The following is a 57,671-nucleotide window of genomic DNA, read 5'->3' as shown; positions in this document are numbered from 1 at the left end:
GTTTGGGTTTATCAGGTGTGCCTACGCATAGTTTAAAAGGCTACTATGGTCACACTTTGGGGGCTTCTGGTTTGTTGGAGTTGGCAATATCTACCAAGTCCCTGTACGAAAACAGGTTAGTTGCGACAAAGGGTTTTACGCGGTTGGGGACTTCTAAATACCTGAATATTATTCAAGATTCTTCTTCAACGGCTTTAAATTGTTGCCTGAAGACGGCATCTGGTTTTGGGGGTAGTAACACGGCTATGATTATAAAAAAGGTGTAGTGGCAGAAACATTTTACATATCAGCGTATACAACCGTGTTTGATCGACAGGTGGCGGTCAATGGAGAGGTTGTGTATTCGAGTGAAGCTAGTTCATTTGCTACGTTTGTAAAAGATGCTGTGAAAAATATTCAGGTCGATTATCCTAAGTTTTATAAGATGGACAATCTGAGTAAGTTGGCAATCACAGCGGGTGAGTACTTGTTGCGTGGTAGGGCTAGTGTACAGGATACTGCGGTTATCTTGGCAAATCGATCCGGTAGTCTGGACACGGATATGCGACATTGGGCAACGATTCAGGAGGAATCGAATTATTATCCTAGCCCTGCGATATTTGTATATACATTGGCAAATATTTGTGTAGGAGAGCTGTGTATCCGACATCATTTGCTGGCAGAGAATGCTTTTTTTGTATCTGATTGCTATGATGTGAAGAGTTTGCATGCTTATGCAGCGTATCTATTGCTGTCCGGAAAGGCATCACGTGTGTTATGTGGTTGGGTGGAGTTATTTGAAGAAGAGTATAAGGCGGTCATGTATACAGTCGAACGCACTGGGATAATACCGCATACGATAGAACAAATTGATCAATTATTTTTAATATAAAATGGAAGAATTAAAAGAAGAGCTAAAAGGTAAGATCATTGAGGTTTTAAATTTAGAAGATATTGCCGTATCTGATATCAATGATAATGACTCCTTGTTTGGAGATGGTCTGGGATTAGATTCTATCGATGCTTTAGAGCTTATCGTTCTGTTGGATAAAGGTTACGGAATCAAGTTGAGTGATCCTAAGCAGGGTAAGGCTATATTTGAGTCGATCAATACAATGGCTGATTTTATTTCGAAAAATAGAACTAAATAGCTGATGTCCAGCGGTGTAGGTATTACCGGAATGGGGGTTGTTTCGGCCATAGGTCTTTCTGTGGAAGAGAACCTAATGGCATTGTCTCAATCACGGTGTGGAATTAGCCGCATTGATAATTTCGATACGAGGCATCGGGATAATGTCTTGGTCGGTGAAATTAAGCTTTCCAATAGCGATTTAGAAGAACGTATCGGTCTTATAAAAGGACATAGTGTGACCCGAACGGGGATGTTAGGGATTCTGGCTGCCCGTCAAGCAGTGCAACAGGCGGGGCTGGATCTGTATGACACGTCTATCCGGACTGGATTGATATCTTCTACCAGTGTTGGTGGAATGGATGTTACCGAAAAATATTTCTATGCCTATATGAAGGACGTAGAATTACAGCATTATATACGTAGTCACGATGCTGGTGTGTCTACGCAGCATATTGCTGATGATCTGGGGCTTAGAGGTACTGTTACGACCATCAGCACGGCTTGTTCTTCGGCTGCTAATGCGATTATGCTTGGCGCCAGACTTATAAAAAGTGGTCGGTTGGACCGCGTTATTGTGGGAGGTACTGATGCCTTGAGCAAATTCACGTTGAATGGCTTTAATACGCTCATGATTTTGTCAGATACCTATTGTAAACCTTTTGATCAGCATCGTAAAGGACTGAATCTGGGAGAAGCAGCAGCTTATCTGGTTTTGGAATCGGAAGAGTTGATTGCTAAAGAAGAAAAGACGGTATTAGCGCATGTTGTTGGCTATGGTAATGCGAATGATGCTTTCCATCAGACGGCTTCGTCTGAGAATGGTGAAGGTGCATTTTTAGCTATGCAGAAGGCTTTTACGATCAGCGGAATAGACCATAGTCAGATCGATTATGTCAATGTGCATGGAACGGCTACACCCAATAATGACTTGTCCGAGGGCAGGGCACTTTTGCGGGCTTTTGGTTTGGAGGTGCCTATATTCAGTTCTACCAAATCATTTACGGGACATACCTTGGCGGCGGCGGCGGCAATAGAAGCGGTGTATAGTGTTTTGGCTATTCGAGAAGGAATTGTATTCCCAAATCTTAATTTTGAGACAGCAATGGAAGAGTTTGATCTAATCCCGCAAGTGGATGTATTGCATAAGAAAATTGAGTATGTCTTGTCCAACTCTTTCGGATTTGGAGGTAATTGTTCGACATTAATTTTTGGGAGATAGTTAATTAAGTTGTCTGGATAACAAGATAACTCGACAACAAGATAACTGGTTAACTCGATCATATAAAAAGAGAAATGAAATACTCATGTTTAGCGAAGTACAAACACCCATGAGTATTCCATCCCGAAGTATCGGGACAAGTTAGTTGCCATTAAAAAATAAGTAATACACCTATGAAAGAAAAGTGCTTTATTCAAGGTATCGGTGGGGTCTCTGCTCAAGGGATCTGGCGGTCTGATTTTTTTGATGAGGCTGTGGAGATTATCGAGAGTAAAGCCTATGCTCAACAGCCTTCCTACAAAGAGCTTATTGCGCCCAACATGATCAGACGTATGTCCAAGGGGATTAAGATGGGGATATATGCTGCGCAACAGGCCTTAGATGAGGCCGGTATGAACGAGTTGGATGCCGTGATTACAGGTACGGGCTTAGGGTGTTTGGAGGATTCAGAAAAGTTTCTAAAAAATGTGTTGGATAATGATGAGGAGTTTTTAACACCTACTTCATTCATTCAATCTACGCATAATACTGTTGGTGCACAGATCGCGTTACGATTGGGCTGTAAAGCTTATAACTTTACTTACGTAAATGGAGCGGTATCCTTTGAGTCGGCATTGTTAGATAGCTTAGAGCAGTGTGAGGAAGGAAATGCACACACTATACTCGTTGGTGGCATCGATGAAATATCGGGGCATACCTTTACCCTTAAACAGCTGATCGGAGAAGTGAAAGCTGACGAGGTGCGGGAAACAATACGTACATCGAAGAGTAAGGGAGTCAACTACGGTGAAGGTGCTACTTTCTTTGCCCTTAGCAATGTCTCCTCCTTAGACAGCTATGCGGAAGTGGTAGATGTATGCATAAAAAATCGAGTGGACAAGGATGAGCTAGCGACTTTTATTGATAGTTTTCTCGAAATAAATAAAGTGGATCGATCCGCTATTTCGGCTTTGGTCCTTGGTAATAGTGGCGATGTAGCGTATGATTATTATTTTGAGCAGTTAGGCCAATTGTTCGAAGATCGGGTACAGCTGTACTATAAGCATCTTTATGGACATTCTGATATCGCTTCAGCCTTCGGTATGGCTACCGCTGCTTATGTATTAAAAGAACAGCGTATTCCAGAGAATATTGTTTGGAAGGCTGGAAAACAAATACCGCTTAATTACGTTTTATTATATAACCAGTATATGGGGGGAGATCATAGCTTAGTGTTATTGAAAAGAAGTTAGGGAGTTAACAGGACAACTAGATCATAGCATAATAAGATAATTGCTAAATATGTTCAAACATAAAAATATCGTTCCATTTTTGCTATCCTTGGGGATATTAGCCGCGATATTGGCTGTCTTTTCTGTAATATCTTGGTCTTGGTGTTTTCTTTTGGTTTTGATTTGGATCGGATTGACGACCTGGGGTTCTTTTGATATTCGTCAGAGTTATTTTACAGATGTTTTTTATAAAAAAGCAAGGCATGACGGCCATAGCTTGGCACTAACCTTTGATGATGGACCGACACCGATTACGGAGGAGTTCTTGGATCTGTTAAAGAGTTACGGTGCAAAAGCAACTTTTTTCTGTATAGGCAAACAAATAGATAAACATCCTCGAATCTTCAAACGGATCCTGGAGGAGGGGCATACGATTGGTAATCATACGATGATTCATTCAAAAGCGTTCGGGTTCCTTACTGCAGATCAAGTGGTTTTGGAGATCGATAGTTGTGATGCCGTCATCAATAACTTAGTTCCTCTTAAGACCCGGCTTTTCCGACCTCCCTTTGGCGTGACTAATCCTTCCGTGGCTAAAGCAGTCCAAGAGACGAAACATCAGGTTATCGGATGGAGTATCCGCTCTTTGGACACGATCCTCTCTAATGAAGATAAGATCTATGAACGTGTTGTTGGGAGATTGCAGCCAGGAGATATCGTATTATTTCATGATACTTCTGCAAAGACTTTACGGGTTTTGCAGCGGGTTTTGTCCTATATGAAAGAACGTGATTGGCATTCGGTAACTACAGATGAATTGCTAAATTTGCATGCATATGAAGATTAGATTTTTATTTCTCATTTTTTTATCCCTTTCCTTTTTAACTATTGTCGTTGCTCAAGAGCAAAAAATGTCAGCGAATGAGGTTTCTAAGTTTCAGGATGTAATGCGTAAAACAGTACAAATAAAAACCTTAATAGCGGATTTTGTACAATATAAAAAAGTGGGGTATGTAAAAAAGGAGCTGGTATCTTCGGGTAAGTTTTATGTCAAAAACCCAGATAAGTTAGCTTGGTTCTATACGAGTCCTACCGCGTACACAATGGTATTCAATAATAAAAAAATGACCATCGAGGAGAAGGGAAAGAAAAAAGCAATGGATTTAAGTCGTAATAGGCAGTTTGAAAAAATTAGTCAAGCGATTCAAGGCAGTATGAGTGGGGCTATCTACGAGGACGCTGAGTTTTCGGCTTCTTATTTTCGTACCACTAAACAGTATATTCTGAAATTAGACCCTTTGCCCAAGGAGCTTAAGAAGTCCATAAAACAATTGGTCTTACATTTTGATAAATCAACAAATCAGGTCTCAGAGGTTAGGTTGATGGATAATTCAAATGGTTCAACTCGTTTTGTGTTTACCAATCATAAAGTCAACAGTACATTGGCTGATTCTGTCTTTGATCTGTAATCTTCCCGTTATACCAAAGAACAGTCTTGTAAATAGGAATTAATTACAAGACCGTTGTCTGAAACAAAATGATGTTTACTATTGATCGTTTTGTTTGAATTTTTCTTTCCACTCCGGCGAGTTAAATTTTTCTTCTATTTTTCGGGCATTTTCCTCGATCTTAGCGATGTGTGCTTTCCACTCCGGCGAGTTAAATTTTTCTTCTATTTTTTTGGCATTTTCCTCGATCTTAGCGACGTGTGCCTTCCACTCCGGCGAGTTAAATTTTTCTTCTATTTTTCGGGCATTTTCCTCGATCTTAGCGACGTGTGCCTTCCACTCCTGCGAGTTAAATTTTTCTTCTATTTTTCGGGCATTTTCCTCGATCTTAGCGACGTGTGCTTTCCACTCCGGCGAGTTAAACTTTTCTTCTATTTTTTGGGCATTTTCCTCGATTTTGAGGATGTGAGCCTGCCATTGTGGGGATTCAAATTTTTCGCGAAATGACTGATTGATTTTATTTGTATCCTGTTGTGATACAATTGTTTTACCTGTAGTGGTATTTGTTGTACATGGAGCTGAGAGGTTAGTAACATGTTCGAGATTGATTTCTTGTTTAACATGTGCTATTGTATCTAGTTCATTGGTGATATTCGTTATCTCTGTTAATGATGTAGCCTTTCTTTCAGCTACATCATTTGTTTCGGGCTGTACCCATGCGACGGATACCAGCGTAAAAATCACCATTAGCGAGGCTAACAGTTGATGTTTGATGTTGGTGTATGGTGTTTCCATTTTTACTTGAGTTATTCTTTTTATTCGATGTAATAATTTATGTTTCGTTCCAGTGGCAGCAAGAGTCATTCTAACGGAATTCGCATCCTGTTTTAATAACTCGACATTAAGGAGAGCTTTCGCGTAAAGTGTACGTTCAGGAAGAAGTTTTATGACACTGTCATCGCAGGCTTGCTCACGCTCTGTACGCGTGTGTCTTGACATAAGCCATATAAAAGGATTGAAAAATAAGATGGTCTCGAGTACGATGTTTATCATATTCAATAGATAGTCGTTCCGTTTGATATGTGTTAACTCGTGCAGTAGGATTGCTTCTACCTCGGACAGAGACATCTTGTTTACATAAGCGACTGGAAAGATAATGACCGGTTTGAAAAAACCCATTGCCAAAGGTTCATATATAGATTCCGATAAGAATAATTTTACGTTTTTAGTTATACCAAGGCTCACGATACCATCATAAAAGCGCTGTTGCCATGTGAGAGGAACGGCGAAGGTTGAGAGCCGCTTTAAATTTTTAATACGGAGATAGCTGTTGACGCATAGTATAGATTGCGCAAGAATGCCGAGAAGATATAACGGAACAATGTAAATAAAGTATTGCTGTACGGTAGGACCTGCTTCCTGGAAGTAGTCCATATAGAATAGCGTTTTGTTGTCCAAGGGCATGGTACTGTAACTATTTGATAGAGACGCATAGTCCAACAGATTAAAAAATGTATAAGCAAAACTTGTAAAAACGGCAATTTGAGCCGTTAGAGCAAGGTTATGCTTTGTGGCTGCTTTTAATTCCGGAATAGTGAGGAACAGCCCAAACAGAATAAGGTATATAGCGGCTCCTTGCCATAAGGAATGTAGGAGACTCCAACCCAAAGCTGTACTTATAGATGATATCAATGCTTCCATGTTACTTGTTTTCTAGTTGATTTAAATAATCTTTGATCAAGTCTATTTCTTCTTTACTGGCCTTGTGGTTACCTAAGGCCTGCATGACCAATCTTGACATCGAACCATTGTATACGGTATCAATCATTTTATTCAAGAATTGATATTGTGTTTTTTCTTTATTGATATTGGCGGTATATATATGTGTTTTTGAAGTAGTATCTCGAGTCACCATTTCTTTCTCGTGCATAATCTGCATAAGTTTGAGGATGGTGGTATAACCAACATCTTTCTTATCTAGGGTCTCGAAGACTTCGCGTACACTACATTGTCCTTTGTTCCAAAGAACTTGTAGGATTTCCATTTCACTCTCAGTGGGTTTCATCTCTTCTTAAGTTTATCTACGAATTATTTCGTAATCAAATCTACGAAATAATTCGTAAATGCAAAATAAAATTTAAATTCTTTTATCTTTGAAGACTAAAAAGGATATATGCTTTTACAGAATTTTTATACAATAGATAGTTTACAGAACCTTGGCGGAGATAAATATGTCGCTGCAATTGCTTTAAATAAACATCATACTATTTTTAAGGGACATTTTCCAGATCAACCGGTGACACCCGGAGTGTGTATGATGCAGATTGTAAAGGAATTGAGCGAACAGATTTTACAGAAGAAGCTTTTTATGTATAAATCTTCCAATGTGAAGTTTATGGCCTTGATAAATCCCGAGGTGAATGCTGATTTAAGATTAGAAATTGACATTTCGGGTTCAGACGAGTCTGATTATAAGGTGAAAAATGTGACCTATTTTGAAGATACGGTCGCGTTAAAATTGGTATGTACATTTAAGGTGAAATAGATGGTTAATATTTTTATCTCTTTTTTGTTGACAACCTCGTTATGGTTTGAGGTCGATTTATCTTCGGTCCGTTCAAATTTTGAAAAGTCGGATACTTCTAAAGAATTTACGGCGACATTGTATAACCAGCTTAAGAACTATAGCAAGACTGATCCGGTATTGTTGGCTTATAAGGGAGCCTCTTACACTTTGCAGGCGCGCTATGTATCGGATAGAAAAATGAAGAAAGAATTGTTTATCGATGGTGCCAAGGATATCGAAAGTGCTGTCGCTGCTGCTCCTAATAATATTGAAATCCGTTTGGTACGGTTGATCATTCAAGAGAATACGCCTAAAATCCTAAAGTATAAAGGAAATATTAATACGGATAAGCAAATGATTTTGACTAATTTTGATACGCAGCCTAAAGTAGTAAAAGAAGCTGTAAGGCGTTATGCAAGTACACGTTCAAAAATCTTTACTGCTACTGATCTGCGTATATTAACTCCGTAAAATTTGTCATGGAAGAGACCTTACAGCACCGATTCGAAAGTTTGGGCATCATTGTTATTATACCGACTTATAATAATGACAAAACTCTACGTCGTGTGTTGGAGGGCGTTTTACACTATACAAAACAGGTACTCGTTGTAAATGATGGATCTACCGATAGGACCATCGATATATTAAGAGACTATCCGCAGATTGAACGGATAGATTTTGACCGGAATAAAGGAAAGGGGTGTGCTTTAAGAGCAGGATTGTCTAAAGCGAGGGCACTTGGTTATCAGTATGCCATTTCTATTGATTCGGATGGACAGCATTATCCCAGTGATCTAGCAATTTTTGTTAACGAGATTGAAAAGTCAAAGAATCCAGTCCTGTTGATTGGATCACGGAATATGACACAGGATTCGGTACCGAAAAAATCATCTTTTGGAAACAAGTTTTCTAATTTTTGGTTTTGGTTTGAGACGGGCATTAAGTTGGATGATACGCAGTCGGGATATCGAGCGTATCCACTACAGGCTATTCCGAAGAAATACTATAGCCGTAAGTTTGAGTTTGAAATTGAGATTATTGTGCGATCTGCGTGGAACGGTGTTGAGGTAAAGAATGTCCCGGTGCAGGTATTGTACGATCCGGTGGAGCGGGTTTCTCACTTTCGACCTTTTAAGGATTTTACGCGTATTAGTATCTTGAATACAGTGCTTGTCTTTCTCACATTTTTCTACATTATTCCCAAGAATTTTCTTCATTCATTTAAAAAAAAAAGTCTAAATAAGTTTCTTAAAGAGAATATTTTTGGTTCAGAAGACTCTCCTGAGAAGATGGCGGTTTCAATCGGTTTTGGCGTGTTTATGGGAATAGCTCCAGTTTGGGGATTTCAGACGGCATTAGTGATTACGTTATCTGTATTCTTTAGACTTAACAAAGTTTTGGCTTTTGCTTTTTCAAATATAAGTTTACCTCCATTTATTCCTTTGATTATATACGCCTCGCTGGTCGTTGGCGGGGTAATACTTCATTCCTCAAACTCCAAGGAATTGTTCGAGTTGGAGACCATCAACTTTGGGACAATACAGCAACACTTGATACAGTATCTTGTAGGTTCTTTGATCCTGTCCACCGTAATGGGACTGCTCGTTGGGTTTGGAAGTTATATTTTGATTCGAATGAGACAGGATAAATCGGTGTCAGCAGAATGATGCATTTGATTTTTTACCATATCTATTGTTGGGTACAGCGGAATAAAACGATAGCCGGTGTGATAGCCTTTTTGTTTTTATTGTTTTTCGGATTTCTGGCGTCTAAGTTGCGCTTTGAAGAAGATATTACACAAATCGTTCCTAAAAGTGAGAAATCAGACTTAACAACCAAAGCGATTCGACAGATTAATTTCTCGGATAAGATTACGGTGCTGTTGGAGCGGACGCCATCTACACCTGTCGAAGATCTTGCAATGGCAGCTCAACATCTAGCTGATACTTTAGCACAGGATAGTGTGTACATCAAGGAGATCAATGGACGCCTAGACGATACTGCTGTTGGTCAGGCCTATGATTTTGTTTACGAACATATCCCTTTCTTTCTGGATAATGCGGATTATGATAGTCTGGCAGTACGTATATCGATGAAGGGGATGTCTGAAAGAATGTCTTCAAATTACCAGACTCTGTCGTCGCCGTCGGGTTTTGTCTTAGGTGATTTTATTCAGAAAGATCCCTTGGGATTGGCCGTGATGGGACTTGAAAAATTACAACGTATCGGCATAGGAGATAGCTTTTTGCTGTATGATGGCTTCATAATGAGCAAAGACAGCACCCAGATACTTCTGTTTTTAAGTCCTATGTATGAAGGAGCTGAGACGGAAAGGAATAAAGCCTTTGCTGAGGAACTTTATAGCTTACAAAGAGCTTGGAATTCGAATTACGAAGGACGGGTTACCGTTTCTTATTTTGGATCGGCGTTGGTGGCTGTGGCGAATGCGGATCAGATAAAAGAGGATATCTTAAAAACAATATTGATATCGATGTCCGTATTGATGGTGCTTTTAGTTTTGTTTTACAGGATGCTATATATACCTGTATTGGTCTTCATTCCAACTATCTTTGCGGCTGTATTCGCATTGGGCTGTCTTTATTTATATAAGCCGGTTATTTCGGCGATATCACTCAGTATCGGGGCAGTTTTAATCGGTATTACAATCGATTTTACCTTGCATATCTTGACCCACTTCAAGAAAAATCCCGATGTGAAAGTATTGTTTAAGGAATTGACTAAGCCATTGCTGATGTCTGGGACGACTAATGCTGTAGCATTTCTATGTCTTCTTTTTGTGCACTCTACGGCATTGATTGATTTGGGAGTTTTTGCTTCGATTACTTTGGTTGCTTCTGCGGTATTTACGTTGCTTATTATCCCGCACCTTTACAAGCCAAAAGAAGAATTGAAGCATAATAGCCTGCTGGATAAAATAGCCGGATTCCCTTTTGAACGGAGTAAAGTCTTGCTTTTTTCTTGTGTCATACTTATTGGTGTTAGTTTGTTTACGAGTAGCAAAGTACAGTTTAATAATGATTTGGCAGGATTAAATTATATGCCGACTGATCTAGCGGAGACCGAAACTCGTCTAGACAAGTTGACGAACACTTCCGCAAAATCATTATATGTGGTGGCAACTGGGAATACCTTGGATATGGCCTTGCAGCGTAATGAAGAAATTGCGGCTTACCTTAATCTGGCGAAAGAAAAGGATCTTATACTGGACTTTTCGAATGTCAGTGAATTGTTAAATCCTATTCAGGTACAACAAGCAAAAATAGCGGCGTGGAACTCGTTCTGGCATTATCATAACAAAGAACTAGTCATAGAGAATCTTCGCACAATAGGCGAGCAATATGGATTTACTGCAGATGCTTATGAACAGTTTTTTGGACTTTTACGGGAGCCATTTTTTCCGATGCAACTTTCGGATTTTGGACAATTGCCTAGTACAGGGATACGGGATTTTGTCGTTGGTAAGAACGGCTTTTTTACTGTATCATCATTGGTTAAGCTAGATGAGAAATATAGAAATCAGCTCATCAAAAAGCTGGAAGAGATACCTGGAGTAGTGGTGGTAGACCGGAAACAACTAAACGAGACTTTTTTAGGGAAATTGAGAGATGATTTTAATGCTCTGGTTGGGTATTCTTCACTAGCAATACTTCTAATCCTTTGGTTGTTTTTTAGACGAGTGGAGTTGGTGTTGCTTGCTTCTATCCCGATCGGTCTTACTGGATTGGTGACAGCAGGGTTGATGGGTTTATTCGGGCTGGAGTTTAATATTTTTTCTGCAATTGTATGTACTTTGGTATTTGGGCATGGTGTGGACTTCAGCATCTTTATGACTGCGGCGTTGCAAAAGCAATACAGTACGGGCGAGGATGAGCTACGGGTGTTTCGTACATCTATTTTATTGGCAGTGCTTACCACTGTTTTGGCGATTGGAGCATTGATCTTTGCTAAACATCCGGCATTAATTTCGATATCTTCGGTATCATTAATCGGTGTTTTTGCAGCCGTCGTTATTACTTTTGTTTTTTACCCTATAATCTTCCGTTTCTTTATAACGGATCGAGCAAGACGTGGAAAATCTCCGTTTACTCTATTTATTTTACTATGGTCTTTACTATTCTTTCTCTATTATGGGCTGGGCTGTATCGTACTTTCGTTTTTCGCGAGGCTCATACTCCCTATAATACCTGTCCATCAGGTACGTAAAGATAAATTTTTGCGTTATACTGTCTCTAAATTTATGAAATCGGTATTGTACGGTTATCCTTTGGTGACCAACAAGACAACTAATCTTTATGGTGAAGGTTTTGAGAGACCCGCTGTGGTGATTGGTAATCACAGCTCTTTTTTAGATACGCTTACGATGGGCATGCTTGTGCCTAAAATGATCTTTTTAGTGAACGATTGGGTTTGGAAATCTCCGATTTTCGGAAAGGCTGTTCGGGTACTTGGCTTTTATCCGACAAGTAATGGAGTCGAGGAAAGCTTGGACTTTTTGAGAGAGAAAGTGGCACAGGGGTATTCTATTGTCGTGTTTCCGGAAGGAACCCGTTCATACGACAATCAGATAAAGCGATTTCATAAAGGTGCATTTTATTTGGCAGAACAATTACAACTGGATATTCTGCCTGTTTATATTCATGGTAATGGAGATGTGTTGCCTAAAGGAGATGTGTTGATCTTTCCTGGACAGCTTCGTCCGATAGTGGGTGAGCGTATCCCAATAGCTGATGAAACTTATGGAAAAACTTATTCGGAAAGGACGAAGTCGATTTCGGCCTCTTTTAAAGCGAGTTTTGAAGACCAACGGCTTGCTCTTGAAAATGCAGATTATTTTGTAGCCAAGATTAAGTTGGCGTATCTCTATAAAGAGGATGAAATTGTTGGCTCTGTAAAAGATTCCTTAAAACAGTGGAAGCAATTGTTCTGGGAGCTTAATATGCAACTACCGCAGGGAGGGGATTGGTTGCATTGGAGTTCATCTTTCGGAGAACTTGACTATTTGCTTTCTTTGCAACAGGGGAAGCGTAAGGTCCTCGGATTGATTGGTGAAGAGGAATGTAGACGGGTTGCTGAAAGCATCTATTGGTCGTCTTCCCGTTCTGTGCGATTCACAGCTGTACATCAGGACAGTGATCTGCTGTTAATTTCAAGATTGCTGTTTGCTGAAGATTATTCTTGGAATGGTTGGAGCGCTTATCCTTGTATTGTCAATATCAATAGTGGGAATAATCTAGATTTTCTCTTGCAGTTCGGATTTGTTTTGGCGTCTGTAAAAAATGGTATTCATATTTATAGGAAGATGTATGCAGGAGTGTGAATATGATGTTGTAATAGTAGGTAGCGGTCTAGGGGGATTGACAGCTGCCGTACTTTTAGCAAAAGAGGGTAAGAAGGTCTGTGTGCTAGAGAAGAATAATCAGTTTGGAGGTAATCTGCAAACATTCTCCCGACAGAAGAAGGTCTTTGATACTGGTGTGCATTATATCGGTGGATTGGCAAAAGGGCAGAACCTGTACCGATATTTTTCCTATTTGGGCATCATGGATAAACTTAATCTGGCACCAATGCCAGAGGTGTTTGATTGGGTTCGTTTTGGAGATCAATCTGTAGCCTATCCTTTGGCGCAAGGATATACTAATTTTGTCAATCACTTAATCCCGTTTTTTCCAGAGGAACGTATCGCTTTGGAGCGTTATGTTTCAGATTTACAGCTTTTTTGTGAATGTTTTCCATTGTATAATTTAGAAAAAGGAACAAAGCAGAAAAATCCCCTTTCCGAAATTAGTGTATACACTTATTTTGAACAGTTGACCTCGAATAACACGTTGAGGGCTGTGTTAGCAGGGGCAAATTTTTTATATGCTGGAGATACAGATAAGACTCCGTTTTATGTTCACGCACTGACAATCAATTCATATATCCAAAGTTCGTATCGCTGCATAAATGGCGGTAGCCAGATTAGTAAGCAGTTGGTACGGCAACTTCGAGATTTGGGAGGAGTAGCATTACGGCATCAAGAGGTCGTACATTACTATTATAAGAATGGACGTATCGATATGGTGGAGACAAAGGAAGGAAAGCAATATCAGGCCAATGTGTTTATTTCAAATGTGGAACCTCAAACCACACTGAAACAAGTCGGTCGGGAATTTTTCCGCCCGGTTTATTTTGACAGAATTCAAAACCTTCCACTTACAGTATCTTCCTTTAGTGTACATTTTGTGCTAAAGGAAGGTGTCATCCCCTACCTTCCCTCAAATATGTATTATCATACGGATAAAGAGCTATTGTGGAATCTCGCAGCCTATGATGAGGATCAATGGCCGACTATGTATATGCTGTCTATGACAGAAGGAAAAGACACGCCAGGATTTGCAGATACGTTGACTTGTTTAAGCGTTATGCGTTTTGAAGAAGTAAAAAGATGGGAGCTATCTAAGAATACAGTTGTTCAGAAATCCGATAGGGGTGGAGATTATGCTAAATTTAAGGCGAAGAAAGTCAGTAAGATATTGGATAAGCTGGCTCTGGATTGGCCAGAGCTGCCTTGTGCGGTATTGGATACCTATGCCTCTACACCATTATCTTATCGGGATTATATCGGTACAAGCGATGGCAATTTATACGGCCCGCAGAAAGACATTAATCATGAGATGCAGAGCCAAGTGTCACCTAAAACCAAAATTCCTAACCTATATTTTGTGGGACAAAGTGTAGGAATGCACGGTGTATTGGGTGTTACCATTGGTGCTGTTGCTACTTGTATGGAAATATTAGGAGGAAGTTATTTGTTGAATAAGATTAAAAAAGCAACAGATGGATAGGGTGATCCTTCAACTTGTATTTATCGCTGTAATTTGTGGCTCCTGTGTGTCAAATAAGGTGTCCAAGCGCTACGCGCATCGGTTCCATGAACAGTCGGATACGGTAAGACTTTTGAAAGAAGGCGATTCTGTTCGGATACTAAGTAATCAGGACTATTTGGTGAAGAATAAATCTGGTAATTGGGAACTTTATGTATCTGGAGGGGCGTATGATCTGGGCAATAGAATGGGATTATTGACAGAAGATCTATTTAGGTATCAACAGAGTGTCTTTATGGGTAAATTGGAAGATATGGTCCCTTCTAGATTTAAACAGCGTTTGGTCTCTAAGTTTATACATTGGTATGGACGTCGATTGGATGACTATATACCTACGGTTTATCTGGATGAAATATATGGTCTGTCTTCGCATCTAAATGATGCTTATCCTTATGCGGGGGATAATTTTAGTTTGACGTTGTTTATGCACGCAGCACATGATTTAGGGCATGCCTTGCGTGATCTGGCTATTGTTGGGTGTTCATCGGTGGCCTCGTGGGGTGATAAGACAGAAGATGGGAAACTTTTAATTGGTCGAAATTTTGACTTTTATGTGGATGATGCGTTTGCGGAGAATAAAGTGGTAAACTTTGTGCGTCCGGAGGGAGGAATCCCGTTTATGTCAGTTTCATGGCCAGGAATGATAGGTGTTGTTTCTGGAATGAATAAGGAAGGACTTACGGTGACTATGAATGCGGGGAAATCTTCTGTTCCGCTCTCGGCGAAGAAGCCTATTTCTATTGTAGCGCGAGAGATTTTGGAAAGGGCAAGTACTATTGAAGAAGCTACAGCTATTGCTAAAGAGGCAAAGTCTTTTGTGTCGGAATCTTTGATGATTGGCAGTGCAAAGGATAAAAAGGCTGTATTGCTGGAGATATCGCCTAAGAGATTTGGTATTTTTGAAGTCGAAAATGGAGATCAGCTTGTCTGTACCAATCATTTTCAATCGGATAGTTATGTTAATGATGACCGCAACCTTGCACATATTCAAAATAGTCATTCAAAATATAGGTATGATCGACTTTTGGAATTGCTGAATCGGGAAGATAGGCTAAACCCTACAAAAATGGCAATGATATTACGAAACCGCTCCGGTATCTTGGACGAGAGTATTGGTTATGGTAACGATAAGTCACTTAATCACCTGTTGGCTCATCATGCGGTGATATTTAAGCCTGAGGATAAATTAGTCTGGGTGTCCAATGCTCCTTATCAGCTGGGGGTATTCACGGCATATAATCTAGATGAAATCTTTGCGGAAAAGTCTGCTATAGGACGATCGCGCCAAATAGATTCGTTGACCATAGGCGAAGATGCTTTTTTGCGATCGTCGGCTTATAGGGATTATGAGAATTATAAGTGTGAATCCGACAGTATTATGTTGGCGATACGTTCAGGTGTAGAAATTCCAGAAGAAAGGATAAAAAAATTTAAATCGCTTAATCCGAATCTTTGGTTAGTTTATTATCTTGCTGGTAAATACTGGTACAAAAGCGGAGATTATGATAAAGCCGTAGTTGAGTTGTCGACGGCGTTAGCGCTGGAAATTCCTACGGTGCAAGCAGAAAAAGAAATACGAAAATTATGGGAGAAGTCGAACAGAAAGCAAAGGAAATAGCATATTCTTCGATAGAAACAATTGAAGTTTTCCAAGAAAGTTTGTTGCAGGAGCAGTTGAGTTATCTGGCGCGTAGATCTCCTTTTTATCAGCGCCTTTTTGTTAAACACGGAATTGATCTTTCCCAGATTAAGGGATTATCAGATTTGCAGAAATTACCTACAACCTGTAAGGATGATTTACAACTGTATAACGACGATTTTCTATGTGTACCACAAGAGGAGGTTATAGATTATTGTACCACTTCAGGTACATTGGGGACACCTGTTACTTTTGGACTTACGGATAGAGATTTAGATCGGTTGGCTGCAAATGAGATGCAATCGTTTGAGACTGTAGGTGTAAAATCCGGAGATAGGGTACAATTGATGACGACTATCGATCGCCGATTTATGGCTGGACTTGCATATTTTCTTGGGTTGAGAAAGTTGGGGGCAGGCGTAATCAGAGTAGGATCTGGAATACCTCAAATGCAATGGGACTCTATACTGAAATATAAGCCAACTTACCTAATAGCTGTTCCTTCTTTTTTGTTGAAATTGATAGAGTTTGCCGAGCAACATGATATTGATTATAATTCTTGTAGTGTGAAGGCAGTGATTTGTATTGGTGAAGCATTACGTGACAAGGACTTAAATAATACCATTCTTACGGATCGTATTATTAGTAAGTGGAATATTAAGTTGCATTCGACTTATGCATCGACGGAAATGGGGGCTGCATTTACAGAGTGTGGTCATTTTGCGGGGGGGCATGTGCAACCTGATCTGATTATTACTGAGATTGTGGACGATCAAGGAGAAGCGGTTGCGGATGGGGAAAGTGGAGAGTTGGTAGTTACTACTTTGGGAGTGGAGGGATTGCCTTTATTGCGTTTCAAAACGGGGGATATCGTAAGAAAACACGTTGAACCCTGCGCCTGTGGGCGAAAGACCTATAGAATTGGCCCAGTCGAGGGAAGAAAACAGCATATGGTTAAGTATAAGGGTACAACTTTATACCCTCCTGCGATGCATGATTTGTTGGCTGGTTTTCCGGAGGTACTGTTACATCAGATTGAATTGTTCCATAATGAAATAGGTACAGATGAAATTATTATTCGTTTAGTATCTGCGAATGATTCGGAAGAGTTTATCAATGAGATTAAGGATCATTTTCGGGCAAAACTCCGCGTAGCTCCAAAGATTGAATTGTGTGGCCTTGAGGATCTGCAGCAATCTGTTTTCAACCCGTTAAGTCGTAAACCTATTACTTTTATTGATAATAGGTCTTAAGGAATAAGCGATATCCTATAGGTTTGCCGCCTATTACCTCAATAACTCTTTTAGATCATCTTGCGATAGCGATTTTACGAAGCTTTCTTCGGTTGTAACGAGCGATGTCGCTATGGATTTTTTACGGTTCTGCATAGCCACTATTTTTTCTTCGACAGTATCCTTGCTAATAAATTTATAGATAAATACGTTGCGGGTCTGTCCGATGCGGTGGCTCCTATCGATTGCTTGTTGTTCGACTGCGGGGTTCCACCAAGGATCGAGGATAAAAACATAATCAGCTTCCGTAAGATTGAGACCTACTCCTCCTGCTTTTATGGATATAAGGAATATCTTTATACTGCTATCATTCTTAAATTCCTGGACGGCTTGAGCACGGTTTTTTGTTGTACCATCCAAATAGGCAAAAGGAATGTTTTGATTTTGGAAATGTGTCTTAAAGAGTTCCAGGTGCTTAACAAATTGAGAAAAAATCAACACTTTGTTTCCTTCTGAAGATAGGGCTTCCAACATTTCCAGAACGGCATCAAATTTGCCAGAACCATGCGTATAATCATCTTCTACCATCTTTGGGTGGTTGGCCAATTGTCTTAGCTTTGTTAAGCCTTGAAGTAGTGCAATCTGTGAACCTTTTCGCTGTTGCTGTACAGTGCTGTCCAGTATGGCGTTTCGATATTCGGATTTTGTAGTTTCGTAGCGCTCTGATTGCCCTTCCGACATCTCACAATAGATGATTTGTTCCATTTTTGGAGGTAGTTCTGTAGCCACCTGATTCTTGGTCCGTCTTAAGATAAAGGGTTTTATGATAGCCTGTAGCCTTTTCGCTGCTGCTTCATCTTTTTTCTTTTCGATAGGTGTTACAAATTCTTTTTGAAAAAAGGCATAGTTTCCTAGTAAGCCTGGATTTGTAAAGTGCATTTGAGACCAAATGTCGGATACCGAATTCTCTATGGGGGTACCGCTTAGTGCTAACTTATGTCTACTTTTCAGCAACTTGATCGCTTTGAAAGATTTGGAGGTTGGATTCTTTATATTTTGACTTTCATCTAGAATAATGTAGTTGAAAAAGCACTTGCTGAGTATTGCTTCATCGCTACGTACGATTCCGTAGGTGGTGATGACTAAATCGAAATGTGTAAAAGCGAAAGGATCTTTAAATCTGTTTGTCCCTGTATGTAGGAGTATTCTTAATCTAGGAGCAAAATTCTCAGCTTCTTTCTGCCAATTGTACACCAAGGAGGTTGGTAAGATCAACAGTGTGGTTTTTGCGTGATCCGTATCTTTGAGCTCCTCTTTTTGTTTTTGCAACAGCGCTAGTGTTTGTACCGTCTTTCCTAATCCCATGTCATCGGCTAGGACTCCACCAAATTTATACTGCTGTAAAAAGTGGAACCAGTTATAACCTGCCTGCTGGTAGGGACGTAGTTGTCCATTGAAACCTTCTGGTTGTGAAGTGTGCTGTATTTCTTCGAAGTTGCTTAAATTTTGCAACTTGCGATTCATACTTAACGCAGTATGCTCTGAGATTTCATGGAGTATGCCTATGTGGGTTTTGTTAAGTTGTAGACTGTCTTTTTTTACCGCAAATTGAAAGAGGTGCTCATATTGTGCAAACCACTCTTCTGGAATGATTGCGATCTCACCATTTGGGAGTACGAATTCCTGTATGCGATTGAGAATATGGTCTCGTAATTGTACGAATGGGACTTTGTAAGGACCAAAATTTGCAAAGGCACGTACGTCAAACCAATCATTATCCTCTACTACTTCTATATCTAACGATGTTTTTCCGATAAATATCTGCTTATTTCCAGTCTCCTGTTTTATTTGAAAGCCTGCCTTTAGAAGTTCCTCTTGGTGCGTGTTGAGCCAGTCGAAAATACTGAACATACTTTCTGTATTGGGTATATAGCTTCCAAATAACGCGTCTTGTCGCTTTAATCCTAAGCTTTCTAGATATTGGTGTTGCTTTTCTTCCCAAATAGATGATCTTCGGATACGGGTGAAGGTGTACCAATCTTTTTCATTATCGTAATGTAAACGTACGGATACTTTATGTTCGCCTCCAGAAGAGAAGTTGTAGGTGCCGTAATTGAAAGATAATTGTACATGAGACTGGCCTTCTAAAATGTAATTTAATGTTAATACGGGAACAGCGTCTTCTTTAATCGTTTTGATATCAAAGCCTTCTGCATACACATGGTTTTTTTCAATAAGAGTGGAGACAAACGTTTCAAAGTATTTCTTTTCCGTAGCTCGTGTTACTGTTATGAAACGTTTATTTAAAAAGGGACTTAGTTTCCTCCCTTCCAGTTGCTGATCAAAATGATAAAGTATATTGTCTAGAAGTAACCATGCCTGTGTATTAATAATAACTTCCGCATTTTTATACATGAACTCCATACGGTGTCCATCATACTTTAGTGTAGGAAAATAACGTGTTTCTTCTTCGTTCCGTCTAAAATGGAAGAGAATCGACGCCGCGTGCTCGGCTATCTGTATTTTTTGGTGGGCAGGATAACCGTCTTTCTTACTCATCATGAATAAGGGTTTCTGGCCGATTAGCTCTAGGGCTTTGAGGAGTTTTAGTTCTAGTTTGGGGCGTATGTAATCGTATATCTTTTGATCAAATGCATTTAGGAAGTAGTCTGCAGGACGAATAGCCTTTTTATGGTACTTTTTGATGACATGTGTCTGTTCAACCTCGTCCAACAGTTTGATTATTTTGTAGTCCTGTTCATCTAAAAAAGGAGCATACTCTTCTACCGTATTGGAAAATACTCTCTTAGAGGATAAGGATAGGCTACCATTAGTATTGAGTTGTACAATATGCGGTTCCAGTAGGTAGCCCAAATAGGGATGTTCACCTAGTGAATAAACTAATTGGTAACGAATGGATCTGTCTACTTGCTGCATTTCGATTAATACTTCCTTAAGAAGGCATCTAAGATAACCTGAATAACGATAAAGTAAAAATAAAAAGCTAAAAAGTATTGACTATTAACGTTGTGGGATGAAGCCCTCGTAAACAAAAGTCGCTGGGCCTTTAAGCATTACGTCAGTGAAATTTTCTCCCTCTTTGTGAAAAGAGATATAGAGCTGTCCCCCCAAAACACGTATTGGTATTTTAAGGTTCCCTTCTAAACCTTCTTTAAAAGCTACTGCCATAGCTGCAGCTGTCGCTCCTGTACCGCAGGCGTAGGTTTCGTCTTCTACTCCACGTTCGAATGTACGGAGAAAATAACCGTCGCCTTCTTTTTCAATGAAATTGACATTTATTCCTTCGTGCCGGTAGGTGTCGTTGTTACGTATCATATGCCCCTTTTGATAGACGTCGAGCTCGACTAGGTTGTCTACTGTCAAGACATAATGTGGTGAGCCGGTATATAAAACAAAGGCTTCACCATCTTTTTCAATCTGATGAACATCTATCATTCCTAGGTCAACCTGATTGTTATCTATAGCAGCGTGGTGTTCTCCGTCAACTGCCAAAAAGACAGTTTTGTGTTTTATAATGCCAAGATCGCGCGCGAAAGCAACGATACAACGGCCTCCATTGCCACACATGCTCCCTTCACGACCATCTGCATTAAAATAAACCATTTGGAAATCAAAATTTTTACTATCTTGAAGGAGCATTAAGCCATCCGCGCCAATCCCGAATCTTCGATCACATAGATGTTTTATCAATGTTTCATTGACGCTATCAAAAAGACCGTTTCTATTATCAATAAGTATGAAATCATTACCGGCTCCTTGATACTTATAAAATTTTATTTTTTGGTCCATAATATTTGAAAATATGCGTCAAATTTAATATTCTTGTTACAATTGTTCTTCAACATGTTAAAACATGTTAAAAACCTGAAAAATTACCGTTTATTAACAAAATTTAACTGACAAAAGTTGGGCTAGGCAATGTGATGGTACTACATTTGACTAACACAATTTGTATTTATTGAGGAACAAAGTTAGAAAATTTAAACAGCAAAGTAATATGAAAAAAATAGGAGTTAGTTTATTAGCAGCTGTCCTAGGAGGGGCAATTGCTGTCGGAGGGTACAAATTTTTTGAGAACAAGCAGTTGGATAATATGACTTTTGAAGAAAAACAAAAAGTTTATTACGCCAGCAACCCTACAGGTACAGCTATTTCATCTACTGGTAATCCAGATTTTACACAAGCAGCAGCAGCGGTTTCACCTGGAGTAGTGCATATTAAAGTTACTGTTACAACACGCGGGAGCCAACGTGGAGGAGGATCGGGGTCGCCATTTGACATGTTTGAAGAATTTTTTGGTATGCCGCAGCAACGTCGTGGGCAGGTACAACCTAGACAGGCTCAGGCATCTGGATCTGGCGTAATCATATCACCTGATGGTTATATTGTAACGAACAATCACGTTGTTGAGGATGCTGATAAAATTGAAGTACAGCTTACGGACAACCGGTCTTTTGAGGCTAAAGTTATAGGTCGCGACCCTAATTTTGATTTAGCGTTGATAAAGGTCAATGCGACGAATCTTCCTATGGTCAAGCTGGGTAATTCGGATGATGTTCAAGTAGGGGAATGGGTGTTGGCTGTTGGGTATCCTTTAGGATTGCAATCGACAGTGACAGCAGGTATTGTAAGTGCCAAGGGGCGTCGTATTGGAATCTTGGATGAACCCTCGCAGCAGCGTGGATTTGGACAGGGAGGACAACCCGAGCAAATGGTGAGCACTGCTATTGAATCTTTTATCCAAACGGATGCAGTAATCAATAAAGGAAATAGTGGCGGTGCGTTGGTCAATGCGCGTGGAGAGTTAATTGGTATTAATTCAGCTATCGCATCACCAACCGGTACCTATGCAGGATATGGTTTTGCTATCCCAATTAGTCTTGCTAAGAAGGTTTTAGATGATTTTAAAGAGTTTGGTAGTGTGAAACGTGGATTCGTTGGTGTAAGCTTTACTGAACTTAATGATAACGTAAGAAAGGAGTTTGGAATCACAGATATTAACGGTCTGTACGTGTCCGATGTGGTGAGAGGTGGTGGAGCCGAAGGAGCAGGCATTAAAAAAGGAGATATTATTACCAAAGTTGACGGAAAAATTATCTATAGTTCTCCTGATTTACAGGAACGTGTGGCAAGATTACGCCCTGGAGATAAGGTGAAGCTTACGTACAAGCGAAATGGAAAAGAGCAGGATGTTATGGTGACGCTTAAAGGGGAAGAAGCGAATAAGGCGGCGGCAAATGACGAAGGTTCAGACGCTAGCGCTACGCAAATCTTCAATAAATTGGGAGCGAGTTTTATTCCAGCCACAGATGCACGTAAGAAGGAATTAGGTATTAGTTCAGGTGTTGTCGTGACTCAGGTGCACCGTGGTGGCGTATTTGAATATTTTGGAGTTGAACGAGGATTAGTGATCACTGAAGTAAACGGAAAAACAGTAAACAATGTTGATGATGTTGAATCAGCACTTGCATCGACGAAACGTAATATTGTGCGTATAAAAGGAGTTCCTCAGCGCGGAAGTACAGTTGAATTGAATGTGCCCATTGAGTATTAAACTGTAGACTAGTTAATATATAACGTAGGAATATGGCTTTCGCAAGAGAGCCATATTTTTTTGCTTTTATATGCAATAATCTGGATTTTTGGAATATGAAAATTTTAATGGTTTGTTTAGGAAATATTTGTCGATCGCCATTGGCACATGGTGTGTTACAGGATCTGGCTGTGAGAAATGGATTGGACTGGAAGATTGATTCTGCCGGTACAGGGGATTGGCATGTCGGACAGGCTCCGGATAGACGGTCTGTAGCTGTCGCGAAAAAGTATGGTGTGGATATTTCGATGCAGCGAGCGCAGCATTTTACAGCAGATATGTTGGACGAGTATCATTTGATTTTCGTGATGGACAGGCAGAATTATGAAGATGTAATTCGTTTGGCACAAAATAGTATACAGAAGGATAGGGTTCGGTTATTTTTGGAGGATAACATTGTGCCAGATCCTTATTATGACGATACACTGTTTGATGCGGTGTATAAATTGGTAGCAAAGAGATGCGAGGAACTTGTGTTAGCATTATCTTAAAGAATCTCATGACAATTCTTACCTGTGAATTCGTTACTTTTGACTTTTAAATTAACATGAAAGCAGCAGAAGTAAATAAAAAGTGGAATACCTTGAGAGAGGCTCTTGCTCAAAGTTTTGATATGGAATTACCCGATATAAAGGTGGTTCTTTTTTTGATCGGCGTCCAGGAATTGGGACAGGGACCCAAGAGATTTTCAAAAAGGGAAAAAGAAGAGTTGATGCATATCGCTACGTGTAGACTCTTCAGTGCTATGGGTTTCTATGAGTTGGAAGGCTTGGATGAGCAAGGCTGGCCACATTGGAAGTTAGTGAAAGCCATCCCTAACTACACCTTGTTGGAGCAAGAGTTGATTATGAAGTCATTGATTATAGATTACTTTCAGGAACTGGAAGTGATATAACTTATTTATTATGAAGAGATTTTTACTTTCTATTTTTATAGGGATATGCTTTGTCGCCGTGAACGCGCAAAAACCCCAATACTATTATGTAGATTTTAAGACGGATAAGGGAAATATCTTAATCCAGCTCTACAATGAAACTCCTAGACACCGGGACAATTTTAAAAAGCTTGTGAATGATGGGTATTATGACTCCTTACTTTTTCATCGGGTCATTAAAAATTTTATGATTCAAGGTGGGGACCCAGACTCAAAGAAGGCAGCAGACAAAGTCTTACTGGGTAATGGGGGGCCTGAATATAAAATCCCGGCTGAGATACAGTCGAATCTTATTCATAAAAAAGGTGCTTTAGGAGCTGCGAGAGATAGTAATCCAGCAAAGCAATCCTCTGCTTCGCAATTTTATATCGTGCAGGGGCGACGTTTTACAAATGAGGGGTTAGATTCATTAGAGCGATTTAAATTGAATGGCGGTAAGCTTTCTGCTACGCAAAGAGAAGCATATACGAGTATAGGAGGGACGCCGCATTTGGATGGAAATTATACTGTATTTGGGCAGGTTATAAAAGGGCTTGAGTCGGTAGACAATATCGCGGCGGTTAAAACAGATGATCACGACCGTCCTATAGTAAATGAACGTATGTTTGTGCGTCTATTAACTAGAAGGGAAGCTATTAATCAAGATCGTGAATTGCAGGGTCTTAAGCCAAAAACAGGTTTTTTTACCACACTTTTTGATGCGTTTAAGTCAAAAAAATACAATCTGTAGAAGGATAGCATTGTTCGTCTACCTAATAATTTGTTAAGAATGAAAATTATAACATATAATGTAAATGGGCTAAGGGCGGCCTTGAAAAAAGATTGGATCGGGTGGCTTAAGACGGTTAATCCAGATGTGGTCTGTCTACAGGAAATTAAAGCTACACCGGATCAGGTACCTGAAATAGAGTATCTCGAACAGATGGGATATGAGCATTATTGGTATCCTGCTCAAAAGAAGGGATATAGTGGTACGGCTATATTAACTAAGGTATCTCCTAATCATGTAGAGTATGGTTGCGGTCATGAAGATTATGATTTTGAAGGCCGGATAATCCGGGCTGACTTTGATAATGTGTCCGTGATGAGTACTTATTTCCCTTCAGGTACAACGGGGGATATAAGACAGACTTTTAAGTACCGTTTTTTAGACGATTTTCAGGATTATGCAAACAAGTTGACCCAAGAAAAGGGCAATCTTGTGGTTTGTGGCGATTTTAATATTTGCCACCGCGCCATTGATATCCATAATCCAAAATCGAATGCCAATACCTCTGGTTTTTTACCGGAGGAGAGAGAGTGGATGGAGAACTTCATCAATTCTGGTTTTATCGATACTTTTCGACACTTGAATGCAGATCCGAACAATTATACGTGGTGGAGTTATAGAGCTGGCTCCAGAGGTAAGAACCTCGGTTGGCGGATTGATTACAATATGGCTTCTGTCGCTCTGAAAGATAGAATTAGGGGCGCAAGTATTTTAAGTGATGCCATTCATTCAGATCACTGCCCAGTGTTGTTGGACTTGATCGATTAAGGCTAAACCAATGTATAGGAGGCGGCACATTTTTGTGTTTCCTCCACTTTGCATTGAATAAGGCGGCAGTTGTATTCAGCGAGTTGTTGAGGGCCTATTTCTTCTACTAAATATTTGGCTATGTTTTCCGCTGTTGGATTGAAGGGGACCAGAATGAGACTTTCTTCCGAAATATCCAGTAGTGCTGTTACTAGTGGATCTTCATTCCAGATAAGAAATTTATGATCAAAATTATCCTCGAGCCACATACATAGCTTCTCTTTTATTACAGAAAAATCTACGACTCGACCTACCGTATCTAATTCCTCGGCTTGAACGATGAAATGGATACGATAGTTGTGGCCATGCAAGTACCTGCATTTGCCTTCATGGCCTACAACCCGGTGTCCGCATGAAATGTCGTGGTATCTTTCTGCTGTAATCATAGTTACAAACTTAGATAAAAAGCGGGGTATTCTCGAACATTCAAAAGTAAAATCTAAATAAAGAAAAGATAGGATGTCCTAATCGACTATCAGTTTTGATTGTACTTGCTTACCGTCCTGATTTGTCCCGAAAAAAAGAATGCAATCGACTTTTGTATTCAAGCCTGAGGTTCCTTCTTTTTGAAAAATAAATAGCCTGTGGACTTTCATCTTTATGCCATTTAACGTGGTCTCCAAAATGTATTTTTGATCATCTGTACTACGTAATTAAAGGCGCTGATAGGGTAAGATACCAAAGTGAGATCCTAAGAATTGTCGCTTTTGGCATCCCAGTCCACACCATAAGCAAATTTTCGTTGTATAGTGGTTAGGGATTTTATTTCGCTTTTATTGTCAAATAGGTGTCTGCTGATTTGCACAGGTTCATTTCGATCTAATTTGCCGTTTTGATTGATTTTTGTCTGATAGATATAGGTGTTCTTTCCTATGTTATGCTGTATATAAAATAATAGGTTTTAGCTTGTGGTTTTGGATATTCTTCTTGTGCAAATGAAGGAAAGACGCCATAACCTATGAGTATAAGCAATAGCATACATTGATACATATATTGCCTTAATTTTGTTTCCTGCCAAATATTTTTGCAAGTATCCATAATACTAACGCAACTACAACTACAACAATAATAATACCTGACCATACCCCTGCTTTAAAAATGCCCCCAATGACTTCGCAGCTTGTCAACAACATTGTTGTTAAAAGCATGAATGGTAATATAGTAAATCTCTTCATATCTAATTACTTTATGACGCATAAGTTTACGGATCGATTTTATTTTATCGTCGTATACCGAACCAATTTCTATATGAATGAACAAGTGATGTGAAAAAAAGTTTGGTAACGTCTGAAAAAAAGGAGAAAGCCTAAAGTAAGGTACTTTAGGCTTTCAAGATATTTAAATATTACTAAATTTCAGAATTATTCTGCTCTTAAGATTTTTGCAGCTTCAACCATAGCTTCTAAGGCAGCCTTAGTCTCTGGCCAAGCGCGAGTTTTAAGCCCACAGTCTGGATTTACCCAAAGTTGAGAAGCTGGGACTACATCCTTAGCTTTGCGCAATAGGTCCACCATTTCGTCTGTACTAGGTACACGAGGAGAGTGGATGTCATATACTCCAGGGCCTATATCGTTAGGGTACTTGAAGTCACCTGCGAAAGCATTTAATAGTTTCATCTGTGAACGGGAAGTTTCAATTGTAATAACATCAGCATCCATTGCGGCTATGTCTTTAATTACATTGTTAAATTCTGAATAACACATGTGCGTATGAATCTGTGTATCATCTTCAACATTAGAAGAGGAGACGCGGAACGATCGAACAGCCCAGTTTAGGTAGTTTTGTTGATCAGCTTTACGTAAAGGAAGTCCTTCACGGATTGCTGGTTCATCGATCTGAATAATTTTTATTCCTGCTTTTTCCAATGCCTGTACTTCATCTAAGATCGCGAGAGCAATCTGATAGGTCGTCGTTTCACGAGGTTGGTCATTACGAACGAAAGACCATTGAAGGATCGTTACAGGTCCTGTCAACATACCCTTTACTGGACGGTCTGTCAATGATTGTGCATAAGAGGACCAACGTACTGTCATATCAGCTGGACGATATACGTCTCCGTAAATTACAGGTGGCTTAACACAACGAGAACCATAAGATTGAACCCATCCGTATTGTGTAAATGCATATCCCGCTAACTGTTCTCCGAAATATTCAACCATATCATTACGCTCGAATTCTCCGTGTACTAATACATCAATGTCTAATTGCTCTTGAAGACGGATGGTGCTTTCTGTTTCTTCGGCAATAGCTTTGTCATATTCTGCTTGTGTTATAAGACCTTTTTTCAAATCAGCTCGCCATTTACGAACATCTTTGGTCTGAGGGAATGATCCAATAGTGGTAGTAGCAAACGCTGGTAGGTTGAATTTCGCTTGTTGAGCTATCTTACGTGCTGCAAAAGAAGATGTGCGACGAGCGTCATCATCCGTAATGTTATTAACACGTTCTTTTACTTCAGGTTTATGAATTAATGGAGATGTACGACGGCTTTCGGCCGCAGCTTTATTTGCTTCATAACGCTGTGCTGTAGTGGCGTCAATTTCGCCGTTCGCTAATATTGCTAGGTCTTTAACTTCTGCCAATTTTTGTTTAGCAAATGCAAGCCAGTTTTTAACTGCTGCCGGAAGTGTTTCTTCGTTTTTCTCGCTGTCCAAGTCAAATGGTACATGTAGTAATGACGAAGAAGTGCCTATCCATACTCTGTCTGAACCAAGCGTATTTACTGCTTGATGGATTTTGGTCAAAGATTTTTCGTAGTCGTTTTTCCAGATGTTACGTCCCTCGACAATTCCTAATGACAACGTCAAAGAGGAAGGAACTTTAGGTAGCACTGTGTCTAATTGGTTTTCTCCACGTACTAAGTCTAAATGTAATGCATGTACCGGAAGACTTAAGGCTAAATCTTCATTGTCTTTTAACGCTTCAAAGTAGGTTGTTGCGATTAATTTAGCACTTCCTGCTGCAGCATTTAATCTTGCGAATACTGAGGTGTATAATGCTTTTGTTTTTGCGTCGATGTCCAAAGCCAGGTAAGGCTCGTCAATTTGGATATACTTAGCTCCAGCTTCGGCTAATTTTGATAAAATTTGCTCGTAAACAGGAAGTAGGTTCTCAATTAAATCAATACGTTCGAATCCAGCCTCTTTCTCTTTACCGATCAATAGATAGGTGATAGGGCCAATAATAACAGGCTTAGTCTCTATTCCAGCAGCTTTCGCTTCGTTGTATTCGTTTAAGAATTTTTCTGAATTCAGCTTAAATGTTTGGTTTTTGGTGAACTCAGGTACCATATAGTGGTAGTTTGTATCAAACCATTTTGTCATTTCAGAAGCGGTTACATCGATTCCATCCTGTTGGAATCCACGAGCCATAGCAAAGTAAAGATCTAAACTATAGTTATTATCGATTTTGCTTAGCAAAGAAGTGTAACGGGCCGGTATTGCACCCACTGTTAAAGAAAGGTCTAGTACTTGATCGTAAAAAGAAAAATCATTGGATGGAATGAGGTCGATGCCGGCATCTTTTTGTGTTTTCCAGTTCGCTTCACGGATTTCCTTAGCTGTTTGTAATAGTTCTTCCGCGGAAATTTTCTTAGCCCAATATGCTTCGTTAGCTTTTTTTAATTCGCGGAAAGGTCCCACTCTTGGGTAACCTAAGTTGTTGGTAATTAACATACTATTTTCCTTTTAAATTGTTTTAATAAAAAAATAATGCTGTAAAGAGAGAGTTCTTGGATCAGAAACTTCGGCTTATCTTTTCCGCCAGCTGGCGGATAGAATTTAGCACCTTGTCAAGAGACAGGTTGCTAAGGCTTCATCGGGTCTAGTCCCTCTGCCTTTCTCTATAAGCGATGCTAAGGTATGGAGAAGAATTGAAATTACAAAGAAAAAAAAGGAGAACTTACAAATCTCCTTTTTTCTTTCTGTATTTGGTATTAGCTTACGAGTAGTTTATAACCTTTACCATGTACGTTGACTATCTCGACATTTGGGTCTTCTTTTAGGTATTTTCTCAATTTACTTAAGAAAACATCCATACTACGTCCTGTAAAGTAGTTATCATCATGCCATATTTTAATAAGAGCTTCTTCTCTTGTCAAAACGTCATTTTTCTTTAGACACAAGAGACGTAGTAATTCAGCCTCTTTGGTAGAAAGTTTTTGTTGTTGTCCCTTATAGGATATAACTTGGCTGGTATAGTCAAAGAAATACCCACCAATTTCGAATTTATCAGCTAAATCCTCATCTTTGTCTTTGGAGACGCGTTTTAGTAGCGCATTTATACGTAATAGTAACTCTTCGACGCGAAAAGGTTTAGTGATGTAATCATCTCCGCCTAGTTCGAAGGCTTGCGTTTTGTCCTCCATCATTCCTTTTGCAGTAGCAAAAATGATAGGAACTGTCTGATTTATTTTTCGGATTTCTTTTCCTAGTGTGAAGCCATCTTTTTTGGGCATCATCACATCAAATATACATAAATCAAAATTATCTTTTTTAAACTGTTCTAATGCCTGCTCTCCGTCTTGAGAAAGGACTACTTCATATTTGCCTTTAAGTTCAAGATAGTCTTTTAAGAGTTCGCCTAAATTAGGATCGTCCTCTGCTAATAATATTTTTTGCATAGTAGTCTGTATTTATCAATTGTTGGATTCCCCTGTCTTAAGAGGTAATGTTATCTCAAAGGTCGTGCCTTTATCCTTTTCGCTCTTTACTTGTATCTTACCATCAAGTCTTTTGACTATGTCATGTACGTAGCTCAACCCTAGACCAAACCCTTTTACGTTGTGTAGATTGCCTGTGGGTATACGATAGAACTGGTCAAATATTTTCTCCTGTTGTTCTTTGTTCATACCCATTCCTTTGTCAGAGATTGATATCACAATGTTTCCTTTAGAATTAGATGTTTTTACGTGTATATCTGGAGCGTTTAGGCTATATTTTATAGCATTGTCAACTAAGTTAAAGAATACATTGGAAAGGTGCAATTCGTCACCAATGATTAGGTCTTGAGTCGCCAATAGTTCGGTTTGAAGCACTCCATTAGCTTTATTGAGTTGTAGATGCATACTGTCTAGCACTCCTTCGATCAGTGCGTTAACGCGGACATCTGTTCGCTCCATTCGTAAATTTTCTTTTTCGAGTTTAGCAATGTTTAGCACTCGTTCTATGTGGCTACCTAACCTTACATTTTCATCATATATTATATTTGCTAGTTTGTTGACGCGCTGTTCGTTTGATGCAATCTCTGGATCTCTTAGGGACTCGCTAGCAATCATGATTGTGGCTACCGGAGTTTTAAATTCATGTGTCATATTGTTGATGAAATCGGTCTTCATTTCTGAGATTTTCTTTTGCTTGAAGATAATAGACAGCGTGTAAGCAAAGCAACCGATCAGAACAGCAAAAAGAGCAAGCGTAGGAAGAATTAAATAGCTCATGTTATCTACAATTACCCTTTTTTTGTTAGGGAAGTATATACTCAAACGGCCAGTGGATTCTCCAAAATCTCCCTTAAATAATGCTGTAGTATAACGAGGTGATTTATTGGATGCTGCAAGCGTTTCGGCATCAGGACTGTGGTATATAATCCTTGATCGATCTCGAATTTCGATATTGAAAGGGGAATATATACCACGTGACACTAATTCTTCTTGCAGTAGTTTTTGAACTTGACTTTGATTTACCCGTTGTTCTAACGGCCTATTTGCAAGTTGGATTCCTAGCGCAAAGTCTTCAACGACACCTGCTTTTTTGCCTCCTAAAACAGCTAAGGTATCAAATGCATTTGTTGCACCAGCCAAAGCGTTTTTTTGAGCTATTTCGGATTCGCGATTTAGTATTTCAAGTTGCGTTCTTAACTCCATAAGCTCAAAAGCAACTTTTGCATTCGCTTTTGGAGGTAATGAAGCAATTCTAAAGCTACGCACAATTCCGTAAAGGTCGATGTCTACAACAACAACATATCGCACCGAGTCATCCTTTGCATTAATGCGAGGTAGTTCTTTACTGGCCGTTACAAGGACAAAATTCTCTACGCGAGAGGTGCCGGGAATATGTTCTTGGCTTATGGCTACGTTGATGTATTTTTGGTTTTTTTGTTCCCGAAAATAGGTCTCGTAAAACCAATTATCAATGCCTATTACATTAGGATAGATCGATTTTAGTTTTTCATCTTCTTCCCGAAAAATATTTTCTGTCTCGATTTGTTGTACGCGGAGACGCTCTATTTTTCGTTGTATGTCCAACTGCTTGGCAAGTATTCTTTGTTTTTTATGCTCGGCTTCATGTTTTTGTTGGTTGGCCCGTGCTATGATCTCTATATTGTTGGTCATCTCACTTTTCTCGATTTCTGATGCGACCTTGGCCAAAGACGTGTTTATAGCTTCATCAAAGAGATTAGATTTCTGTTTATAGGTCTCACGAATAAAATAGTACTGCATAGCGACTACGCCTAGTAATGCTATGGACATTAAACCTATTATTAATGAGATGCTTTTTTTCTTCATTTGTTACAAAAATAATAATGTATTATGCCTTAAAATCCTCTTTAACACTATTTAACAGCGATTTACAGAAAAGGATAGGGCAATACTTCTAAAATGTCTGTAGTTTTAATGTGAAAGTTACGTTTGTAAATTGTATAAGTTAAATTCTTCAATCATGATGAATATAGGTTCTAATATAGTGAAAAGAATGATTTTTAGTGTCATTTTTCTTACCACGCTTTTCAGCACTGTACGTGCTCAGGGTGGGGGTGAACAAAATAAGATGGAGAAACGTTCATGGGGTAATGTATTGCTAGGGTTTAAAATCCCCAAATCGGATTCATTGCCGCAAATATTTGCAGATTCTTTGCGTAGAGGGTTCTATGGAGTAAAGCCTATTGAAATACCGAATGTTTATCGTAAAAAAGTAGTATATTCTTCGGCCTATCGGATGCCTATTGCTGGTCTCTCCGGGAGGAGCTGTGCGCCAATGCCAGGCACTGAAAAGCTGGATGAAAACGAAGATAATGAAAAATCAGTTCCATTCTTGAAAGTACCACCATTACTTATTAAATAGAATATGCCATTACTAATAAAAAGGCGAGGGCAAGAAATATATTTCTTACCCTCGCCTTAATTTTTTACTTAAATTAATTTACTACTGAAACCCGAATGGTGTTGGTTTTGCCCTTCTCATGCAACGGTGTCGAAGCTGTGTTTATCACAATTTGCCCAGATTCTACTAATTCATGTGATTTTAATAGGTCATTTACATCTTGGATCGTTCCGTCTGTACTCTCATATTTCTCATAAATGAATGAACGTACTCCCCATAATAAACTAAGTTGTCTTAATAAATTTTTGTTTCCAGTAAAAACGTAGATGTCCGCATTTGGTCTGTAACTTGATATTTCGAAAGCAGTATAGCCCGATGCTGTCATGACAGCAATGGCAGAAGCTTTGGTTTTTTCGGCTAAGAAAATAGAAGATCCACAGATAGCGTCGGGAATTTTGTTTACCTCAATGAATGCATCCACTTTTTCACTGTAATATGGGTAAGATGTAGATTCTACATGTGTTATTATTTTTGCCATAGTCTCGATAACGATTTCTGGGAATTCGCCCACAGAAGTCTCTCCACTTAACATCACAGCATCGGCACCATCTAAAACAGAGTTGGCTACATCGTTTACCTCGGCACGAGTGGGGCGAGGTGTTGTAATCATGCTTTCTAACATTTGAGTCGCAATGATTACTGGTTTTGAAAGGTTACGACACTTCTGAACAATGATCTTCTGAAGGCCTGGTACTTCTTCCATAGGCATCTCGACACCTAAGTCTCCACGAGCTACCATGACAGCATCTGTAGCAGCAATGATAGCATCAATATTCTCGATGGCCTCTGGTTTTTCGATTTTGGCGATAATCTTTGCGTGGCTACCTTTGGCAGCAATTATTTTTTTACATTGATGAATGTCTTCTGCCGAACGAACGAAGGACATGGCGATCCAATCTGCACCATGGTCTAATGCGAAATTCAGATTGTCTAAATCTTCTTCAGTTAATGAAGGGATTGATACTTTAGTGTTCGGTAAGTTAACTCCTTTTCGAGATGTTAAGATGCCTCCATGTACTACTTCGCAAATGACGGTATCTTTATGATCAGTTGATAAAACACGTAACTGTAATTTGCCGTCATCAAGTAATATGATCTCGTTTTCCTTGACATCATTAGGGAAGTTTTCGTAAGTGATATAGATCTGCTTTTCATCTCCGATAAGTTCCTTTGTTGTCATTTCAACCGTAGAACCGTTGGTGAGGATAGCTCCTCCCTCTTTCATTTTACCGATACGTATTTTTGGCCCTTGAAGATCGGCTAAGATACTCACATTAAAAGAATGTTTCGCATTGATCTCATTGATCGTGTTAATTACTTGAAGGTGATCGTCTTGACTTCCATGAGAAAAGTTCAGTCGGCAAACATCGACACCTTTGGCAATCATCGCTGTTAATACGTCAATGTTAGATGATGCAGGTCCTAATGTAGCTACTATTTTAGTTCTCTTTTGTATCTTTTTCATATTGTTTTTGTTCTATTTTTTTAACCCTATTGGGTTGAGAATATTTCAGAATAAGCGGGTGACTATGACTTGTTTATCTTGTTTTTATACAGAGTGTAATATTTACACATTGAAAATAATTCGCTAAAATATTAGATTTTCTTTAGATTTCAATATGGTTGGGTCAATTTCTTTCACCAACATGATTTCCTTAATTGATTTTAAATTATCAATTAAGGTATCTAAGTCTTCAGCGTCAATATAATGTTTTATAATCATAAAGTAATCAAAATTTGGCGCTTCAGGGAGTAGAATGCCATTTTCTAAACTTCGATTATTAATGAGGTAATACTCGAAATCGAAAGATTCACAGCAATATCTATACATTTGGTAGTGGTGCAGCGTCTCTTTTTTTCCTTTCGCTTTTTCTTGAATAATATGGAAGTCCAGTTCTTCTTGAGGTTTAGTTTTTAAGTTTCCGTTATGATCAATCGGGGATTCCTTTCCATAAACGAAATTAAGACCGGTGTGCTTATTTATAAAGTGGCACAATCTATAGTCCCTAAAGGAAGAACTAATACCTACTAAAATGAAATCCAGTTCAAGGTCAAAGTCAATATCTAATTTGAAGGTGATTTTATTCAACTTTACAGTGTATTGATATATTTACGAAAGTACGATTTATGCTTGTGTTTTTTAGATGTCCGATGTAAAATTTGTATTAAATGAAAGTTTTTTTGTGATTATATATTACTTTTAGTATCATTGGGTAGTGTTTCTTTTATGGGCTATAATGCACTAAATGAGCTTTATGGTTCTTTATTTGTCACCTAAAAATTAAAAAGGTTTGATTTTTGGTGAAATTTATTTTTCTTTGCACAGATTTATTAAACAATTAAACTATAAAATCATGTCAGATATCGCATCAAGAGTAAAAGCAATTATCGTTGAAAAGTTAGGTGTAGATGAAAACGAAGTGACACCAGAAGCTTCTTTCACGAATGATTTAGGTGCAGACTCACTTGATACAGTTGAGTTGATCATGGAATTCGAAAAAGAATTTAACGTTGCAATTCCAGATGACCAAGCTGAGAACATCAGTACTGTAGGTCAAGCAATCGCTTATTTAGAAAAAAACGTTAACTAACTAATTGTATTAGGCTAAAAATATAAATGGAGCTTAAGAGAGTAGTTGTAACAGGATTAGGCGCACTTACACCACTAGGTAATACCGTTCAAGCATATTGGGAGGGCTTAATTAACGGTGTAAGTGGCGCTGCTCCTATTACGCATTTTGATGCGTCGAAATTTAAAACCCAATTTGCCTGCGAAGTGAAAGGGTTCGATCCACATGATTTTATGGATCGCAAGGAGGCTCGTAAGGTGGATCCATTCGTTCAGTATGCTATTGCATCAACAGATGAGGCGGTTAAGGATTCTGGATTGGAATTTGATAAATTAGACAGAAACCGTATTGGTGTAATATGGGGGTCAGGAATAGGGGGGTTAACTACCTTTACGGAGGAAGTTGCTAACTTTTCTAAAGGAGATGGAACACCTCGTTTCAATCCTTTCTTCATTCCAAAGATGTTGGTAGATATTGCTCCTGGCCATATTTCTATGCGACACGGTTTGCGTGGTCCCAATTTTTCAGCCGTTTCAGCTTGTGCATCTGCAACCAATGCGATGATCGATGCCTTTACCTACATTCGTATGGGAAGGGCTGATATAATCATCACGGGAGGTTCAGAGGCAACTATTAATGAGGCTGGTATTGGTGGTTTCAACGCAATGCACGCTTTGTCAACTCGTAATGACGATCCAAAGACCGCTTCTAGGCCTTTTGATAAAGATAGAGATGGATTTGTTTCTGGAGAAGGATCTGGCGCAATAATTTTAGAAAGTTTAGAACATGCGCTAGCGCGTGGAGCTAAGATTTATGCAGAGATTGTCGGTGGCGGTATGAGTGCAGATGCACATCATATTACAGCCTCGCATCCTGAAGGTCTTGGCGCGAAGCTTGCTATGACTATGGCGATAAATGATGCTGAATTGCATTTTTCGGATATAGATTATATTAATGTACATGGCACATCAACTCCAGTTGGTGATATCAGTGAGACAAAAGCAATAGTAGATCTTTTCGGAGAAAGTGCATATAAATTAAATATCAGTTCGACAAAGTCTATGACTGGTCACTTATTGGGTGCGGCTGGGGCTGTTGAGGGAATTGCCTCTATACTGGCTGTAAAAAATGATATTGTACCGCCTACAATAAATCATTTTACCGATGATCCTCAGATAGATAATCGTTTGAATTTTACATTTAATACAGCTCAGAAACGTGTAGTGAAAGCTGCTTTGAGTAATACATTTGGCTTTGGTGGCCATAATGCTTCGGTTATTTTTAAAAAATACCAAGCGTAATGTTGAGGTATTAAGCATAAAAGATAAATAGGTAGTTTCTTCAAGCTACCTATTTTTCTATACGTCTTTGTTATCCTGACTGGAATAATCTTTTTTTGAATCGACTATTTTTAATAGCCTGAGAATAATTTTTTGGTTTTTCGTCCGAGAGTTTTTCTTTGTAGTAGGTGAATATGTCTTTAAGAATTTATAAACTATACTTATCTCCCAATCGAGCTTATTTTAAAAAACTCAAAAATATTCTTGGGTTTGTGCCAGGTAATGTCAAGTTGTATCAGATGGCTTTTAGACATAAATCTGTTGCAAAGCAAATCAAAGAGGGGGTGAAAAATAGCAACGAGCGTTTAGAATTCCTCGGCGACGCTGTTCTTGGGTCGGTAGTGGCAGAGCTTTTGTTTAAACTGTACCCTTACAAAGATGAAGGATTTCTAACAGAGATGCGTTCAAAAATAGTGTCTAGGGCAAATCTCAACCAACTTTCTAGAAAGTTAGGTTTCGATCGCCTGATTCAATATGATTCCCGCATGATATCCTATCCCAATAAACAAGGATCACTATTAGGAGATGCATTCGAAGCGCTGATTGGAGCCGTTTATCTTGATAAGGGGTATCAATTTACCCGAGAGTTCTTATTAACACGTATTATTAAGCCGCATGTTGATATTCACACGTTGGAAAATACGGAGACGAATTTCAAGAGTAGACTTATCGAATGGTGTCAGCACGAAGGAAAAGAAGTTGTATTCTTGCCTATTGATAACCCGGAGGGTGAGTCGTCTAAAATGTTTAGTATCGAGGTGCTTGTTAATGGAGAGGTTTGTGGCTTAGGTCGCGATTTTAATAAAAAGAGTGCGGAGAAACTTGCTGCAGAGCGAGCTTGTGAGTATCTGAAAATCATCGAAATCGCTTAGAAACATATAGGCGTACTTTCCATATTCATTCTGTTATATTACCTTTGCCTTATGGCAATAGTTAAACCCTCTCTAGCAAAAGGGACTAGAGATTTTTCTCCTCTAGAAATGGAAAGGAGAAATTTTATATTTAATACGCTGAAGGGTATTTTTAAAAAATACGGTTATAGCGAAATTCAAACACCCTCATTTGAAAATCTATCCACGTTAACGGGTAAATACGGTGACGAAGGAGATCAGCTAATCTTTAAAATACTTAACTCTGGTGATTATTTATCTAAAGTATCGGATGATGTCTTAGTACAGAAAAATTCGATTAAACTAATTCCTCAAATATCTGAAAAGGCACTTCGTTATGATCTCACGGTGCCGTTTGCCAGATATGTAGTGATGCATCAAAACGATATTACGCTTCCTTTCAAACGTTTCCAAATTCAACCGGTATGGCGTGCCGATAGACCGCAGCGTGGGCGTTACCGGGAGTTTTATCAATGCGATGTCGACGTAGTCGGATCGGAAAGCTTGTTGAATGAAGCGGAGTTTATATTGATTTATTGGGAAGCTTTGAGGCAACTGGGGCTAAAGGATTTTACGATTAAAATTAATAATCGTAAAATATTGACTGGTATTGCTGAGATTCTAGGAAAGCCTGAACTTATCGTGGATATGACTGTTGCCATAGATAAGCTGGATAAAATCGGCCTTGACGGTGTAAACAAGGAACTTTTAGATCGAGGTTTTTCAGATACTGATCTTGAAGTATTGAAGCCTATTATCTTATTGGAAGGTAGTAACCAAGAAAAGTTGGAAAGTCTTAAAAAGGTATTAGCTTCGTCGCAGAAAGGGTTGGAAGGAATAGAAGAAATCGAATCTGTATTTGCATATGTTGCTGCTTTTAACGTTGACGAAAGTATTTTGAGTAATGATGTTGCTGTCGATGTCACGTTGGCAAGGGGTTTGAATTATTATACAGGATGTATTTTTGAAGTTAAGACGAATGAGGTTGCTATGGGAAGTATCGGTGGTGGAGGGAGATATGATGACCTTACAGGGATGTTTGGACTGAAGAATCTTACTGGCGTAGGGGTGTCTTTCGGAGCAGACCGTATTTATGATGTTCTTGAAGAGCTCGATCTTTTTCCAGGTACAGTTATTTCTAGTTCCAAGGTTCTTATTGTCAATTTCGATAAAAGTCTAGAATGTTATACCATCCCATTGTTGGCTCGTCTCCGTCAAGAAGGTATAGCCGTAGAATTATACCCAATTGTGGCCAAGCTGAAAAAGCAAATGAGCTACGCGGATGCGAAGAAGATTCCATTTGTTCTCCTTGTGGGAGAGGAGGAAGTCGAATCAAATGTTTTAACATTGAAAAACATGGAATCAGGCGAGCAAATAAAAATACAATTGCCAGCACTTATCGAAATCATGAGGGGGTGAGCGGCAAAAAATATACTTTTTGTCGATATAAATTATTAGATTTGTAATCGGTTAAGTAAGAAAAAGACTTTATAAAATGAGTTCAACACCTATAACAAAAGAAACATATCTCGAGTGGTACAGATCTATGCTACTCATGCGTAAATTTGAAGAGAAAGCAGGACAATTGTACGGGCAGCAAAAAATCCGTGGTTTTTGTCATTTGTACATTGGTCAAGAGGCAGTGGTAGCGGGTACGATATCAGCAACTAGACAAGAGGATACTGTGATCACGTCTTATCGTGATCATGCTCATGCTTTGGCAAAGGGAGTTTCTGCAGACGCTTGTATGGCTGAAATGTACGGAAAGAGTACAGGTTGCTCGAAAGGGAAGGGGGGCTCTATGCACTTTTTCTCGAAAGAACATGGTATGTTGGGAGGACATGGTATCGTCGGTGGACAAATACCACTAGGTGCTGGAATAGCTTTCGCTGAAAAATACTTAGGTACGGATAACGTAAATGTTTGTTTTATGGGGGATGGGGCAGTTCGCCAAGGAGCCTTAAATGAAACTTTCAACATGGCTATGTTATGGCAATTACCTGTGATCTTTGTGTGTGAAAATAACGGTTACGCGATGGGTACTTCGGTAAAGCGCACGACTAACATGGAAGATATATATAAGATTGGTTTAGGTTTTGATATGCCTAGTATGCCTGTAGATGGTATGGATCCTGTAGCTGTTCATAATGCTATGGACGAGGCTGTACAACGTGCGCGTGCTGGTGAAGGACCAACGTTTTTAGAGATTCGTACTTATCGTTATAAGGGGCATTCTATGTCAGATCCTGCTAAGTACCGTACCAAAGAGGAATTAGAAGAATATAAAGGAAAGGATCCCCTATTTAGTACCAAACATGCTATCCTAGAGAATGGTTACGCGGACGAAGCTTGGTTTGCGACAGTAGATGCGGAAATCAAAAAAATTGTAGAAGATTCTGTTAAGTTTGCAGAAGAATCTCCGTACCCTACTGTAGATGAGTTGTACAAGGATGTTTATGTGCAAGAGGACTATCCATTTGTGATGGATTAATAAATCACAGTTTTGTTTGAATTGTTATAAGATATAATTTACTATAATACATGGCTGAAGTAGTAAAAATGCCGAAAATGAGTGACACCATGACAGAAGGGGTGATCGCCAAATGGCACAAAAAAGTTGGTGACAAAGTAAATGCTGGAGATCTTGTTGCAGAGATTGAGACAGATAAAGCGACAATGGACTTTGAGTCCTATCAAGAAGGAACTTTACTATACATAGGTCCTAAAGAAGGTGATGCTGTAGCTATCGATGCTGTGATTGCAATCTTGGGCGAAGAAGGTGAGGACTATAAAGCACTATTAGACGGTGCTGCTTCGGCTCCTGAAACGAAAAAAGAAGAAACAGAGGTGAAAGTTGAAGCGACTTCTAATCAAGTGTCTCCTGAAGAGACAGTTACTGCTGAAGATTTAGGTTGTACTGTAATAACAATGCCTCTTTTGAGTGATACAATGACTGAAGGTGTAATCGCTCAATGGAACTTTAAAGTTGGAGATACGATCAAATCGGATGATGCTATAGCCGATGTAGAGACAGATAAAGCGACAATGGAAGTTACCGCTTATGCTGAAGGTACATTATTGTATGTAGGATTGGAGGCAGGCCAAGCGGCTAAAGTAAATGATATTATTGCTATTGTTGGTCCTGCTGGTACGGATGTGACTCCTCTTCTGAATCAAAAACCAACGGTATCAAAATCTGAAACCAAAGCAGAGACAGCTTCTACAACAGTAGAGGCCGTAACTCCAGCTTCAACGCGTGCTGCAACTTCAGCCAACGATGACTCTAGAGTGAAAGCTTCTCCTTTGGCCCGTAAGATTGCTAAAGAAAAAGGAATTAACTTGAATGATATTAAAGGTTCTGCTGACGGTGGTCGTATTGTAAAGAAAGACGTTGAGAGCTTTGTTCCAGCTGCTAGATCTACAACTGCTATACCTGCAACAGAGACTAAAAACGTTTCATTGCCTCAATTTATTGGCGAAGAAAGGTATACAGAGGTGAATGTATCCCAAATGCGTAAGACGATTGCTCGTCGTTTAGGAGAATCATTGTTTACCGCCCCTCATTTTTATTTGACTGTAAGTATAGATATGGATAATGCTATGACTGCACGTGCACAGATAAATGAAGTGGCTCCTGTGAAGGTTTCTTTTAATGATATGGTTATCAAAGCTGTGGCGGCTGCCTTAAAGCAACATCCCGCTGTGAATTCATCATGGCAAGGTGATAAAATCAGATTTAACGAGCATACGAATATAGGTGTTGCAATGGCTGTCGAAGATGGTTTATTGGTGCCGGTTGTTCGCTTTGCCGATGGAAAGACACTATCGCATATATCTGCTGAGGTTAAAGATTTTGCAGGAAAAGCAAAATCAAAAAAACTTCAACCTGCAGATTGGGAGGGATCAACATTCACGGTATCTAATTTAGGTATGTTTGGCATAGATGAGTTTACATCTATCATCAACTCCCCTGATGGAGCAATTTTGTCTGTAGGAGCTATCCAACAGGTTCCTGTAGTCAAAAATGGAGCTGTCGTGCCAGGTAATATCATGAAATTAACGTTAGGTTGCGATCACCGCGTTGTTGATGGAGCAACTGGTGCTCAGTTTTTACAAACTTTAAAAGGTTTGCTAGAAGCTCCAATTCGTTTATTGGCATAATTAAAATACATTAATAAACTATTCGGTTTATATGAAGAAGGTATCTTTTTAGATACCTTCTTTTTTTTATCCCGTTTTTACGCCTTTTTTTTGCTAGTATATTGGCTTTTACTGCTTATTTACCTATATTTATTTTCGTGTTAATAAATGAATTACCCGTGAGATTTGTCTTGTTCCAGTTACTAAATATCGTATTCTTAATTACCCTTTTTTCTTGTTCCAGTGCAGAGCAAAAGCAGCAAGAAGTCCAACGAAAACAATATGAGCTTGATAGCATAGCTCTTTTATATGATCCTAGTAAAGCTGATTTAAATATCGATGCTTTTATGAAGAAACTTCATCGTAATTCAGGTTTCAATGGTAATGTGCTTGTTGCGAAGAAAGGTAAGATTTTATATCAAAATTCATTTGGTTGGGCTGATTATTTACATAAAGATAGTTTAAAAATTACCTCAAAATTTGAATTGGCCTCTGTCTCAAAACCAATGACAGGGTTAGCAATATTGCAATTGGTTGAAGCTGGTAAATTGAAACTGGATCAACTAGTTGGTGACTTTTTCCCAGGATTCCCTTATGAGGGAGTTACTGTGAGACAATTGTTGACCCATCGTTCGGGACTGCCTAATTATGTATACTTTGTAGATAAGATTTGGCCTGATCGAAAAAAAGGAATGTCAAATATGGACGCGATAAACCTTATGATAGAACATAAGCCAACACGTTACGGAATGCCTGATGGTCGCTTTCATTATAATAATTCTAATTATATGGTTTTGGGGGCTATCGTTGAAAAGGTGTCTGGACAGGATTTTGCGATTTATATGGATGAACATGTGTTTAAGCCTGCGGGAATGAAGAATACAGCGGCTTTATCACGCGTTAAGTATGACAAAATTCCAACAGATGTGATAGGACATGATAGAGTATGGAGGAGATCTGTTGTGCAGGACTATCTTGATGGACCTTTAGGCGACAAGGGTATTTACAGCACAGTACAGGATATGTATTTGTTAGACCTTGCGCTTAAGGAAGGACGCTTGTTGGGTAAGGCATTGCTAGATTCGGCTTATGTATCCCGCTCAGATGCCAAAAGAGGGGTGTTCAGTTATGGGTATGGTTGGCGAACCTTTTCGTCGAATGGTGCTAAAATAGCGTATCATACGGGTTGGTGGCATGGATTTAAAAACCTCTATGTCCGTGATCTTACCAATGATATAACTATCGTATTATTGTCAAATTTGGTTAATGGGAGTTTAAATAATTTGGATGGGTTGTATAAAATCTTGGAAATGCCTATTTTGAGACAAAATGCTTATGATGCAAACGGAGGTTTCGTAGAACATTAAAAACACCTACATGAAATAATCATGTTTAGTTATACAGAAAGAAGCATGAGTGTTCCATCCCGAAGAGTGAGGACAATTTAATTATCCGTAAAAGATAAATCGATCCGTCAACTGGCGAATCACTAAGTAAATTATAGACATATGAAAAAGACCCTGATTTTAGGTGCTAGTACCAACTCTGCTCGTTATTCTTATCTGGTTGCAAATAAGTTAGTCAGAAAGGGATATCCAATTGTGAATGTTGGCCGAAAAAATGGAAACGTGGCAGGAGTAGCAATCGAACCTGCGGAGATAGTACATACCGATATTGATACTATAACAATGTATGTTGGCCCTAAGAATCAGGAGCCTTATTATGACTATATATTAAACACAAATCCACATCGGGTGATTTTTAATCCAGGTGCTGAAAATTCAGAATTGGCTGAAAAGCTAAAAGAACGTGGAATAGAAGTGGTCGAGGCTTGTACTTTAGTTATGTTGAATACGGGGCAATATTAATACCCTTGATCTAGTGAAAAAGCATGTTTTCTTTTGATAACGTGCTTTTTTGTGTTTAGCGCAAACGTTAGCGTAGTTAATTGTCCATTTGTCAGTTTATAAGTGGTATTCTTGTATATAAACCTTTTAGTTATTATATGAAAATTTTTAAACGTTTAGGCTCTCTTTTGCTTTTACAAGGTGTGCTTTCAGTTGGAGGAGTTTTTGCTCAAAAAACTTCCTTGGATTTAAAATATATAAATAAAGAGCTTTTTGACGCAACTAAACAAATCAAACTTCTAGCTGAGGAAACGCCCAAAGAAAAGTTCCCGCAGACTTTTGAGAAGGGGGCGCAGAAATTTTCAAACTCGGGGTGGTGGTGTTCTGGCTTTTATCCTGGTACGCTATTGTATCTATATGAAGGAACAGGAGATACTGAGCTATTGGGAGAAGCGAAAGACAAATTAATCTATTTAGAGAAAGAAAAATACAATAGGAGTACGCATGATCTTGGATTTATGCTTTTCTGTAGCTTTGGGAACGCGCTTCGCCTAACTGGTGACTCGGCGTATAAAGAGGTATTAGTGACTGGAGTCGAGTCTTTAGCTTCTCGTTATAGCGATACGACGAAGGCAATCAAATCTTGGAGTTGGGGAGACTGGAACTATGCCGTTATCATTGATAATATGATGAATTTGGAGTTTTTAACGCAACTTTCAAAAATTACCGGTGATACGAAGTATAAAGATATCGCTATACAACATGCTAATACGACCCTCAAAAATCATTTTCGAAAGGACTACAGCTCTTACCACGTAGTGGATTATGACAAAAATACAGGCAAAGTAGTCGCAAAGAAGACACACCAAGGCGCCAATGACGCCTCTTCATGGGCAAGAGGTCAAGCTTGGGGATTGTATGGTTATACCATGATGTATAGAGAGACTAAGAAAAAAGCTTACCTGAAGCAGGCTGAAAATATCGCGGACTATATTTTAAAGCACCCTAACCTACCCGATGATTTGATCCCTTATTGGGATTTTGATAAAGATCAAGTACCTACAAATAGTAAAATGTACACACAGCGAAATTTGAAGGATGTTTCGGCAGCAGCATTGTACGCTTCCGCATTGTTGGAGCTATCTCAATATGTTTCGGGTAAAAGAAAGACCTTTTATTTTTCAAAAGCTGAAAAGATTCTTCAAAATCTGTCTCAGAATCCTTATAAGGCAAGTTACGGAGAAAATGGAGGGTATATACTTAAACATAGTGTCGGCGCATTGTTGTTTAACTCGGAAGTAGATGTTCCGTTGACTTACGCCGATTACTATTATGTTGAGGCATTGATACGCTACAAGAGATTGTTGGAAGGACAACCTATGATTAAAGAATTGTAGGGGGGAATGAGGTTCTACATTTTAATTTCTATTTGGTTTCTATTCTTCTCTGTTGAATCTAAGGCCGATAAATACCCTGTATTCAAGCTAGAGGCGTTGGGTCGTAGTGTGTACCAAGGGACGTTTACGGGCAACGGTTTGTTAGGGACAATGACTTACATGAAAGGAGATAGTTCGGCCAGAATCGATATCGGACGTACTGATGTGTATGATCATAGGGCCAATTCGGCATCTGCTTTATTTGATAAGGCACGGTTATTAATAGGGCATTTTGAGTTGATCTTTCCCGATGGAATACAGAAGTCGTGGGGAGAGATGGATTATCATCGTGGTGAGTCCTATGGCTATTATTCCACCAATAAAGGAGTGGCACGAATTCGTACGATTAGCTTTGCCGAGCAAAATATTATCTATATTGAGATTTCTAAGGGGAAAGACGATTCGCCTCAAATGAAGTGGATATCCGAGAAGGCGCGAAGTACACGTATGAATTTTGGACATGCGCAAAAGCCGGATTATTATCCCGAAAATCCTCTACCTTATACCGTTGAAGATGGTGTGATCAAGGTATCAGTACAGCCTCTGCTAGCAGGAGGTGGATATGCTACAGCTTATAAAAAGATCGAATTAACAGATAAGGATGTGTATCTAGTGACAGTATCATATTCGCAATCTTCGGATAGCTATATCAAGGAAGCTATCCAGAAAGTGAGTCTGTTCGATAGGAGTTCGTTAGAAAAGAGTATCGATTCACATAGAAAATGGTGGGAAAAATATTATGAGCGGTCGAATCTAATACTACCGGACGAACAGTTGCAACAGTTTTATAATATGCAGCTGTACAAACTAGGCTGCGCTACTCGTTCGGATAAGCCGGCTATCGATCTCCAAGGGCCTTGGCCTGCTAATACACCTTGGCCCGCTTATTGGCATAACTTGAACATACAGCTTACTTACTCACCAACTTTTACGGCCAATCACCTAGAGATCACATCATCATTAATAAATATGATCGATCAGAACGTCGATAATTTGATTAATAATGTCCCCGAACAGTATAGGTACAATAGTGCAGGTATTGGAAGGACTTCAGCGCCTGATATGATTAGTCCAATTTATTTGCAAAAGGGTGCTAACGGAAAAAATTGGAGTGATGGTGAGAAGGAATTAGGAAATCTGACATGGATGCTACATAGTTATTATCAATATTACAGATATTCTATGGACACGACAGCTTATGACCGATTGTTTTCCCTGTTAAAGCGTGCGGTCAATTATTATATTCATCTTTTAGATAAGGATGAAAGAGGTAAGTATCATATAGCAGTACGTACGTATTCTCCGGAATATTCTAAAGGTTATGCTTACGACACGAATTATGATTTGTCTATTTTAAGATGGGGACTAAAAACACTAATTGCTCTGGATAATGAGCAAGTTGGTGAGGATAGCCAGTATTTGGAATGGGTAGATATTTTGAATAATTTACGGGATTATCCGAAAGATTCAAATGGCTTTATGATTGCAAAAGATTTGCCTTATGCGGAATCACATCGACATTATTCACATTTGATGATGATTTATCCGTTTTACGATGTTAATTGGGATCAGATTGAAAATCGAGATATTATCTTGAAATCCATTGCGCATTGGCAAAGTAAAAAGGATTTCTTACAAGGGTATTCTTTTTCTGGTGTAGCATCAATGTATGCTATGATGGGAAAAGGAAATCGTTCTCTTGAAGCATTGCAAGTACTACTCGGAAAATATATTAAGCCTAATACTTTGTATGCAGAAACAGGTCCGGTAATAGAGACCCCCTTGGCAGCAATGGCTAGTATTAATGAAATGGTGCTTCAGTATTGGAATGGTTCTGTTCGTGTTTTTCCTGCTGTACCGGATTCGTGGAAGAATGTGTCATTTACGAATTTTCTCACAGACGGTGCTTTCCTTATTTCTGCACAACGGAAAGATAGTGAGACTGTTGGTATCAGGGTGAAAAGCCAACATTCCGGAAGTATTAGTTTGAAGCATGATATAAAAGATGTGAAAATAAAGATTCAGGGTGAGGGGAGAATCGTTAGTAAGAGCAGCGGTCATATTAATTTATGGCTATCTCAAGGAGCTATCGTTCACATCTCAAATTAAATATTGTATACTAAATCGATGGACTCTGAGATTACATCAATATCGATTATAAAAAATAATTAGAAATATGAAAAGAAGATCTTTATTAAAAGGGGTGGCTTTAGGATCCTTTTTTGGAATGATAGGAGGTGTTTTTGCAAAGGATAATAAGGATTTAGAAGAAGAGAACGTCTTAGTTAAATCTAAGGTGGATGATAGAGCGTACTGGGTGTCTGTACTAACAAAAATAGCAACTCCAATATTGGAGAATATAAGTAAGCAAGAGTTTTGTAAGAATATGCCTATGCAAGTGAGCCCTTCTTATGGTAATCGGGATCCAAATTTAGGCTATCTGGAGGCTTTTGCAAGGTTGTTGTCTGGGATGGCTCCCTGGTTAGCATTGCCCGATGATCATACAGAAGAAGGTAAATTACGTAAAAAATTTAGGGAACAAGCTTTGTTGGGGGTGCAACATGGTGTAGATCCCGAATCTCCTGATTATTTTGTTTGGCGAGGGGCTGCCAATCAGACGGTAGTAGATACCGCATTTTTGGCAATGGCGTTTTTGCGTGCTCCTGCTGCTTTATGGGAACCATTACCCGAATTGACAAAAAAGCAAGTTGTGGAAGAGTTTAAACTGCAGCGAAGATTTAAGCCAAATGAAAATAACTGGTTGTTATTTTCGGCGGTAACGGAGACTTTTCTACACAGTATCGGTGAGGAATGTCTCCGCGAGCGAATCGACTATGCGGTGGAAAAATTTGATAAAGAATGGTACGTTGGCGATGGTTGGTATAGTGATGGACCAAAATTTCATTTTGACCATTATAATGGCTATGTCATTCATAATATGCAGGTGGAATCATTGTTTCACGGGATGAAGGGCAATACGAAATATATAGAAATGTATAATCGTGCCTATAAGCGCATGCAGCGTTATGTTCAACATTTAGAACGTATGATTTCTCCGGAAGGTTACCCCTTGGTTGTCGGCCGTTCATCAACCTACAGAACTGCGGTATTTCAGCCATTAGCTGCAACGATATTAGATAATAAGTTACCGCAGGGTATTACTAAAGGTCAGGCTAGGGCAGCGCTCACTGCAGTATTTAGAAATACTTTTGTAGATAATACCATTAGTGAGTCTGGTTGGATGACGATGGGGGTCGTGGGGGATAAGCAAACAAGTATGGCGGACTATTATAATAACTCGGGATCTTTGTATATTGCTTCTTTGGCTTTTATGCCATTGGGACTTTCTTCCGATGATGAATTCTGGACGACTAATCCCGAAAGGTGGACGACACAAAAAATTTGGAACGGAGATCCTTTTCCTAAGGATCACTATGTGAATTATTAATATAGTATGACTTTACCCTTCCAGATTTTCATCTTTCAGAAATTCGGAAGGGTTTTTACCAAAGTGCTTTTTAAATTCTTTACTAAAATATTTTCTGTCCGAAAAGCCTACAGCATAAGCTACCTGACTAATGTTTTTTTCAAACCGGAGTAGTTCAATAGCTTTCATAAAGCGATATTGTTTTATGAAATTGTTTACAGAAAGGTTAGTGATGGATTTCAGTTTTTTGTACAATACAGGTTGACTCATACCTAACTCCCTAGCAAGCAAATCCACACCAAAATTTCCATTTATTAAATTCGTATTTATAATACTTTCAAGTGTTGAGATAAAATCATGATCTAATGCTGATAGCTCATGTGGGTTTTCTATTTTAAACTCCTCCCGCTTTTTCGAGGCTATTTCTAATAAATTTCTTACGGTTAATAGTAGTAGCTGGGGATTGAATGGTTTGGATAGATAGACATTTGCTCCGTACTGTAACCCGCTGACTTGAGACAACTCACTTGTATCTGCAGTAAGTAGTATTAAAGGGATATGAGATGTCAGTATATTGGATTTGATTTTTTTACACATTTCTAATCCATTCATACGAGGCATCATTACATCGGATATGATAATGTCGGGAATAATTTGAAGAGCTTGTTCCAAACCTTCCTCTCCGTTATAGGCAACGAAGACCTTATAGTGCTCAATGAATATTTTTTGTATCGTATCTGCCAACTCTACATTGTCTTCAATAAGAAGAAGAGTCTCATTTTTTGTATGTTTTGTAAAAGCTGTTGAGATCTGTACGGTGTCTTTAGCCTCTTGGTTTAGGATGTTTTCACTTTCCACGTTCGGTATACTTGGGAGAGTTAACGTGAAAACAGTAAACTGTTGATTATCGATTGTTTCGGTTTTACATTTTATTGTTCCCTTATGCTCTTCAACGATTTTTTTTGTTAATGCGAGGCCAATACCAGTACCTATATTATCATTGGCATTGGGTGCACGGTAGTATTCTTCAAAAATCTGAAACTGATTGTTTTCAGAAACTCCTATCCCATTGTCTGCGATACGTATGGTGGTTTCGGAAAAAGACGAATGTATTTCCATGAAAACGGAGCCTCCGACATTACAGTATTTAATCGCATTGGATAGAAGATTAAATATAGCTTTATCAAATTGACTGGTATCAACAAATATTAAATGATCTCCCTCAATGGATTTGATATAATAGTTAAGCTTTTTGGATAGAGCCAAGTCCGAAAATAAATAAAAAACGTCTTCTAGATAAGGTTTAAGCGAAACTGACTTTAAGTGGATAGTTTCCTTTCCATCGTCAAATTTTTTAAAGTCTAAAAGCTCATTGACGATGTGTAAAAGCTTATCCGCATTTTTCTTGAGTCTTATTGCTTTGAATTGGACAGTAGGGATTTCTTCTGTTGATTTTATGATTTCTTCAATAGGAATGGTAATTAAAGTTAATGGTGTTCTGATCTCATGGGAGATTTGTGTAAAGAATTTAATTTTTTTACTCTGCTCTTTTTCTGCACTTAATAATAACTGTCTTTCAACTATTATAGTGATGCTGAAATGTAAGATACCGGCTATTATAATAGCGTATAACAAATACGCCCACCAAGTCTTCCAAATAGGTGGTAATACGACGAGCTTAATCTGTAGGGGAGTTGTACTCCATACGAGATCGTTATTGCTAACCTGTAATAATAATTTATACTCGCCTTCCGGTATATTGGTGTATCGGATTGATGGTTGTTCAACTTCTATCCATTCCTTATCAAATCCCTCCAGTTTATATCTGTACCTGTTTTTTTTCGACTTAATAAAATTAGAACTGGCAAAATCTACTGCTAAGAAGTTTTCATCGTGGTTTAGGGATAAGGTATAAGAGTTTTCGTTTTGTTGGCTGACTAGACGGTCAAAGGATAAAAGTTTATCGTTGATTTTTATATTTCCAAGAATAATAGAGGGTATCTGTTTATTTAAAGATATTTTTCTGGGATTAAAAGAGGTTAGACCGTTTAAGGTGATTAGAAATATAGAACCGCTTTCGCTTAGGAAAAGTTTGGCATTTTGTAGGTTTTTACCAGGCAGGCCATCGTATTGATTATATAAGTTACTGTATTTCGTGTTTAGATCGTAGTAAATCAATCCGCTTTTACTGGTCACCCACAGGATATTATCCACTATTATAGGCCATCCTAACGTATTGTTTTTGAACTCTGCTATAAGCATCAGCTGACCCCGATCGTTTATTTTGTAAATGGTTTGACGAGAGGTAAACCATAGCTCATTATTATTATCTATAAAGAATCCGTTTACGGGTAAATCGGCAGGTATGGCTACTTCTTTAAATAACATGGTGCCTACAGATTTTTTGAACAATTTTTCCTCGGATAATGCATACAGATTATGCTTTCTGTCTTCTTTAAGACTATGAATTACGACCTGAGGTAATCCTTTGATAAGAACTAATTCGTTTTTCCTACCTTTATAATAAAGGCCCGCATTAGTTCCTAAGAAAATGTTTTCCGCACTGTCGACGTAGATGCTAAATACATTATTCTTTAGCTGTTTTTCATTTCCTCCAAGGTTAAAATGAGTACTTTTTTTATGGGTGAGATCGAAAATAGAATACCCGCCGGCATATTGGGCTATGTATACTTTGTTATTTCTGATGTAGAGATCCTTAACTAAGTTTGATTGGGTGAGTTTTGGCAGCGAAGCAGCTTCACCTGTGGTTTTATCTACTAAATTAATACCTTCTTCCTCTGACGCTATCCAATAGTTTTCGTGTGTTTCGACCATGTCACTGATAATATCACTGTTCAGTCGGAAAGGTGCAGGTGATTTCGTGGAGGTGGTACGAAAATTAATAAAGTTGGGGTAGATGGCATTAAGCCCACCAAAATAGGTGCCTAACCATACAATTTGCTGATTATCTACAAAGATATCATAAATAGAATTTTGACTTAATGATTGTTTGGTCAGGGCATTGTGTTTATAATTATAAAAGAGCCGTTGATTGTCAGATAAAATGGATAATCCTTTTAGCGTGCCCACGAGTAATCTACCCGTTGGGTCCCGGGTAATAACTCGAACATTGTTACTTAGAATATTACTGTTTTTATCATTATAATCTTTCCATTCATTATTAGCGAAATTGTAGTGGAATAGTCCATTGAACTTGGTTGCCACCCATAAAGAGGAGTGTTCGAAGAAAAGTGAAGGAATAACGTTGTCCAAGCTTGATTTAATCGGAATTTCTAGATTTTTGGTAAATACTACAGTTTTTCCTTTTAATGCCACTAATTCAACCCCGTAGTCACTGGAAATAACATATTGCTCATTGTTTATTTTTACTATGGCTTGTACTTTGTTTCTGGAAAGGATTTTGTCTAACGTAAAGGACCCACTGTTAGGGTTCGCTTCGTAGAGTCCGTCTTCGGCGCATATGAAAAACCTACTATCTGCCTTTAGAAAATTATAAACAACGAGACCTTTTTTGAAAGGACGATCTTTATCAAGAACCCACTTTCTATTGTGTATATCGAAGATGAATAAATGAGTAGATGAGGCTATAAATAGATTATCATTATCATTAATAGCTATTTTGGTGATATAGCCTAAACCACCGAAAGTTGAATCGCTATCCACGAGGTTTTGAATTTGTCTGGAATTGTAGTTGAAAATATTGTTTTGGCCGGCAAACCAAAGTCTGCCTTCTGAATCTTGGCTTATAGACAATACGGGTTGCTTGTCAAACACATTTTCTTCCGTAAGAGATTCAAAATTTATTTCCTGACAATTGCATTCTAGATATGCAAAGAAGCTAAATATAAAAAGGAGTATTTGAAATTTGGGGCTGCTCATGTCGGTTTTTGGTTGTCTAGCGGTTCAAATTTATGATTTTACCCCTAAATATTTAAAATATTGCCCCTTTTTTATTTATGGCTTTGTTCAATTTTGATTAGTTAAATAACCATTGTAAAAACCAAAAATATATGATGAAGCTCTACAAAGCAGGGTTGTATGTACTCTTACTACTTATGGTGGATGTCACCATGGCCCAGCAACGAATCTCTGTGAGGGGGATTGTAACAAATAGTGGCGGAGAACCTATTCTCGGTGCCTCTGTGCGTGAAAAAGGGGGGAAAGCCTCCACCTCAACAAATAATAAGGGAAATTTCAGTATTGAAGTATCTGAAGGCGCAATACTTGTTGTCAGTAGCGTAGGTTACACTGCAAATGAGGTGGTAGCGAAATCGCAAGTTCGTGTTTCCTTGGAATCTGATGATGCGGATATTGAGGAAGTTGTGGTCGTGGGCTACGGTACACAAAAGAAATCGAACCTAACAAGTTCGGTATCTACGATTGATCAAAAAGCCTTTGAATCTCGACCTGTTTCAAATGTAATGTCTGCTATGCAGGGAGCTGCGCCTGGATTAGTAATTACAAGATCTGGTGGACAGCCTGGAGCAGAGGGGTTTTTAGCAAATATCCGTGGAGAGTTATCTACTGGAGGAAGTAGTCCCTTGGTTCTGATTGATGGAGTACCGGGTTCTCTGACTTACACTAATCCTGATGATATCGCAAGTATATCTATTCTTAAGGATGCTTCGGCAACTGCGATTTATGGTTCTAGGGGAGCGTCGGGTGTGATTTTAGTAACCACAAAAACAGGAAACGGAAAAGCTAAAGTGAATTATCAAGGAATGTGGACTTCAAAGAAGCTAGGACTGTTTCCGGAGAGGATAAGCAGTTGGGAAGAGGCTGAAATGCAAAATATGGCTCGAATTAATGCTGGGCAATCACCGGATTGGTCACCAGAGCTTATAGCGCTAATGAAAGATCCGACGAGCTACTACCGCATTAACCCTAGTAATGCTAATCAATACCAATATTTTGGAAACTTTAACTATCCAGATCTTTTATTAAGAGACCGTTCTACTCGATTAAACCAAAATATTTCTATATCAGGTAGTACAGATAAAGATAATTATTTGTTTTCCTTAGGGTATGTTAAGGATAAAGGTGTTTTTAAGTTTGGTCCAGATGATTATAACAGATTGAATGCTCGATTTAATTACAGTAGGCAATTGTTCAATAAAATCAGTTTGGAATCCAAGGTGCTGTATAGTCGTTCGGAGAGAAATTCAAGTGTGCTTGGAGCGAGCAACGACTATGGTCTGATATACAGGATTGTATCGTCTCGAAGTACCTATCCAATTTATTTGCCAGAGAGTAACGATAAGTTATATGCTGCTGGAAGTGCTGCTGGGGAGACCGTTGGCCTATTGAAGGATGGCGGAAGAAACAATAACGTAATACAGGAGATAGGATCTACTTTTCAAATTAGTACAAATGATCTGTTAACAGAGGGTTTAAACTTTAGATTGTTGTATAGTCCTAGATTTTTGATCGATAGCGACAATAATACCAGAGTGCCTGTTCCAATGTATGATATTTCCGGTCGTACTGGTTGGGCTGGCGGGATAAACTTAAATTCAATTTCGAAAGAAAGAGGCCTTACGATTAGTAATAACTGGCAGTTTGTAAGTGAGTACAATCGAACTTTTTCTCAAAAGCACGAGGTCTTAGCAAGAGCGGGGTATCGTTATGATGATTATCGTTATGACTATATAGTAGCATCAGCCCAAAATTTACCTACCGATGATATTTTGGCTTTGCGTCAATTTAGTGAAAAAAATAATACCAGTGTTTCGGATAATATTCAGACCAATGCCTTGATTTCTTTTTTCGGTACTGCTCAGTATGTCTACGATAGCAGATACATCATACAAGCGACGTTAAATAGGGAGGGAAGCTCTAGGTTGTCTCCAAAAAATAGATGGATTACGCTACCTGGTGTCTCAGCAGGATGGAGGATCAACAATGAGTCTTGGTTTGGCGAGACCTCTACTATTTTTAGCGATTTGAAGCTAAGGGCTTCTTGGGGTAAACAAGCGAATGATCCCAATAGCGGTGATCCTAGAGCCTCAAATTACGACTATGTAAGCAGGTTGTCTAAAGGAGATGCGTATCCATTTAATGATGTTCGGAATACTTATTACTGGATAGGAACAGCGGCTTCTCCATTGCGTAAATGGGAGGAAGTAACAAATACCGATGTGGGGCTGGATTTTGCAACATTGGGACGTAGGCTAGAAGGTTCATTCTCTTATTTCTGGAGAGAAACTAATGGAACTTACGGTGTGATGCCTCAACCAGGTGTATTTGGTATCGGTAGTCCAAGTGCTAATGTCGGAGATTTTAAATCTTGGGGATGGGAATTGAGTGTTAATTGGAAGGATAAGATAGGTGAAGGATTTGAGTATTTTGTCTCGGCAAATATTGCAGATAATAATAACAAAATTATTAAATATCTAAATAGGAATACAGTAGGTGCGGGACTTAATCCACTTATTGAAGGATACGCAAAGAATTCTATTTTTGGTTACCAGACGGATGGATATTTCCAAAGCGCAGATGAGATCAAAAACAATACAGTAAACCATGGTAACTCAAATCTCGGGCCTGGTGATATACGATATGTTGATGTAAATGGTGATAAGGTGATCTCTGCTGGAAGGGGTACGCTAGAAGATATGGGTGACCTCGTATTTATGGGGACACAAAATCCAAGATATTCTTATGGTTTTAACCTTGGTTTTAATTTCAAAGGAATTGATTTTAGTGCATTTATTCAAGGTGTAGGTAAAAGGCAGTATTTGTTGCCTTCAATTTTGACACTACCTTATACGGAAAGTTGGCGACAAGCCTGGGCTATACATAGAGATTACTGGACACCGGAAAATCCTGATGCTAAATTCCCTCGTTTGTTGATGGGTGGAGGAACAAATACCCGAGTTTCAGATAAATGGATTGTAAATGGTGCATACGCTAGACTTAAAAACATTCAGATCGGCTATACACTTCCTACTGATATGACCAAGAAGGCTGCTATGCAGAAAGTTCGGGTGTTTTTCTCTGGAGAAGACTTGTTTGAAACTAAAAAGTCTTGGCATCCTTATTACGATCCTGAGACACCTAATAATCAGGCTTTTGGGTATCCTTTCTTTAGGTCGTTTACGTTTGGAGCTAATTTGATATTTTAAATACGAGAAGATTATGAAGACAATATTAATAAAGCCAATGATAACTAAAATCAGAACTGGAGCTATACTGCTTTTCGTAAGTGCTATGTCCCTATCTTGTATGAAAGAACTGGATAATAAATCTGATGAAACACAGGTGACCGATGCCTCTTTTTGGAAAACAGAAGCTCATCTTAAAATGGGTGTTGTGTACCTATATACCTATTTACCGGGTATCACAGAAAACAACAGCGCAAACTGGTCTGATGATAGTCGTTCTACTGGAAGTAACAGTATTAGTGATGGAAGTAGGCTAGTCCCTAGTACAAGTGATGATTATACGGATGGCTATAAACTGATTCGCGCAGTGAACACCATTTTAGAAAAATCTGCTGAAATGAATCTCGATCAGGCGTTGAAAGACAAATACACAGCAGAGGCGAGGTTCTTTAGAGCTTATGCTTATGGAGAGCTTTTGAAACGTTTTGGTGGGGTCCCATTAGTGCTTAAGACTATGGAGCCGGGTGATCCGATATTGACTGCTCCGAGGTCAACACGAGAGGAGGTTATAAATTTAATTTATGAAGATTTAGATTATGCAATACAGCATTTGCAAGATGCAGCTGCAACCAAAGTGACTGACTATGGTCGTGTTAATAAAAGTGTTGCCCAGGCTTTAAAGGTAAGAGTTGCACTATTTGAAGGAACATTTTCTAAGTATCATAAGATCGGTGATGCGAACAAGCATTTGTTGATAGCCAAAAATACGGCAAATGATATTATGAGTTTGGGATATTACAAACTGTTTGTCTATAGGGAAAATCCAGAAAAGAGTTACTACTATTTGTTCCAGAAGGAAGGCGATGGTTTTTCGAATAAAGAGAATATACTCCCGCGTTTGTATGGAAAAGATATGGTTGATAAGATATCGACTCACAATTATAGTAGAAATCTAGAACAAGGTGCAATTACACCAACGCGATATCTTTTAGATGCCTATCTTTATAAAGATGGTTTGCCTAGATATGGATCAAATAGGTCTCCTCTTTACAAACCCAGTGTGAGTACTCTTACTGAATTTGAGGATAGAGACCCTCGTAGTGCAATGACCGTTTTGAAAAAAGGAGACAGTTATAATAATGGATCAGTATACAAACCCGCATTTGGATTTACGCAGACAGGCTACAAGACATTTAAGTATTTCAATGATGTAGATTGGACGAATCTAGCAAGTTTTACCGAACATAAGGTAATTCGGTATGCCGAGATATTGCTTTCTTATGCCGAGGCTAGTTATGAGCTGGAAGGAAGTATAACAGATGCAGATTTAGATAAATCAATTAATTTGATTAGAGCAAGGGCTGGAATGCCTAAATTAACAAATGTTTTTGCTATGAATCACAATCTGAATGTTCTTGAAGAGATCCGAAGAGAAAGAAGAGTGGAGTTCGCTCTAGAGGGAAGTTACAGGTACTGGGATATCATAAGATGGAAGATTGCTGAGCATGTTTTGCCATTACCAACTTTGGGTATTCAATATTTTGAGAATGAATATGCACAGAAGCCGAGTGTAATGCTCGACGCTGATGGTTACGTTGTCGCGCAAACTGCCGCTACCCGTAAATTCGATCCATTGAGAGACTATCTCTGGCCTTTGCCGACTGTAGAACTTGGGTTAAATCCTAAACTAGAACAAAATCCTGAGTGGAAGTAAAATAAAGATTAACAATGATAGGAATCAGTTGCTCATACAATCCATTGTGAGAGCGATTGATTTTTAGGCTTTATTTTTTGAAAAAGTAATGTTAATACATAATTTACGCCATAAGCAGCTGGTTGTCTCAGTTTTGTATGAATTTGTTTAATAAAGATGTATATCCGATGCCAGAGACACGTGGTACGGGGTTATTGACTTATACAATTATGTACGGTGTTAATCAGGGGATTTTATCAGAGGAGACGTATTTGCCAATAGCAAAAAAAGGTTGGAAGGCTCTTGTAGAGACGGTTGATACGGAAGGAAAAATGGGTTGGACCCCAATGGTCGCAGAGAAATTCGGTGCTGTCAAGAAGAAATCGACAAGAGGTTATTCTGCAGGAAGGTTGTTGATGGTCGCCCCCGAAGTCTGTAAATATTTAAAGTTAAAAGAGATATAGAAAGGTGATCTACTAGATTAAAAATAAACCGATGAATAGGAGAATCCTGATTAAGTTAATAACGACTTCCCTAGCAGGAGTTATAGGGGGCGTTGCGTACGGAAGGCAACCGTTACGTGTATTGATGGCGCCCAAAGCTCCAAATGTCGAAAATGACCGTACCTATTGGGTATCTCTAATTTCTAAAATAGCGAGTCCTATTCTGG

At 38.9% G+C, this 57,671-nt stretch carries 48 protein-coding genes, 1 pseudogene and 1 riboswitch (2 of these 50 running past the window's edge); of the genes and pseudogenes, 35 read left to right on the top strand and 14 right to left on the bottom strand.

All coding sequences use genetic code 11. The features are described 5' to 3' along the window. The 7 genes from G7B18_RS09815 to G7B18_RS09785 all read left to right on the top strand — a co-directional run. Positions 1-266, top strand: partial view of a beta-ketoacyl-[acyl-carrier-protein] synthase family protein gene (locus G7B18_RS09815; protein WP_205600324.1) — the final stretch only. Its footprint begins 820 nt before the window's first position; 266 of the gene's 1,086 nt are visible here — the last part of the coding sequence; its start codon lies beyond the left edge, outside the window; the stop codon is at positions 264-266. Further along, positions 266-871, top strand: a complete 606-nt coding sequence (locus tag G7B18_RS09810) for a 3-oxoacyl-ACP synthase (protein ID WP_164109501.1) — start codon at positions 266-268, stop codon at positions 869-871. The genes G7B18_RS09815 and G7B18_RS09810 overlap by 1 nt, the downstream gene beginning before the upstream one ends. Position 872: 1 nt before the next feature. After that, on the top strand, positions 873-1,130 hold the full coding sequence (locus tag G7B18_RS09805) for a phosphopantetheine-binding protein (RefSeq protein WP_164109500.1): 258 nt from the start codon (positions 873-875) through the stop codon (positions 1,128-1,130). A 3-nt stretch (positions 1,131-1,133) separates the two neighbouring features. Continuing rightward, a complete protein-coding gene (locus G7B18_RS09800; protein ID WP_164109499.1) occupies positions 1,134-2,330 on the top strand; it encodes a beta-ketoacyl-[acyl-carrier-protein] synthase family protein in 1,197 nt (398 codons plus the stop codon). Between the two features lie 173 nt (positions 2,331-2,503). After that, positions 2,504-3,562 carry a beta-ketoacyl synthase N-terminal-like domain-containing protein gene (locus G7B18_RS09795; protein WP_164122452.1) on the top strand — a complete coding sequence of 353 codons (1,059 nt, stop codon included), beginning with the start codon at positions 2,504-2,506 and terminating at the stop codon, positions 3,560-3,562. Between the two features lie 49 nt (positions 3,563-3,611). Next, entirely contained in the window at positions 3,612-4,388 is a 777-nt protein-coding gene (locus G7B18_RS09790) for a polysaccharide deacetylase family protein (protein ID WP_164109494.1), read from the top strand. After that, positions 4,378-5,010, top strand: a complete 633-nt coding sequence (locus tag G7B18_RS09785) for a LolA family protein (protein ID WP_164109492.1) — start codon at positions 4,378-4,380, stop codon at positions 5,008-5,010. Before G7B18_RS09790 ends, G7B18_RS09785 begins: the two co-directional genes overlap by 11 nt. A gap of 78 nt (positions 5,011-5,088) precedes the next feature. Here G7B18_RS09785 and G7B18_RS09780 read toward each other — a convergent pair whose 3' ends face one another. Both G7B18_RS09780 and G7B18_RS09775 read right to left on the bottom strand, forming a co-directional pair. Further along, positions 5,089-6,690: a M56 family metallopeptidase gene (locus G7B18_RS09780; RefSeq protein WP_164122450.1), complete on the bottom strand. Its 1,602-nt coding sequence runs from the start codon at positions 6,688-6,690 to the stop codon at positions 5,089-5,091. A gap of 1 nt (position 6,691) precedes the next feature. Further along, positions 6,692-7,054 carry a BlaI/MecI/CopY family transcriptional regulator gene (locus tag G7B18_RS09775; RefSeq protein ID WP_164109488.1) on the bottom strand — a complete coding sequence of 121 codons (363 nt, stop codon included), beginning with the start codon at positions 7,052-7,054 and terminating at the stop codon, positions 6,692-6,694. Positions 7,055-7,162: 108 nt separating this feature from the next. On the opposite strand from G7B18_RS09775, the gene G7B18_RS09770 reads away from it, so the two are divergent. From G7B18_RS09770 to G7B18_RS09740, 7 genes are read left to right on the top strand one after another with little or no spacing between them, the layout of a single operon-like run. Continuing rightward, positions 7,163-7,534 (top strand): 3-hydroxyacyl-ACP dehydratase, encoded by a 372-nt coding sequence (locus tag G7B18_RS09770; RefSeq protein ID WP_164122449.1) that lies wholly within the window; start codon positions 7,163-7,165, stop codon positions 7,532-7,534. Further along, positions 7,535-8,026, top strand: a complete 492-nt coding sequence (locus tag G7B18_RS09765) for a hypothetical protein (protein ID WP_164109485.1) — start codon at positions 7,535-7,537, stop codon at positions 8,024-8,026. Positions 8,027-8,034: 8 nt separating this feature from the next. Further along, positions 8,035-9,222, top strand: coding sequence for a DUF2062 domain-containing protein (locus tag G7B18_RS09760; protein WP_164109483.1), 1,188 nt, complete (start codon positions 8,035-8,037; stop codon positions 9,220-9,222). After that, positions 9,219-12,893, top strand: a complete 3,675-nt coding sequence (locus G7B18_RS09755; protein WP_164122446.1) for a 1-acyl-sn-glycerol-3-phosphate acyltransferase — start codon at positions 9,219-9,221, stop codon at positions 12,891-12,893. The genes G7B18_RS09760 and G7B18_RS09755 overlap by 4 nt, the downstream gene beginning before the upstream one ends. Further along, a complete protein-coding gene (locus tag G7B18_RS09750; RefSeq protein WP_164109479.1) occupies positions 12,880-14,400 on the top strand; it encodes a phytoene desaturase family protein in 1,521 nt (506 codons plus the stop codon). Before G7B18_RS09755 ends, G7B18_RS09750 begins: the two co-directional genes overlap by 14 nt. Further along, positions 14,393-16,057: a C45 family autoproteolytic acyltransferase/hydolase gene (locus G7B18_RS09745; protein ID WP_164109476.1), complete on the top strand. Its 1,665-nt coding sequence runs from the start codon at positions 14,393-14,395 to the stop codon at positions 16,055-16,057. Before G7B18_RS09750 ends, G7B18_RS09745 begins: the two co-directional genes overlap by 8 nt. Beyond that, entirely contained in the window at positions 16,024-17,331 is a 1,308-nt protein-coding gene (locus G7B18_RS09740; protein ID WP_164109474.1) for a phenylacetate--CoA ligase family protein, read from the top strand. The genes G7B18_RS09745 and G7B18_RS09740 overlap by 34 nt, the downstream gene beginning before the upstream one ends. 33 nt (positions 17,332-17,364) lie before the next feature. Here the strand turns inward: G7B18_RS09740 and G7B18_RS09735 are convergent, their stop codons facing one another. Together G7B18_RS09735 and dapF are read right to left on the bottom strand one after the other, a co-directional pair. Next, the gene (locus tag G7B18_RS09735; RefSeq protein ID WP_164109472.1) at positions 17,365-20,247 is read right to left on the bottom strand and encodes a DEAD/DEAH box helicase; all 2,883 of its coding nucleotides are present in this window, start codon (positions 20,245-20,247) and stop codon (positions 17,365-17,367) included. An 84-nt stretch (positions 20,248-20,331) separates the two neighbouring features. Next, positions 20,332-21,120: a diaminopimelate epimerase gene (dapF, locus tag G7B18_RS09730; protein ID WP_164109469.1), complete on the bottom strand. Its 789-nt coding sequence runs from the start codon at positions 21,118-21,120 to the stop codon at positions 20,332-20,334. Positions 21,121-21,328: 208 nt separating this feature from the next. Between dapF and G7B18_RS09725 the strand changes: the two genes are divergently transcribed. The 5 genes from G7B18_RS09725 (at position 21,329) to G7B18_RS09705 (ending at position 25,395) form a co-directional block, all read left to right on the top strand. Beyond that, positions 21,329-22,885, top strand: a complete 1,557-nt coding sequence (locus G7B18_RS09725) for a Do family serine endopeptidase (RefSeq protein ID WP_164109467.1) — start codon at positions 21,329-21,331, stop codon at positions 22,883-22,885. A gap of 95 nt (positions 22,886-22,980) precedes the next feature. Continuing rightward, positions 22,981-23,415, top strand: a complete 435-nt coding sequence (locus G7B18_RS09720) for a low molecular weight protein-tyrosine-phosphatase (protein ID WP_164109465.1) — start codon at positions 22,981-22,983, stop codon at positions 23,413-23,415. Positions 23,416-23,471: 56 nt separating this feature from the next. Beyond that, a complete protein-coding gene (locus G7B18_RS09715; RefSeq protein WP_164109463.1) occupies positions 23,472-23,819 on the top strand; it encodes a hypothetical protein in 348 nt (115 codons plus the stop codon). Between the two features lie 10 nt (positions 23,820-23,829). Beyond that, a complete protein-coding gene (locus G7B18_RS09710) occupies positions 23,830-24,588 on the top strand; it encodes a peptidylprolyl isomerase (protein WP_240452823.1) in 759 nt (252 codons plus the stop codon). Positions 24,589-24,627: 39 nt separating this feature from the next. After that, a complete protein-coding gene (locus G7B18_RS09705; RefSeq protein WP_164109461.1) occupies positions 24,628-25,395 on the top strand; it encodes an exodeoxyribonuclease III in 768 nt (255 codons plus the stop codon). Between the two features lie 2 nt (positions 25,396-25,397). Here G7B18_RS09705 and G7B18_RS09700 read toward each other — a convergent pair whose 3' ends face one another. The 7 genes and pseudogenes from G7B18_RS09700 to G7B18_RS09675 form a co-directional block, all read right to left on the bottom strand. Continuing rightward, a complete protein-coding gene (locus G7B18_RS09700; protein ID WP_164109460.1) occupies positions 25,398-25,820 on the bottom strand; it encodes a 6-pyruvoyl trahydropterin synthase family protein in 423 nt (140 codons plus the stop codon). Between the two features lie 78 nt (positions 25,821-25,898). Further along, a pseudogene (locus G7B18_RS19400) lies at positions 25,899-26,072 on the bottom strand (hypothetical protein); the annotation flags it as partial. A gap of 53 nt (positions 26,073-26,125) precedes the next feature. Continuing rightward, entirely contained in the window at positions 26,126-26,320 is a 195-nt protein-coding gene (locus G7B18_RS19395) for a DUF4833 domain-containing protein (RefSeq protein WP_164110130.1), read from the bottom strand. 112 nt (positions 26,321-26,432) lie between these two features. Further along, positions 26,433-26,609 carry a hypothetical protein gene (locus G7B18_RS09690; RefSeq protein ID WP_164109458.1) on the bottom strand — a complete coding sequence of 59 codons (177 nt, stop codon included), beginning with the start codon at positions 26,607-26,609 and terminating at the stop codon, positions 26,433-26,435. A gap of 186 nt (positions 26,610-26,795) precedes the next feature. Beyond that, positions 26,796-29,108 carry a 5-methyltetrahydropteroyltriglutamate--homocysteine S-methyltransferase gene (gene metE, locus G7B18_RS09685; RefSeq protein ID WP_164109456.1) on the bottom strand — a complete coding sequence of 771 codons (2,313 nt, stop codon included), beginning with the start codon at positions 29,106-29,108 and terminating at the stop codon, positions 26,796-26,798. Between the two features lie 72 nt (positions 29,109-29,180). Beyond that, positions 29,181-29,284: riboswitch (SAM riboswitch) on the bottom strand. A gap of 84 nt (positions 29,285-29,368) precedes the next feature. Then, on the bottom strand, positions 29,369-30,055 hold the full coding sequence (locus tag G7B18_RS09680) for a response regulator transcription factor (RefSeq protein WP_164109453.1): 687 nt from the start codon (positions 30,053-30,055) through the stop codon (positions 29,369-29,371). A 15-nt stretch (positions 30,056-30,070) separates the two neighbouring features. Beyond that, positions 30,071-31,903 (bottom strand): sensor histidine kinase, encoded by a 1,833-nt coding sequence (locus tag G7B18_RS09675; protein ID WP_240452822.1) that lies wholly within the window; start codon positions 31,901-31,903, stop codon positions 30,071-30,073. Positions 31,904-32,093: 190 nt separating this feature from the next. Between G7B18_RS09675 and G7B18_RS09670 the strand changes: the two genes are divergently transcribed. Then, positions 32,094-32,495, top strand: coding sequence for a hypothetical protein (locus G7B18_RS09670; protein ID WP_164109450.1), 402 nt, complete (start codon positions 32,094-32,096; stop codon positions 32,493-32,495). 73 nt (positions 32,496-32,568) lie between these two features. Here the strand turns inward: G7B18_RS09670 and pyk are convergent, their stop codons facing one another. Together pyk and G7B18_RS09660 are read right to left on the bottom strand one after the other, a co-directional pair. Further along, positions 32,569-33,999 carry a pyruvate kinase gene (pyk, locus tag G7B18_RS09665; RefSeq protein ID WP_164109448.1) on the bottom strand — a complete coding sequence of 477 codons (1,431 nt, stop codon included), beginning with the start codon at positions 33,997-33,999 and terminating at the stop codon, positions 32,569-32,571. A 123-nt stretch (positions 34,000-34,122) separates the two neighbouring features. After that, entirely contained in the window at positions 34,123-34,623 is a 501-nt protein-coding gene (locus G7B18_RS09660) for an IPExxxVDY family protein (RefSeq protein ID WP_164109446.1), read from the bottom strand. A gap of 265 nt (positions 34,624-34,888) precedes the next feature. Between G7B18_RS09660 and G7B18_RS09655 the strand changes: the two genes are divergently transcribed. The 11 genes from G7B18_RS09655 (at position 34,889) to G7B18_RS09605 (ending at position 48,205) form a co-directional block, all read left to right on the top strand. After that, positions 34,889-35,125, top strand: coding sequence for an acyl carrier protein (locus tag G7B18_RS09655; protein WP_079643602.1), 237 nt, complete (start codon positions 34,889-34,891; stop codon positions 35,123-35,125). Positions 35,126-35,151: 26 nt separating this feature from the next. Further along, a complete protein-coding gene (gene fabF / locus G7B18_RS09650) occupies positions 35,152-36,405 on the top strand; it encodes a beta-ketoacyl-ACP synthase II (RefSeq protein ID WP_164109444.1) in 1,254 nt (417 codons plus the stop codon). A 173-nt stretch (positions 36,406-36,578) separates the two neighbouring features. After that, positions 36,579-37,316: a ribonuclease III gene (rnc, locus tag G7B18_RS09645; RefSeq protein ID WP_164109442.1), complete on the top strand. Its 738-nt coding sequence runs from the start codon at positions 36,579-36,581 to the stop codon at positions 37,314-37,316. A gap of 51 nt (positions 37,317-37,367) precedes the next feature. After that, on the top strand, positions 37,368-38,753 hold the full coding sequence (gene hisS, locus G7B18_RS09640; RefSeq protein WP_164109440.1) for a histidine--tRNA ligase: 1,386 nt from the start codon (positions 37,368-37,370) through the stop codon (positions 38,751-38,753). Positions 38,754-38,829: 76 nt separating this feature from the next. Further along, positions 38,830-39,825, top strand: coding sequence for a pyruvate dehydrogenase (acetyl-transferring) E1 component subunit alpha (gene pdhA, locus G7B18_RS09635; protein ID WP_164109437.1), 996 nt, complete (start codon positions 38,830-38,832; stop codon positions 39,823-39,825). A gap of 50 nt (positions 39,826-39,875) precedes the next feature. Then, entirely contained in the window at positions 39,876-41,495 is a 1,620-nt protein-coding gene (locus G7B18_RS09630) for a pyruvate dehydrogenase complex dihydrolipoamide acetyltransferase (protein ID WP_164109435.1), read from the top strand. A gap of 326 nt (positions 41,496-41,821) precedes the next feature. After that, complete coding sequence (locus G7B18_RS09625; RefSeq protein WP_317164270.1) at positions 41,822-42,841, top strand: serine hydrolase domain-containing protein; 1,020 nt, start codon at positions 41,822-41,824, stop codon at positions 42,839-42,841. 141 nt (positions 42,842-42,982) lie between these two features. Beyond that, positions 42,983-43,342: a CoA-binding protein gene (locus tag G7B18_RS09620; protein WP_164109431.1), complete on the top strand. Its 360-nt coding sequence runs from the start codon at positions 42,983-42,985 to the stop codon at positions 43,340-43,342. Positions 43,343-43,479: 137 nt separating this feature from the next. Continuing rightward, positions 43,480-44,718, top strand: coding sequence for a glycoside hydrolase family 88 protein (locus G7B18_RS09615; protein WP_164109429.1), 1,239 nt, complete (start codon positions 43,480-43,482; stop codon positions 44,716-44,718). Positions 44,719-44,724: 6 nt separating this feature from the next. Further along, the gene (locus tag G7B18_RS09610; protein WP_164109427.1) at positions 44,725-46,866 is read left to right on the top strand and encodes a glycosyl hydrolase family 95 catalytic domain-containing protein; all 2,142 of its coding nucleotides are present in this window, start codon (positions 44,725-44,727) and stop codon (positions 46,864-46,866) included. Positions 46,867-46,933: 67 nt separating this feature from the next. After that, positions 46,934-48,205: a DUF2264 domain-containing protein gene (locus G7B18_RS09605; RefSeq protein ID WP_240452821.1), complete on the top strand. Its 1,272-nt coding sequence runs from the start codon at positions 46,934-46,936 to the stop codon at positions 48,203-48,205. Between the two features lie 12 nt (positions 48,206-48,217). Here G7B18_RS09605 and G7B18_RS09600 read toward each other — a convergent pair whose 3' ends face one another. After that, the gene (locus G7B18_RS09600; RefSeq protein WP_164109426.1) at positions 48,218-52,084 is read right to left on the bottom strand and encodes a hybrid sensor histidine kinase/response regulator transcription factor; all 3,867 of its coding nucleotides are present in this window, start codon (positions 52,082-52,084) and stop codon (positions 48,218-48,220) included. Between the two features lie 131 nt (positions 52,085-52,215). Between G7B18_RS09600 and G7B18_RS09595 the strand changes: the two genes are divergently transcribed. The 4 genes from G7B18_RS09595 to G7B18_RS09580 all read left to right on the top strand — a co-directional run. Beyond that, positions 52,216-55,329, top strand: coding sequence for a SusC/RagA family TonB-linked outer membrane protein (locus G7B18_RS09595; protein WP_164122444.1), 3,114 nt, complete (start codon positions 52,216-52,218; stop codon positions 55,327-55,329). Positions 55,330-55,342: 13 nt separating this feature from the next. Further along, a complete protein-coding gene (locus G7B18_RS09590; protein WP_164122442.1) occupies positions 55,343-57,022 on the top strand; it encodes a RagB/SusD family nutrient uptake outer membrane protein in 1,680 nt (559 codons plus the stop codon). A gap of 137 nt (positions 57,023-57,159) precedes the next feature. Beyond that, positions 57,160-57,465, top strand: coding sequence for a glycoside hydrolase family 88 protein (locus G7B18_RS09585; RefSeq protein ID WP_164109420.1), 306 nt, complete (start codon positions 57,160-57,162; stop codon positions 57,463-57,465). 31 nt (positions 57,466-57,496) lie between these two features. Beyond that, a protein-coding gene (locus G7B18_RS09580; RefSeq protein WP_164109418.1) for a DUF2264 domain-containing protein crosses the window boundary here: on the top strand, positions 57,497-57,671 show its 5' end (the start). 1,094 nt of this gene lie beyond the right edge of the window; the window shows 175 of its 1,269 coding nt (coding positions 1-175); its start codon is at positions 57,497-57,499; the stop codon falls past the right edge of the window.

Source organism: Sphingobacterium sp. xlx-130, assembly GCF_011007405.1.
In the GTDB taxonomy this organism is placed as follows: domain Bacteria; phylum Bacteroidota; class Bacteroidia; order Sphingobacteriales; family Sphingobacteriaceae; genus Sphingobacterium; species Sphingobacterium luzhongxinii.
This window is presented reverse-complemented; position numbering and strand designations above follow the sequence as displayed.

Excerpts from the sequence above, each read along its gene's own strand:
- rnc (WP_164109442.1), top strand. The coding sequence starts at position 36,579 with ATGTCTTTAAGAATTTATAAACTATACTTATCTCCCAATCGAGCTTAT.
- G7B18_RS09700 (WP_164109460.1), bottom strand. The coding sequence starts at position 25,820 with ATGATTACAGCAGAAAGATACCACGACATTTCATGCGGACACCGGGTT.
- G7B18_RS09770 (WP_164122449.1), top strand. The coding sequence starts at position 7,163 with ATGCTTTTACAGAATTTTTATACAATAGATAGTTTACAGAACCTTGGC.
- G7B18_RS09755 (WP_164122446.1), top strand. The coding sequence starts at position 9,219 with ATGATGCATTTGATTTTTTACCATATCTATTGTTGGGTACAGCGGAAT.
- G7B18_RS09800 (WP_164109499.1), top strand. The coding sequence starts at position 1,134 with ATGTCCAGCGGTGTAGGTATTACCGGAATGGGGGTTGTTTCGGCCATA.
- G7B18_RS09605 (WP_240452821.1), top strand. The coding sequence starts at position 46,934 with ATGAAAAGAAGATCTTTATTAAAAGGGGTGGCTTTAGGATCCTTTTTT.
- G7B18_RS09710 (WP_240452823.1), top strand. The coding sequence starts at position 23,830 with ATGAAGAGATTTTTACTTTCTATTTTTATAGGGATATGCTTTGTCGCC.
- G7B18_RS09590 (WP_164122442.1), top strand. The coding sequence starts at position 55,343 with ATGAAGACAATATTAATAAAGCCAATGATAACTAAAATCAGAACTGGA.
- fabF (WP_164109444.1), top strand. The coding sequence starts at position 35,152 with ATGGAGCTTAAGAGAGTAGTTGTAACAGGATTAGGCGCACTTACACCA.
- G7B18_RS09595 (WP_164122444.1), top strand. The coding sequence starts at position 52,216 with ATGATGAAGCTCTACAAAGCAGGGTTGTATGTACTCTTACTACTTATG.
- hisS (WP_164109440.1), top strand. The coding sequence starts at position 37,368 with ATGGCAATAGTTAAACCCTCTCTAGCAAAAGGGACTAGAGATTTTTCT.
- G7B18_RS09655 (WP_079643602.1), top strand. The coding sequence starts at position 34,889 with ATGTCAGATATCGCATCAAGAGTAAAAGCAATTATCGTTGAAAAGTTA.
- G7B18_RS09775 (WP_164109488.1), bottom strand. The coding sequence starts at position 7,054 with ATGAAACCCACTGAGAGTGAAATGGAAATCCTACAAGTTCTTTGGAAC.
- G7B18_RS09785 (WP_164109492.1), top strand. The coding sequence starts at position 4,378 with ATGAAGATTAGATTTTTATTTCTCATTTTTTTATCCCTTTCCTTTTTA.
- G7B18_RS09600 (WP_164109426.1), bottom strand. The coding sequence starts at position 52,084 with ATGAGCAGCCCCAAATTTCAAATACTCCTTTTTATATTTAGCTTCTTT.
- G7B18_RS09805 (WP_164109500.1), top strand. The coding sequence starts at position 873 with ATGGAAGAATTAAAAGAAGAGCTAAAAGGTAAGATCATTGAGGTTTTA.
- metE (WP_164109456.1), bottom strand. The coding sequence starts at position 29,108 with ATGTTAATTACCAACAACTTAGGTTACCCAAGAGTGGGACCTTTCCGC.
- G7B18_RS09740 (WP_164109474.1), top strand. The coding sequence starts at position 16,024 with ATGGGAGAAGTCGAACAGAAAGCAAAGGAAATAGCATATTCTTCGATA.
- G7B18_RS09780 (WP_164122450.1), bottom strand. The coding sequence starts at position 6,690 with ATGGAAGCATTGATATCATCTATAAGTACAGCTTTGGGTTGGAGTCTC.
- G7B18_RS09720 (WP_164109465.1), top strand. The coding sequence starts at position 22,981 with ATGAAAATTTTAATGGTTTGTTTAGGAAATATTTGTCGATCGCCATTG.
- G7B18_RS09690 (WP_164109458.1), bottom strand. The coding sequence starts at position 26,609 with ATGAAGAGATTTACTATATTACCATTCATGCTTTTAACAACAATGTTG.
- G7B18_RS09610 (WP_164109427.1), top strand. The coding sequence starts at position 44,725 with ATGAGGTTCTACATTTTAATTTCTATTTGGTTTCTATTCTTCTCTGTT.
- G7B18_RS09615 (WP_164109429.1), top strand. The coding sequence starts at position 43,480 with ATGAAAATTTTTAAACGTTTAGGCTCTCTTTTGCTTTTACAAGGTGTG.
- G7B18_RS09745 (WP_164109476.1), top strand. The coding sequence starts at position 14,393 with ATGGATAGGGTGATCCTTCAACTTGTATTTATCGCTGTAATTTGTGGC.
- G7B18_RS09675 (WP_240452822.1), bottom strand. The coding sequence starts at position 31,903 with ATGTCCATAGCATTACTAGGCGTAGTCGCTATGCAGTACTATTTTATT.
- G7B18_RS09625 (WP_317164270.1), top strand. The coding sequence starts at position 41,822 with ATGAAGAAACTTCATCGTAATTCAGGTTTCAATGGTAATGTGCTTGTT.
- G7B18_RS09705 (WP_164109461.1), top strand. The coding sequence starts at position 24,628 with ATGAAAATTATAACATATAATGTAAATGGGCTAAGGGCGGCCTTGAAA.
- dapF (WP_164109469.1), bottom strand. The coding sequence starts at position 21,120 with ATGGACCAAAAAATAAAATTTTATAAGTATCAAGGAGCCGGTAATGAT.
- G7B18_RS09670 (WP_164109450.1), top strand. The coding sequence starts at position 32,094 with ATGATGAATATAGGTTCTAATATAGTGAAAAGAATGATTTTTAGTGTC.
- G7B18_RS09630 (WP_164109435.1), top strand. The coding sequence starts at position 39,876 with ATGGCTGAAGTAGTAAAAATGCCGAAAATGAGTGACACCATGACAGAA.
- G7B18_RS09735 (WP_164109472.1), bottom strand. The coding sequence starts at position 20,247 with ATGCAGCAAGTAGACAGATCCATTCGTTACCAATTAGTTTATTCACTA.
- G7B18_RS09795 (WP_164122452.1), top strand. The coding sequence starts at position 2,504 with ATGAAAGAAAAGTGCTTTATTCAAGGTATCGGTGGGGTCTCTGCTCAA.
- G7B18_RS09620 (WP_164109431.1), top strand. The coding sequence starts at position 42,983 with ATGAAAAAGACCCTGATTTTAGGTGCTAGTACCAACTCTGCTCGTTAT.
- G7B18_RS09585 (WP_164109420.1), top strand. The coding sequence starts at position 57,160 with ATGAATTTGTTTAATAAAGATGTATATCCGATGCCAGAGACACGTGGT.
- G7B18_RS09760 (WP_164109483.1), top strand. The coding sequence starts at position 8,035 with ATGGAAGAGACCTTACAGCACCGATTCGAAAGTTTGGGCATCATTGTT.
- G7B18_RS09750 (WP_164109479.1), top strand. The coding sequence starts at position 12,880 with ATGCAGGAGTGTGAATATGATGTTGTAATAGTAGGTAGCGGTCTAGGG.
- G7B18_RS09790 (WP_164109494.1), top strand. The coding sequence starts at position 3,612 with ATGTTCAAACATAAAAATATCGTTCCATTTTTGCTATCCTTGGGGATA.
- pyk (WP_164109448.1), bottom strand. The coding sequence starts at position 33,999 with ATGAAAAAGATACAAAAGAGAACTAAAATAGTAGCTACATTAGGACCT.
- pdhA (WP_164109437.1), top strand. The coding sequence starts at position 38,830 with ATGAGTTCAACACCTATAACAAAAGAAACATATCTCGAGTGGTACAGA.
- G7B18_RS09725 (WP_164109467.1), top strand. The coding sequence starts at position 21,329 with ATGAAAAAAATAGGAGTTAGTTTATTAGCAGCTGTCCTAGGAGGGGCA.
- G7B18_RS09715 (WP_164109463.1), top strand. The coding sequence starts at position 23,472 with ATGAAAGCAGCAGAAGTAAATAAAAAGTGGAATACCTTGAGAGAGGCT.
- G7B18_RS09765 (WP_164109485.1), top strand. The coding sequence starts at position 7,535 with ATGGTTAATATTTTTATCTCTTTTTTGTTGACAACCTCGTTATGGTTT.
- G7B18_RS09680 (WP_164109453.1), bottom strand. The coding sequence starts at position 30,055 with ATGCAAAAAATATTATTAGCAGAGGACGATCCTAATTTAGGCGAACTC.